At 71.5% G+C, this 57,671-nt stretch carries 46 protein-coding genes (1 of these 46 only partly in view); 17 read left to right on the top strand and 29 right to left on the bottom strand.

The annotated features are described in order from the left end of the window. A protein-coding gene (gene lysX / locus CPH93_RS04360) for a bifunctional lysylphosphatidylglycerol synthetase/lysine--tRNA ligase LysX (protein ID WP_093486940.1) crosses the window boundary here: on the bottom strand, window positions 1–812 show its beginning. The gene continues 2,503 nt to the left of window position 1, outside the view; 812 of the gene's 3,315 nt are visible here — the first part of the coding sequence; the start codon lies at window positions 810–812; the stop codon falls past the left edge of the window. Between the two features lie 68 nt (window positions 813–880). Next, window positions 881–1,741 carry an Ig-like domain-containing protein gene (locus CPH93_RS04355; RefSeq protein ID WP_096212003.1) on the bottom strand — a complete coding sequence of 287 codons (861 nt, stop codon included), beginning with the start codon at window positions 1,739–1,741 and terminating at the stop codon, window positions 881–883. A 441-nt stretch (window positions 1,742–2,182) separates the two neighbouring features. Here CPH93_RS04355 and CPH93_RS04350 point away from each other — a divergent pair, with 441 nt between their 5' ends. Continuing rightward, on the top strand, window positions 2,183–2,377 hold the full coding sequence (locus CPH93_RS04350) for a hypothetical protein (RefSeq protein ID WP_006601905.1): 195 nt from the start codon (window positions 2,183–2,185) through the stop codon (window positions 2,375–2,377). A gap of 39 nt (window positions 2,378–2,416) precedes the next feature. On the opposite strand, the gene CPH93_RS04345 is transcribed toward CPH93_RS04350, so the two are convergent. The 6 genes from CPH93_RS04345 to xylB form a co-directional block, all read right to left on the bottom strand. Then, entirely contained in the window at window positions 2,417–3,655 is a 1,239-nt protein-coding gene (locus tag CPH93_RS04345) for a phosphodiester glycosidase family protein (protein ID WP_096212002.1), read from the bottom strand. Window positions 3,656–3,862: 207 nt separating this feature from the next. Then, the gene (locus CPH93_RS04340) at window positions 3,863–4,507 is read right to left on the bottom strand and encodes an N-acetylmuramoyl-L-alanine amidase (protein ID WP_096212001.1); all 645 of its coding nucleotides are present in this window, start codon (window positions 4,505–4,507) and stop codon (window positions 3,863–3,865) included. Window positions 4,508–4,748: 241 nt separating this feature from the next. Next, window positions 4,749–6,158, bottom strand: a complete 1,410-nt coding sequence (locus CPH93_RS04335) for a family 2B encapsulin nanocompartment shell protein (protein ID WP_093486947.1) — start codon at window positions 6,156–6,158, stop codon at window positions 4,749–4,751. A 104-nt stretch (window positions 6,159–6,262) separates the two neighbouring features. Further along, window positions 6,263–7,675, bottom strand: a complete 1,413-nt coding sequence (locus tag CPH93_RS04330) for a family 2B encapsulin nanocompartment shell protein (protein WP_096212000.1) — start codon at window positions 7,673–7,675, stop codon at window positions 6,263–6,265. 163 nt (window positions 7,676–7,838) lie between these two features. Further along, on the bottom strand, window positions 7,839–9,113 hold the full coding sequence (locus CPH93_RS04325) for an ROK family transcriptional regulator (RefSeq protein ID WP_096211999.1): 1,275 nt from the start codon (window positions 9,111–9,113) through the stop codon (window positions 7,839–7,841). 64 nt (window positions 9,114–9,177) lie between these two features. Then, entirely contained in the window at window positions 9,178–10,608 is a 1,431-nt protein-coding gene (gene xylB / locus CPH93_RS04320; protein WP_096211998.1) for a xylulokinase, read from the bottom strand. 206 nt (window positions 10,609–10,814) lie between these two features. On the opposite strand from xylB, the gene xylA reads away from it, so the two are divergent. After that, window positions 10,815–11,978, top strand: coding sequence for a xylose isomerase (xylA, locus tag CPH93_RS04315; RefSeq protein ID WP_096211997.1), 1,164 nt, complete (start codon window positions 10,815–10,817; stop codon window positions 11,976–11,978). A gap of 322 nt (window positions 11,979–12,300) precedes the next feature. Here the strand turns inward: xylA and CPH93_RS04310 are convergent, their stop codons facing one another. The 8 genes from CPH93_RS04310 to CPH93_RS04275 all read right to left on the bottom strand — a co-directional run bounded on the left by CPH93_RS04310 (window position 12,301) and on the right by CPH93_RS04275 (window position 24,492). Then, window positions 12,301–13,266 (bottom strand): acetylxylan esterase, encoded by a 966-nt coding sequence (locus CPH93_RS04310; protein WP_096211996.1) that lies wholly within the window; start codon window positions 13,264–13,266, stop codon window positions 12,301–12,303. Between the two features lie 128 nt (window positions 13,267–13,394). Continuing rightward, complete coding sequence (locus CPH93_RS04305) at window positions 13,395–14,225, bottom strand: amino acid ABC transporter ATP-binding protein (RefSeq protein WP_093486958.1); 831 nt, start codon at window positions 14,223–14,225, stop codon at window positions 13,395–13,397. A 5-nt stretch (window positions 14,226–14,230) separates the two neighbouring features. Continuing rightward, complete coding sequence (locus tag CPH93_RS04300; protein WP_096211995.1) at window positions 14,231–15,016, bottom strand: amino acid ABC transporter permease; 786 nt, start codon at window positions 15,014–15,016, stop codon at window positions 14,231–14,233. A gap of 11 nt (window positions 15,017–15,027) precedes the next feature. Then, a complete protein-coding gene (locus CPH93_RS04295) occupies window positions 15,028–15,825 on the bottom strand; it encodes an ABC transporter substrate-binding protein (RefSeq protein WP_040897894.1) in 798 nt (265 codons plus the stop codon). Between the two features lie 185 nt (window positions 15,826–16,010). Beyond that, a complete protein-coding gene (mmuM, locus tag CPH93_RS04290) occupies window positions 16,011–16,931 on the bottom strand; it encodes a homocysteine S-methyltransferase (RefSeq protein ID WP_096211994.1) in 921 nt (306 codons plus the stop codon). Between the two features lie 128 nt (window positions 16,932–17,059). Further along, window positions 17,060–20,116: a glycoside hydrolase family 2 TIM barrel-domain containing protein gene (locus tag CPH93_RS04285; RefSeq protein ID WP_173909713.1), complete on the bottom strand. Its 3,057-nt coding sequence runs from the start codon at window positions 20,114–20,116 to the stop codon at window positions 17,060–17,062. A gap of 150 nt (window positions 20,117–20,266) precedes the next feature. Further along, a complete protein-coding gene (locus CPH93_RS04280) occupies window positions 20,267–21,574 on the bottom strand; it encodes an SWIM zinc finger family protein (protein WP_096211993.1) in 1,308 nt (435 codons plus the stop codon). Beyond that, window positions 21,571–24,492: a DEAD/DEAH box helicase gene (locus tag CPH93_RS04275; RefSeq protein WP_096211992.1), complete on the bottom strand. Its 2,922-nt coding sequence runs from the start codon at window positions 24,490–24,492 to the stop codon at window positions 21,571–21,573. The genes CPH93_RS04280 and CPH93_RS04275 overlap by 4 nt, the downstream gene beginning before the upstream one ends. 147 nt (window positions 24,493–24,639) lie before the next feature. Here CPH93_RS04275 and CPH93_RS04270 point away from each other — a divergent pair, with 147 nt between their 5' ends. After that, on the top strand, window positions 24,640–24,822 hold the full coding sequence (locus CPH93_RS04270) for a hypothetical protein (RefSeq protein WP_006601889.1): 183 nt from the start codon (window positions 24,640–24,642) through the stop codon (window positions 24,820–24,822). A gap of 175 nt (window positions 24,823–24,997) precedes the next feature. Here CPH93_RS04270 and CPH93_RS04265 read toward each other — a convergent pair whose 3' ends face one another. Beyond that, window positions 24,998–25,780 carry a hypothetical protein gene (locus tag CPH93_RS04265; RefSeq protein ID WP_006601888.1) on the bottom strand — a complete coding sequence of 261 codons (783 nt, stop codon included), beginning with the start codon at window positions 25,778–25,780 and terminating at the stop codon, window positions 24,998–25,000. A gap of 383 nt (window positions 25,781–26,163) precedes the next feature. Between CPH93_RS04265 and CPH93_RS04260 the strand changes: the two genes are divergently transcribed. Then, on the top strand, window positions 26,164–27,060 hold the full coding sequence (locus CPH93_RS04260; protein WP_096211991.1) for an oxygenase MpaB family protein: 897 nt from the start codon (window positions 26,164–26,166) through the stop codon (window positions 27,058–27,060). A gap of 34 nt (window positions 27,061–27,094) precedes the next feature. Here the strand turns inward: CPH93_RS04260 and CPH93_RS04255 are convergent, their stop codons facing one another. Next, window positions 27,095–27,706 (bottom strand): class I SAM-dependent methyltransferase, encoded by a 612-nt coding sequence (locus tag CPH93_RS04255; protein WP_096211990.1) that lies wholly within the window; start codon window positions 27,704–27,706, stop codon window positions 27,095–27,097. Between the two features lie 475 nt (window positions 27,707–28,181). On the opposite strand from CPH93_RS04255, the gene CPH93_RS04250 reads away from it, so the two are divergent. Beyond that, complete coding sequence (locus CPH93_RS04250) at window positions 28,182–28,796, top strand: GTP-binding protein (protein WP_096211989.1); 615 nt, start codon at window positions 28,182–28,184, stop codon at window positions 28,794–28,796. A 57-nt stretch (window positions 28,797–28,853) separates the two neighbouring features. On the opposite strand, the gene CPH93_RS04245 is transcribed toward CPH93_RS04250, so the two are convergent. Beyond that, the gene (locus CPH93_RS04245; RefSeq protein WP_096211988.1) at window positions 28,854–29,282 is read right to left on the bottom strand and encodes a PPOX class F420-dependent oxidoreductase; all 429 of its coding nucleotides are present in this window, start codon (window positions 29,280–29,282) and stop codon (window positions 28,854–28,856) included. A 166-nt stretch (window positions 29,283–29,448) separates the two neighbouring features. Here CPH93_RS04245 and CPH93_RS04240 point away from each other — a divergent pair, with 166 nt between their 5' ends. Next, the gene (locus tag CPH93_RS04240; protein ID WP_006601883.1) at window positions 29,449–29,856 is read left to right on the top strand and encodes a roadblock/LC7 domain-containing protein; all 408 of its coding nucleotides are present in this window, start codon (window positions 29,449–29,451) and stop codon (window positions 29,854–29,856) included. A 78-nt stretch (window positions 29,857–29,934) separates the two neighbouring features. Next, window positions 29,935–30,831 carry a DUF6397 family protein gene (locus tag CPH93_RS04235; protein ID WP_231977177.1) on the top strand — a complete coding sequence of 299 codons (897 nt, stop codon included), beginning with the start codon at window positions 29,935–29,937 and terminating at the stop codon, window positions 30,829–30,831. Here the strand turns inward: CPH93_RS04235 and CPH93_RS04230 are convergent. Next, the gene (locus tag CPH93_RS04230) at window positions 30,762–31,631 is read right to left on the bottom strand and encodes an acyl-CoA thioesterase (protein ID WP_093486980.1); all 870 of its coding nucleotides are present in this window, start codon (window positions 31,629–31,631) and stop codon (window positions 30,762–30,764) included. The two genes, CPH93_RS04235 and CPH93_RS04230, sit on opposite strands and share 70 nt — an antisense overlap. Window positions 31,632–31,683: 52 nt before the next feature. Next, complete coding sequence (locus CPH93_RS04225) at window positions 31,684–34,197, bottom strand: DEAD/DEAH box helicase (protein WP_093489424.1); 2,514 nt, start codon at window positions 34,195–34,197, stop codon at window positions 31,684–31,686. Between the two features lie 681 nt (window positions 34,198–34,878). Here CPH93_RS04225 and CPH93_RS04220 point away from each other — a divergent pair. Then, a complete protein-coding gene (locus tag CPH93_RS04220; RefSeq protein WP_006601878.1) occupies window positions 34,879–35,670 on the top strand; it encodes a metal-dependent hydrolase in 792 nt (263 codons plus the stop codon). Between the two features lie 161 nt (window positions 35,671–35,831). On the opposite strand, the gene CPH93_RS04215 is transcribed toward CPH93_RS04220, so the two are convergent. Both CPH93_RS04215 and CPH93_RS04210 read right to left on the bottom strand, forming a co-directional pair. Continuing rightward, the gene (locus CPH93_RS04215) at window positions 35,832–37,613 is read right to left on the bottom strand and encodes an ABC transporter ATP-binding protein (protein WP_096211986.1); all 1,782 of its coding nucleotides are present in this window, start codon (window positions 37,611–37,613) and stop codon (window positions 35,832–35,834) included. Further along, on the bottom strand, window positions 37,610–39,418 hold the full coding sequence (locus CPH93_RS04210; RefSeq protein WP_096211985.1) for an ABC transporter transmembrane domain-containing protein: 1,809 nt from the start codon (window positions 39,416–39,418) through the stop codon (window positions 37,610–37,612). The genes CPH93_RS04215 and CPH93_RS04210 overlap by 4 nt, the downstream gene beginning before the upstream one ends. A gap of 224 nt (window positions 39,419–39,642) precedes the next feature. Here CPH93_RS04210 and CPH93_RS04205 point away from each other — a divergent pair, with 224 nt between their 5' ends. Further along, window positions 39,643–40,407 carry a hypothetical protein gene (locus CPH93_RS04205; RefSeq protein WP_173909712.1) on the top strand — a complete coding sequence of 255 codons (765 nt, stop codon included), beginning with the start codon at window positions 39,643–39,645 and terminating at the stop codon, window positions 40,405–40,407. Window positions 40,408–40,561: 154 nt separating this feature from the next. On the opposite strand, the gene CPH93_RS04200 is transcribed toward CPH93_RS04205, so the two are convergent. Next, the gene (locus CPH93_RS04200) at window positions 40,562–41,986 is read right to left on the bottom strand and encodes a Gfo/Idh/MocA family protein (RefSeq protein WP_096211984.1); all 1,425 of its coding nucleotides are present in this window, start codon (window positions 41,984–41,986) and stop codon (window positions 40,562–40,564) included. Between the two features lie 331 nt (window positions 41,987–42,317). Between CPH93_RS04200 and CPH93_RS04195 the strand changes: the two genes are divergently transcribed. Continuing rightward, a complete protein-coding gene (locus CPH93_RS04195) occupies window positions 42,318–43,688 on the top strand; it encodes an alpha-amylase (RefSeq protein WP_096211983.1) in 1,371 nt (456 codons plus the stop codon). A 163-nt stretch (window positions 43,689–43,851) separates the two neighbouring features. On the opposite strand, the gene CPH93_RS04190 is transcribed toward CPH93_RS04195, so the two are convergent. Further along, window positions 43,852–44,310: a MarR family winged helix-turn-helix transcriptional regulator gene (locus CPH93_RS04190; protein WP_093486992.1), complete on the bottom strand. Its 459-nt coding sequence runs from the start codon at window positions 44,308–44,310 to the stop codon at window positions 43,852–43,854. A gap of 125 nt (window positions 44,311–44,435) precedes the next feature. On the opposite strand from CPH93_RS04190, the gene CPH93_RS04185 reads away from it, so the two are divergent. Continuing rightward, window positions 44,436–46,253, top strand: coding sequence for an ABC transporter ATP-binding protein (locus CPH93_RS04185; protein ID WP_096211982.1), 1,818 nt, complete (start codon window positions 44,436–44,438; stop codon window positions 46,251–46,253). A 111-nt stretch (window positions 46,254–46,364) separates the two neighbouring features. Here the strand turns inward: CPH93_RS04185 and CPH93_RS04180 are convergent, their stop codons facing one another. The 3 genes from CPH93_RS04180 to CPH93_RS04170 are packed head-to-tail and all read right to left on the bottom strand — an operon-like array spanning window position 46,365 to window position 49,248. Then, entirely contained in the window at window positions 46,365–47,012 is a 648-nt protein-coding gene (locus CPH93_RS04180) for a LutC/YkgG family protein (protein WP_096211981.1), read from the bottom strand. Next, window positions 47,009–48,499: a lactate utilization protein B gene (locus CPH93_RS04175; RefSeq protein ID WP_096215305.1), complete on the bottom strand. Its 1,491-nt coding sequence runs from the start codon at window positions 48,497–48,499 to the stop codon at window positions 47,009–47,011. Before CPH93_RS04175 ends, CPH93_RS04180 begins: the two co-directional genes overlap by 4 nt. Then, window positions 48,496–49,248 (bottom strand): (Fe-S)-binding protein, encoded by a 753-nt coding sequence (locus CPH93_RS04170; RefSeq protein ID WP_096211980.1) that lies wholly within the window; start codon window positions 49,246–49,248, stop codon window positions 48,496–48,498. Before CPH93_RS04170 ends, CPH93_RS04175 begins: the two co-directional genes overlap by 4 nt. Before the next feature lie 122 nt (window positions 49,249–49,370). Between CPH93_RS04170 and CPH93_RS04165 the strand changes: the two genes are divergently transcribed. Beyond that, on the top strand, window positions 49,371–50,672 hold the full coding sequence (locus tag CPH93_RS04165) for an MFS transporter (protein WP_096215304.1): 1,302 nt from the start codon (window positions 49,371–49,373) through the stop codon (window positions 50,670–50,672). Between the two features lie 490 nt (window positions 50,673–51,162). On the opposite strand, the gene CPH93_RS04160 is transcribed toward CPH93_RS04165, so the two are convergent. After that, window positions 51,163–52,281: an NAD(P)-binding domain-containing protein gene (locus CPH93_RS04160; RefSeq protein WP_173909711.1), complete on the bottom strand. Its 1,119-nt coding sequence runs from the start codon at window positions 52,279–52,281 to the stop codon at window positions 51,163–51,165. A 148-nt stretch (window positions 52,282–52,429) separates the two neighbouring features. Here CPH93_RS04160 and CPH93_RS04155 point away from each other — a divergent pair, with 148 nt between their 5' ends. From CPH93_RS04155 to CPH93_RS35665, 5 genes are all read left to right on the top strand, one after another. After that, complete coding sequence (locus tag CPH93_RS04155) at window positions 52,430–52,852, top strand: secondary thiamine-phosphate synthase enzyme YjbQ (RefSeq protein WP_006601863.1); 423 nt, start codon at window positions 52,430–52,432, stop codon at window positions 52,850–52,852. Between the two features lie 525 nt (window positions 52,853–53,377). Further along, window positions 53,378–53,884: a SigE family RNA polymerase sigma factor gene (locus CPH93_RS04150; RefSeq protein ID WP_096215303.1), complete on the top strand. Its 507-nt coding sequence runs from the start codon at window positions 53,378–53,380 to the stop codon at window positions 53,882–53,884. Window positions 53,885–53,895: 11 nt separating this feature from the next. Then, window positions 53,896–54,291 (top strand): hypothetical protein, encoded by a 396-nt coding sequence (locus CPH93_RS04145; RefSeq protein ID WP_093487000.1) that lies wholly within the window; start codon window positions 53,896–53,898, stop codon window positions 54,289–54,291. A 767-nt stretch (window positions 54,292–55,058) separates the two neighbouring features. Continuing rightward, the gene (secY, locus tag CPH93_RS04135) at window positions 55,059–56,369 is read left to right on the top strand and encodes a preprotein translocase subunit SecY (protein ID WP_096211977.1); all 1,311 of its coding nucleotides are present in this window, start codon (window positions 55,059–55,061) and stop codon (window positions 56,367–56,369) included. Window positions 56,370–56,801: 432 nt separating this feature from the next. Next, on the top strand, window positions 56,802–57,533 hold the full coding sequence (locus CPH93_RS35665; protein ID WP_159394961.1) for a hypothetical protein: 732 nt from the start codon (window positions 56,802–56,804) through the stop codon (window positions 57,531–57,533). Window positions 57,534–57,671: the final 138 nt, after the last annotated feature.

Raw genomic sequence — 57,671 nt, 5'->3', positions numbered from 1 at the left:
CCGCTGGGGGAGAAGACCACGGCCTTGTCGCGGCGGCTGGCGAAGTAGCCGAGCGAGTCCTGGCTGCCGTAGCGCTCCAGCAGCGCCCGGATCCGGTCCTCCTCGTCCCCGTGCAGTGCGGCCTCCATCCGCTGCGAACGGAACAGCGTGGCAGCGGCGTTCAGCAGCGCCAGGGCGCCGAAGAGACCGAGGAGGAAGTTGGTCCAGTGCGGCGGATGCCCCTCGACCAGCCGGCCGCCGACCAGCCCGCCGCAGACGCGGTTGGCGGCCCACAGCAGCCGGTTGCCGCCGCCGGCCTCCAGGGTGCCCGGCGTCAGCGACACCAGACCCCAGCCGATCAGCACCGCGACGGCCAGCCCGCCGATCAGCACACCGATGGCCCGCAGGAACGCCCCGCGCCGGGTGATCGCATAGAACTCACGGTGCGAGACGAGCAGCAGCACCAGCACGCCGCCACACAGCACCAGGGAGAAGGCGAACTCCCAGTAGTCCATGGCCAGGAACGCCGCGTCCGCCAGGATGACCAGCACCATGTAGGTCACCAGGCACCACAGCGCCACCCGTTTGCGTGCGGTCAGCGCCGCGGCCAACAGGAAGAGCAGCACCGCATACGCGAGGTTCGGCGGCACCGGGAAGGTGAGCGTGTCCAGCCAGTAGATCACCGGATGGAGTCCGCGCCGCAGGGGCCCGATCAGCGCGGTCAGGGCGCAGAAGAGCCCCAGCATGCTGAAGATGATGGCGAAGCCATTGGGGACACGGCGCCGGAAGCGCCGCCACCCCGTAAGTTGATCCTGGTCCTGCACGGTGCTCATTCCGTCACATTAGGCTCTGAAAAGGGTCAGCTGCTCGGCGCGAGGGCGCTGTTCGTCCGTCGTGGGGATCAGCCGGCATGCCAGTCTCCGATCCCCATTGTCCTGTCGTCTTTCCCTCGTACGGAGGAGGTGGCGACCTCAGGGGCGTCACTCACCTGGACCTTGCCACAAACACGCCCCGCCGCCGAGTCGGTGCAACTCCGGCCGATGGTGAAGTTCAGGTCATAGTCCTTGGCGACGTGGGGGACGCCGCCGGAGTCCGCCGGGTTGAGCTCCGCCCGCAGGGCGACCCCGGTGCCCGGCTCCCGGTGCCGCGCGGGCAGCCAGTCCGCCCGGTCCTTGCCGCTGCGGTCCTTGCTCCAGGCCCATGATCCGTTCGTGCCGCGGTCGGTGAGGATACTCAGCCGGTGCTCCACGGCGGCCCGGTGGGTCACCGGGAACCCGAAGGTGACCGTCACGGGCCGGTCGGCGTCGACCGCGTCAGCCGGTGTGCCGGTAGCGAGCGCCAGCTCGCGGAGCCGGTTCGGCTTCGCGATGGTCAGCGATTCCTTGGTCGCACCGACGTCGCCCTGCGGATTCCTGGTCCGGGCGAGGACGGAGTACTTCGTGCCCGGCGCGGTCTTCGTCAGGGCCGTCCACTCGGTCCCGCCGCTTCCGAGCCCGCCGGGCAGCCTCTGGCCTCGGGGGTCGGTGACCGTCACCTCGGTCAGCACCCCGCCCTGAGCGGTCACCCTGATCTTGTCGCCGGCCTGCACGGTCCTCGTACCGCTCGCCGCCCCCAGCGCGACCTTCACCGGCTCGCCCTGGGGAGCCGACGACGCGAGGCCCCCGCACGCGGTGAGCGTGCCCACGGCAATCACCGGGAGCACGCACGGAAAGACGCGCAGTGACCGGAAGGGCCGGTGACGGGGAGAGAGGGTCTGGCTCATACGGGCTTTCCGTCTGCAAGGAGGGGGAGGGGCAGGATCGGCCGCTAAGACGATCGAGCGACACGATTCGTTGCAGGGAGTTATGTGATACGCGCCACATTGGCTGGCCGGGTGCGTTGGGTGGCGTGAACGTGGCGCCGCCACTGGGTATTTGGGCTGATGTGGGGCATATATCCGCCTTGGGGTGCGTGGCGGTGTGTGATGCGGGTGCCGGGAGGGCGGGTGGTCGGCGGAGGGTCCGAGGGGGTCGTCCTCCCTGCTCCCGGCGCTGCGTCGCCCGGCCGTCCGCCGTGGTCGGAGGTCCGCCGCTCGCCGACAGTCGGTGACCCGTAGTGATCACCCGATCGGAGCACCCGTACAAGAACCGGACATACCCTGAAATACGCCAAACTGGCCACCCATTGCTGCCCGTTCGGGCGGCGGTCGAGGAGGGTGCGTCCCGTGGCAATTTCCATCTCGGTCGTGCTGCTGCTGGTGGTCCTGACGGTGATCTTTCTGCGCAGCGGCAAGCTCAAGTTCTCGCACGCCCTGGTGTGTGCACTGCTCGGCTTCTATCTGGCGAACAGCAGCCTCGCTCCCGACATCCACCAGGGCCTGACCGGCGCCGCCGATGTGGTGAGCAGTGTGCGTCCGTGAGGCGGCGGCTGAGCGCGAGGGGCGGCCACGCGCCGGCGCTCAGCCCCGTACCCGCCCACCGAGCCGCTTGGGGGAGAAGACCCCGATCGCATTGGGGACCGGCCGCTCCGCCCCGCCCGACGGATGGTTGCGCACGGTCTCCCCGTAGGCGTCGCCGGTGACCAGCGTGGAGGACCCGCCGCCGTCCAGATCCACCGCGTTCCGCGCGCCCAACTCCTGCATCAAATCGGCAAGTTCACACACCGTCAGGCCGGTCTGCCCCGGCGCTCCGTCCAGGGCCAGCAGATACAGCACCCGGCCGCCGGCGCCGGTCCCCGCGGACGTACGCACCGCCACCGCGCCGGAGTCCAGGCCGTCCACCGGCGCGCCGTTCCGCACGATCGGGAAGCCGCCCACCGCGAACCGCAGCCGCCCCGGCCCCCGGCCCGCCAGGTGGTGGCTGACGCTCACCCGCTCACCGAGGTGCAGCTTGCGCAGCTGTCTGGCCCCTTCCTCCCTGCCCACCAGCACCACGCTGCCCACGGCCACCCCGCCGGCGCCCGGCGCGTCCCGGAGTGCCGCCACCCGGCCGTGGCGGACCGTCACCTCCGCGGTGTCCGTGCTGCACGGCGCCGCCCGGTCGGTGTCCGTCCCGCAGGTGGCGCGCAGCCGGGACGCCGGGCCCCACCGCGCGGTGTAGGCGCCGATCCCGTCGACCGGCAGGGCGTACTGGTTCAGGCCGCGCAGCGGCAGCGCCCCTTCGGGGGTCAGCACCGCACCGTGCAGCGTGAGCCGGTCCAGCCGGGCCCGGTGGTCGTAGCCGACGCCGATGACGTCCTCGGTGGTGGCGCCGGGCGGCATGACCGGCCCGAAGCGCTGCCCGTCGGGCACCGCGCCCTTCAGCTGCCGGCCCGAGGCCACCGCCGGGCCGACCGAGGCGCCGGTGGCCTCCACGCCGGGATGCTGGCCCTCGCTGATGTTGAAGAAGTCGCCGTTGACCGCCGCCACCGCGCCACGGTCCGCGGCCAGTTCGGACACCGGTGACCGGGCGCCGACCGCACCGGGGTACAGCAGATCCACCGCGACCCGCGGATCGGCCAGATCGACCGTCACCAGATGCCCGTGCACGACGCCGCGGGGCACCGTCATCCGGAATTCGGCGTAGGACACACCCGGCGCGACCGATGTGGCACCGAAACGGTGGAGACCGCTGTCCGCGGCGGTGGCCGGGGCGCCGCCCGCCATCCCGCCGCCGACCAGCGCACCCCATGCCACCAGCACGGTCAGCATCGCGCGCACTCGAACGAATCGCTGCTTCACGAGCCCCCCTGATGTCACGTCAACTGTCCCAGGTGCCGAAGATGTTCACTATGGCCCGGAGATGTCATGAATCGGTACACCCGCGGAACGGCCGCCGTGTCGCCGGGCGCCGTCCTCGCGGGCCCGCGATCGCGCGTCCGGCGTCCTGGGCCCGTCGGCGTGGCGGAGGGTGCGGCGCGCGTCGGGTCACATGGCGGTCCGCCAGGAGAGTCCGTTCACCAGCTGCAAATAGCGCGCCCAGTCCCAGAACTCACCGGGGTCCGTGTGGTCGCTGCCCGGGACCTCCACATGGCCGATGATGTGCTCGCGGTCCTTGGGGATCGCATAGCGGTCACAGATGGCGGCGGTGAGCTGGGCGGACCGGGTGTAGAGGATGTCGGTGAACCACGCCGGGTCGTCGATCCAGCCCTCGTGCTCGATGCCGATGCTGCGGGTGTTGTAGTCCCAGTTCCCGGCGTGCCAGGCGACGTCCCGCTCGCGGACGCACTGGGCGAGATGGCCGTCGGTGGACCGTACGACGTAGTGCGCGGCCGCCTTGTGTGCCGGGTTCTGGAAGAGCTTGAGGGTGTGGGCGTAGGTCTCCTGCGTCACATGGATCACCACCATCTCGACCGGATACTGCGTCGGGCGTTTGGCGGTGGTGAAGTTGGACGGGCTTGCCGGGACCCACTGGCAAGGGGGGTAGGTGCCGCCGCCCGGTGTGAGCCGGCGCGTGGAGGCGGCGGCACCGGCGGTGGCCGTGCCGAAGGGGGCGAGTGCGGCGGACGCGGTGAGCGCGGCCGCTCCGGTGAGCAGGCGTCTGCGGGCCGGGCGACGGGGGTCGGGCTCCATGTGAACTCCTGACAGGGACCGAGGGGTGGTCGCGTACATGTCACGCACAGCCGGTGCGTTCATGATGCGCAACAGGGCTCGCCCTGCCAAGGGAATGGCCGTTCTGTCAATGGCTGGACCAAAGGCAGAACGGCGCAGGTCAGAAGTCCAGGAGATACCTGATCGGACGTCACTCGGGTGCCGCACCCCCGGCCCTGGGGCGGTGGTGGGCGCGACACCCGCGGCCCCGGTTCCCGGCCGGTCAGTGGCCGATCTCTACGTCCTCCAGGATGCCCAGCGCGTCCGGCACCAGGACCGCCGCCGAATAGTAGGCGCTGACCAGATAGTTGAGGACGGCCTGGTCATTGATGCCCATGAAGCGCACCGACAGGCCGGGCCGGTACTCGTCCGGGATGCCCGTCTGGTGCAGCCCGACCACCCCCTGGTTCTCCTCGCCGACCCGCATCGCCAGGACCGAGCTGGTCCCCTCCGGGGTGATGGGGATCTTGTTGCAGGGCAGCAGCGGAATGCCCCGCCAGGCCCGGACCGCGGTGCCCTCGACCTCCGCGGTCGTGGGGTAGATGCCCCGGGCGTTCCACTCCCGCCCGATGGCCGCGATGGTGCGCGGGTGGGCCAGCAGGAACTGGGTCTTGCGGCGCCGGGAGATCAGCTCGTCGAGGTCGTCGGGGGTGGGCGGGCCGCTGCGGGTGTGCAGGCGCTGCTTGAGGTCGGCGTTGTGCAGCAGCCCGAACTCCCGGTTGTTGACCATCTCGTGTTCCTGGCGCTCGCGCAGCGCCTCGACGGTCAGCCGCAGCTGCTGGTCCAGCTGGTTCATCGGGTCGTTGTAGAGATCGGCGACCCGGGAATGCACCTTCAACACGGTCTGGGCCACGCTGAGTTCGTACTCCCGCGGCGTCAGTTCGTAATCGGCGAAGGTGCCCGGCAGGGCCGGCTCGCCGACATGGCCCGCGGCCAGCTCGATGGCCGACTCGCCGTGCTTGTTCTGCGCGGGCACCAGCGCCGCGCGGAACTCCTCCAGATGGGAACGGAGCGACTCCGACCGGCCCAGCACCTCTTCGAGGTCGCTGCGGTACAGGGTCAGTGCGGTCACCCGGGTCACCGCGCGGACGGAGTGCTCCCACTCCGCGTCCGGCGACAGCAGCGCCGCCGCACCGAGGGCGTCACCGTCGGCCAGCACCCCCAGCACCGTCTCGTCGCCGTACTTGCCGGTGCCCGTGCGGTCGAGCTTGCCGTGCGCGATCAGGATGACCCGGTCGGCCTGCCCGCCCTGCCGGGCCAGCACATCACCCGGTGCGAACTCCCGCTGGACGAACCGGTCCGCCAGCGCCTCCAGCGTCGCCGCGTCGGTGTAGCCGCGCAGCGGGGCCAGCTCGCGCAACTCCGCCGGAATGACCCGGACATCGGAACCGGTCGAGACGAACTCCACCCGGCCGTCACCGAGGGTGTGGGTCAGCCGCCGGTTGACGCGGTACGTACCGCCGGAGACCTGCGTCCAGGGCAGGATCCGCAGCAGCCAGCGGGAGGAGATCCCCTGCATCTGCGGCACGGTCTTGGTCGTGGTCGCCAGCTTGCGGGCGGCCGCGGTGTCCAGGCTGGTCCGCTCGGGCGCGGACGGCTGCGGGCCGGACGTCGGATCCACCGATGTGGTCATGGAGAAGGCTCACCTGTTCTTGTTCGGTGCGGTGCGTACGGTGCGCGCGCCGGTGCGGGCATACGGGACCGCTCCCCGACGCGCCGAGTTCTTCCGCGGAGCGTTCAGTGGCCGATCTGGACGTCGTCGAGCACGCCCAGCGCATCGGGTACGAGAATGGCCGCCGAATAGTAGGCGCTGACGAGATATTTGAGAACGGCCCGGTCATCGAGGCCCATATAACGCACCGAGAGGCTCGGTTCATATTCATCGGGAATTCCGGTCTGGTGCAGGCCGACTACCCCCTGCTTTGCCTCGCCGGTGCGCAACAGCAGAATGGAACTGGTCCGCTCCTTCGTCACCGGAATCTTGTTGCACGGAAAGATCGGCACACCGCGCCACGACGGCAGCGAATGTCCCATGAAATCAACCGCCGTCGGATACAGACCGCGGGCACTGCACTCCCGGCCGATCGCGGCGATCGTCTGCGGATGGGCGAGCAGAAAACCCGGGTCCTTCCAGACCGTTGCGAGCAGCTCGTCGAGGTCGTCGGGGGTGGGTGGACCGGTGCGGGTGTGGATGCGCTGCTTGAGGTCCACGTTGTGCAACAGCCCGAAGTCCCGGTTGTTGATCATCTCGTGTTCCTGGCGCTCCCGCAGCGCCTGGACCGTCAGCTTCAGCTGCTCCTCGACCTGATTCATCGGGTCGCTGTAGAGGTCGCCGACCCGGCTGTGGGTGCGCAGCACCGTCTGCGCGACGCTGAGTTCGTACTCCCGCGGCGCCAGGTCGTAATCGACGAAGGTGCCGGGCAGGGCCGGCTCGCCGTGGTGCCCGGAGGCGACCGAGACCGCCGACTCCCCACTGGCGTTGGTGGGCTGTGCGCCGTCCCGCCGGGCCGTCGCCAGATGCTCGCGCAGCCCGGGGGAGCGGTCCATGACCTCCTGCGCGCCCAGCCGGGACAGCGCCATGACGGTCACCCGGGTCACCGCGCGATAGCTGAACCGCCAGGTCCCCTCCGGGTCGGTGAGCGGCTCGTCGCCGAGGTGGTCGCCGCCGGCCAGCGCTTCGAGGACGGTGTCCTCGCCGTATTTGCCGGTGCCGATCCGGTCCACCCGGCCGTGCGCGATCAACACCAGCCGGTCGCCCGGCGCGCCGGCCTCGGCGATCAGTTCCCCCGGCGCGTATTCCTGCTGGGTGAACCGCTCGCCGAGCGCCGCCAGTGCCTCGGAATCGGTGAACTCCCGCAGCGCGGGCAGCTCGCGCAGCTCCTCGGGGATGATCGCCACATCGCTGCCGGTGATATCGAAATCGATGCGCCCGTCGCCGAGCGTGTACGTCAGCCGGCGGTTCACGCGGTACGTACCGCCGGACACCTGCACCCAGGGCAGCAGCCGCAGCAGCCAGCGGGACGTGATGCCCTGCATCTGCGGTGCCGTTTTGGTGGTGGTCGCCAAATTCCGTGCTGCGGTGGTACTCAGACTGGAATTCTGGGACTCTTCCGCACTGTCGTGCAGCGATTCGTCGGCAATCGTCATCATGCCACCTGTCTCTTCGGAGGGTGCGCTGCGGACCGCCCCGAAACCCCAGTTCAGGCAGTTCCGTGGCAACCCGCCGGACCGAAGGTAGCGGTGTTGATTTTATCGGCACAATCGCCCGATGGGGTGGCATGGAATTCCCGTGCCCTGGAAAGGTTTAGCGGGCTCAATTCCGGGGAGAGTGTGCCGTGGTCCGGGAATGGAGGGGATCGTCCAGGACGGCCTGCAGTGCGGCGTGCGCCGCCCCGAGCAGCGGTCCGTCCGCGCCCAGGCGGGAGACCGTCACCAGCGGCCCGTCGCCCCGCCCGTCCGCCGCGGCGACGGCCGTGCGCCGCGCCAACTCCCGCTCCAGGGACGGCAGTACCCACGGCGCCAGCTCGGCCAGCGCACCCCCGAGGACCACCGCCTGCGGGTCGAGCAGATTCACCGCCCCGGCGAGCGCGATACCGAGCGCCGTCCCCGCCTCGTGCAGCGCACGGACGGTGGCGGCGTCCCCGTCGGCGGCCCGCCTCGCCAGCAGGCCGATACGGGCACCCGGCCCCGCGGCTGCGGCCGCCGCCCCCTCCGGCGTGACCCCGCCCGCGCGCAGCACCGCCCGTTCCCCCGCGTACTGCTCTAGACAGCCCCGGCCGCCGCAGTCGCACACCGGGCCGTCCGGATACACCGGCACATGCCCCAGCTCGCCCGCGAACCCCCGTGCACCCCGCAGAAGTTGGCCGTCCACCACGATCGCGGCCCCGATACCGGACTCGGCCGACACATGTACGAAGTCCGGCGGCGGGGCCGGCCGGCCGCCGCTGCCGCCCAGCCGCAGCTCGGCCAGCGCACCGAGGTTGGCCTCGTTCTCGACGGTGAGCGGGAGGGCGGTCTCGTGCCCCGGGGCCGTCGCCCCGGCGAGGGCCGGTGCCAGATCGGCCGCCCGCCAGCCGAGATTGGGGGCGTGCAGCACGGTCGTCGATCCCCGGGCCACCAGGCCGGGCACGGCGACCGTCAGCCCGGCCGGCCGCAGCCCCTCGGCCGAGATGCCCGCCGTCACCTCCGCCAGCAGCGCGGACAGCCGCCGCAGCACCGGGCCCGGTGCGCTGTGCCGGTTCGCCGCACCGGCCGCCACCCGCGCGCGCACCCGGCCACGCAGATCGACCGCGCACACCGCCAGATGATCGACGCCTATCTCGGCCCCGATCCCGGCCGGGCCACGGTCGCTGACGGCCAGTTCACCGCCCGGTCTGCCCCGGCCGCCGGTCGCCGCCCGCCCTGTCTCGACCAGCAGCCCGGCCCGCAGCAGCTCGTCGACGAGCGGAGCAACCCCCGCCCGGGTCAGCCCGATGCGGGCCGCGACCGCCGGCCGGGAGAGCGGCCCCTGCGCGGCCACGGTCCGCAGCACCCGGGCCAGATTGCGGCGCCGGATGCCGTGCTGGGTGTCGCCGCCGGACGCGGTCACAGAGGTCTCCTCGGGGTGCCGGCGGGAGCGGACGTCCCTCCGGATGTACGGATGAGCAGGGCGGTCAGCGGCGCAGCAGTGCCGCACCGTCGGCGAGCGTCGCCGCCAGCCGGTCCCACGCGGCGCCGTCCCGCGGCCGTGCCTCGTACTCCGCGCCGCGCGCCGTTCCCCAACGACGGGCCACCGCCGCCGGATCCTCGCCCAGCAGCAGTCCGGCCGCCTGCGCCGCCGCGCCGAGCGCCACCAGCTCCTGCGCCTCGGGCACCACCACCGGGCGGCCGGACAGCCGGCGCACCGTCTCCCGCCAGGCCCGGCCCCGCGCCCCGCCGCCGATCAGCAACAGCGGGACATCGGGCGCCGCGTCCGCGTCCAGCACCCGGTCCAACGCCTGCAACAGCGCGAACACCGCACCGTCGTAAGCGGCCTGGAGCAGCCGGCCGGGCGTGGTGTCATGGCGCAGCCCGTGCACCAGCCCCGACGCGCCGGGCAGATTCGGGGTCCGTTCGCCGTCCAGGAACGGCAGCATCACCACCTCGCCCCCCTCCTCCACGGCCTCCCGGTCGCGCCCCAGCAGCGCCGCCACCCGGTCCACGGCGAGCGTGCAGTTCAGGGTGCAGGCCAGCGGAAGCCAGTCACCGCGGGCGTCGGCGAAGCCGGCGACGGTGCCGGTCGGATCGGCGGGCCGGTGCCTGGAGACCGTATAGACCGTCCCCGAGGTGCCCAGGCTCAGCACCGGCTGCCCGGGGCGCAGGCCCAGGCCGAGCGCGGCCGCCATGTTGTCCCCGGTGCCGGCGGCCACCAACGCGCCCTTGGGGAGGGGCAGATCATCGGCGTGCACGGTCCCGGCCGCCTCGCCCGGGAGCGCCACCCGCGGCAGCGCCTCGGGGGCCAGCCCGACCCGCTCCAGGATCTCCGTGTCGTAGGACTCGGTGGACGACGCCCACCAGCCGGTACCGGAGGCGTCGCCGCGGTCGGTGACGGCCTCACCGGTCAGCCGCTGGACGAGATAGTCGTGCGGCAGCCGCACCGCCGCGGTGGCGGCGGCCGCGGCCGGCTCGTTCTCCCGCAGCCAGGCCCACTTGGCCACCGTGAACGCCGGACCCGGAACGCTCCCCACCCGCTCCGCCCACGCCTGCGCCCCGCCCAGCTCCGCGATCAGCCGCTCACTCTGGGGCGCCGGCCGGACGTCGTTCCACAGCAGCGCGGGGCGCACCGGCGCACCGGCCGCATCCAGCGTCACCAGCCCGTGCTGCTGGCCGCCGACGGACAGCGCCGAGGCCTGCCGCGCCGCGTCACCGCACTGCGCCAGCGCCTCGCCCAGCGCCCGCCACCACTGCCCGGGGTCGCTCTCCTTGCCCTCGCCGCCGCTGACCGCGTGCGGCGCCTGCCCCCGGGCGAGGACCACACCGGTGTCGGCGTCCACGACCAGCGTCTTGGTGGACTGTGTCGAGCTGTCCACCCCGACGACGAGCGGTCCCGCTGACTGTGCGCCCATCGTGCACTCTCCTTGGCGGCCCGTGTTCCTTGGTCTCGGTCCAGGGGGTTCCCCGGTGTGCTGCCGCATATTAGTTTGGCCGCGGCGGAATTTGTAAAGCCCGTTGACGAAATAGCGAGGGAGTCGCGCATGAGCAATCGCAGTCAGCGAATGGCGGGCAGCTGCGCGCCGCGCACAAGCGGGGCCGAGCGGAGCGGGGAGCCGGCATGAGCCATCAGCCCGTGCCCGAAGACAGGTTCAGCTTCGGCCTGTGGACCGTCGGCTGGCAGGGCCGCGACCCCTTCGGGGAGGCAACCCGCCGCGCCCTGGACCCCGTCGAAACGGTCCACCGCCTCGCCGACCTCGGCGCGTACGGCGTCACCTTCCACGACGACGACCTGATCCCGCCCGGCGCCGCGGACCGCGCGCGCGAGGCGGCCGTCACCCGCTTCCGGCAGGCCCTGGACGCCACCGGCCTGGTCGTCCCGATGGCCACCACCAACCTCTTCACCCACCCCGTCTTCAAGGACGGCGCCTTCACCGCCAACGACCGCGACGTCCGCCGCTATGCGCTGCGCAAGACACTCCGCAACATCGACCTCGCCGCCGAACTGGGCGCACACACCTATGTGGCATGGGGCGGACGGGAGGGCGCGGAGTCCGGCGCGGCCAAGGACGTCCGGGCGGCGCTGGACCGGATGAAGGAGGCCTTCGACCTGCTCGGCCAGTACGTCGTCGAGCAGGGCTACGACCTGCGGTTCGCCATCGAGCCCAAGCCCAACGAGCCGCGCGGCGACATCCTGCTGCCCACCGTCGGCCATGCCCTCGCCTTCATCGAACGGCTGGAGCGCCCGGAGCTCTACGGCGTCAACCCCGAGGTCGGGCACGAGCAGATGGCCGGGCTCAACTTCCCGCACGGCATCGCCCAGGCGCTCTGGGCGGACAAGCTGTTCCACATCGACCTCAACGGCCAGAGCGGCATCAAGTACGACCAGGACCTGCGCTTCGGCGCCGGCGATCTGCGGTCCGCGTTCTGGCTCGTCGACCTGCTGGAGACGGCCGGCTACGACGGGCCGCGGCACTTCGACTTCAAACCGCCGCGCACCGAGGACCTCGACGGCGTGTGGGCCTCGGCGGCAGGCTGTATGCGCAACTACCTGATCCTCCGGGAGCGCGCTGCGGCCTTCCGGACCGACCCGGCCGTCCAGGACGCCCTGCACGCCGCCCGGCTGGACCAACTGGGCCGCCCCACCGCCGAGGAGGGCCTCGCCGGGCTGCTGGCCGACCCGACTGCGTACGAGTCCTTCGACGCCGAGGCTGCTGCCAGCCGGGGGATGGCGTTCGAGCATTTGGATCAGTTGGCGTTGGAGCATTTGTTGGGGGCGGTTTGAGGGGTGGGCTGAGGGGTGGGCTGATCTGAGGGGGCGGGCTGGGGGCGGGGCGAGAGTCCGAGGGGGCGGTCCGAGGGGTGCGGCGCCAGTTTGCGGGGGCTGGGGCCCCGGCGGCCCGAAGCCCCCAGCGAGGCCCGGCAGGCTCTCCCCCGCCCCCTCCCCCTCCTCCCCCTTCGGGGGAGGGGGCGGGGGGTGGGTTCGGGGGTGGGGGGGAGCAGCACCCGGTTTTTCGGGGGGCGGAGCGGCACCCAGCTCTCGGGGCGAAGCCCCTCGCCGTCGAGGCCAACCAGCCCCCAGCCCTTCGACGGTCAACCAACCCCCCTCACCCCACCACCCCCCGCACGAACGACAGCTCCGCCACCCGCTGTTCCCCGCCGCCGCTCTCGTGGGCGTTGAACCGCCACACCTCCAGCTGCTTCTCGCCCGCGTAGTGGTGGTACGCGGCGAAGCCGGTGGACGGTGGCACCACCGCGTCGCGCAGGGCCGTGCCGAACAGCGCCGGGGCGGTGGCGCGTACGGCGAAGTTCAGGCCGTCGAAGTGGTCCAGGGTGCGCAGGGCGGTATCGATGTGGCCGCGGGCGCCGGCGAAGTAGCGGGTGAGTTCGCCGTACGGGCCCGCGTCCGTGACCTCGAGCGCCCGCCGGATGTGCGTCAGGAACGGCACATCGATCAGCGCGCCCGCCAGCCCGGGGACCAGCCCGGTCATCGCCAGGGCGAGTGCGCCGCCCTGGCTGTGGCCGGCGACCACGATCCGGTCGGCGTCCACCGCGTCATGGCCCCGCGCCGCCTCCACGGCCCGTACGGCGTCGGTGTACAGCCGCCGGTAGTAGTAGCCGTCGGGATCGAGCAGGCCCTGGGTGAGCTTGCCGGGGACGCCCGGGTTGCCGTAGCCCGCCGGATCGGGGGTGTCGCCGGGGCGGTTGGGGCCGCTCTGGCCGCGGGCGTCCATGACCAGCGTGGCGTACCCGGCGGACGGCCACAGCAGCCAGTCGTGCGGCAGCAGCCGGCCGCCGCCGTAGCCGAGGTACTGCACGATGCACGGCAGCGGCCCGGCGGCCGCGCGCGGCAGCAGGAACCAGCCGCGGATCCGGTGCCCGCCGAAGCCGGCGAACTCGACGTCGTAGCAGCTGAGGAGGGCGAGCCCGGTATCGATTTCGGCAAAGCGGGCGTCGAGGTCGTGGGTGCGGGCCTCGTCGAGGGTGCGCTGCCAGAACGCGTCGAAGCCGGGCGGTTCGGGAACCGGCGGGTGGTAGGCGTGCAGCTCGTCGAGGGGCAGGTCGAGGAACACGGGAAAACCTCCGCGCCGTAGGGTGGCTGGCTTCCTGTCGCCAACCGTGCCCACGAGGCGGACATTTCAGACGCGGAACCGCGGACGGTCCTGCCGCAACCGGCCACCCGGGCCGGCGCCGGCCCCGCTCACCGGTCGACGCGCTTGCCCGCCGCCCCGCTGTCCGAGACCTCTCCGACCTCCGCGGCCGCCGGATCGAGCACCCGCGCCAGAAAGGTCCGGGTCCGCTCGTGCTGCGGGGCGCCCACCACCTGCTCCGGGGTGCCCTCCTCGACGATCACCCCGCCGTCCATGAACACCACCCGGTCGGCGACCTCCCGGGCGAAGCTCATCTCATGCGTGACGACGAGCATCGTCATACCGTCCTGCGCCAGCGCACGCATCACCGCCAGCACATCGCCCACCAGCTCCGGATCGAGTGCCGAGGTCGGCTCGTCGAAGAGCATCAGCTCCGGGTCCATGGACAGCGCACGGGCGATGGCCACTCGCTGCTGCTGGCCACCCGACAACTGCGCCGGATAGGCCGCCGCCTTGTCGCTGAGCCCCACCCGTTCGAGGTTGGCGCGGGCGATCCGCTCCGCCTCGGCGCGGTCGCGGCCGAGCACCCGCCGCTGCGCGATCGTCAGATTCTCCAGCGCGTTCAGATGCGGAAAGAGATTGAAGGCCTGGAAGACCATCCCGATCCGTCGCCGGACCCGGTCGATGTCCACATCCGGGTCGGTGACCTCGGTCCCGGCCACCGTCACCCGGCCCGCGCTCGGCTCCTCCAGCAGATTCACACAGCGCAGCAGGGTCGACTTCCCCGACCCCGACGGCCCGATGACACACACCACCTCCCCGCGCGCCACCGAGAAGTCGATCCCGCGCAGCACCTCCAGCTCACCGAACGCCTTGCGCAGCCCCGCCACCTCGATGGCCTTCGGGTCCGCCGCGCCCGGTGCCGTCGTCTCCGCCGTCACGTCACTCACCTGGCCTTCGCCGTACGGGCCTCCAGGCGCCGGACCAGCTGGCCGAGCGGGAGGGTGATCACGAGGTAGAGCAGCCCGGCGATCAGGATCGGGGTCAGGCTCTTGTGCTCATTGAGCGCGTCCCGGCCGAAGTTGGCCAGTTCGAACTGGGTGAGGGAGAGCCCCAGCAGATACACCAGCGAGGAATCCTTGGTCAGCAGGATCAGTTCATTGGTCAGCGGTGGCAGCACGATACGGAACGCCTGCGGAATGACGATGGAGGCCATCGCCCGCCCGTGCGACATGCCCAGCGAACGCGCCGCCTCCGTCTGCCCCTTGGGGACCGCCTGAATTCCGGCCCGGATGGTCTCGGCCATGTACGCCGCGCCCACCAGCCCGAGCGACAGCATCACCGTGACGTTCATATCGAGCGCGACCTCGAAGGCCAGCGGCACACCGAAACCGAGCGCGATGAACACCAGCAGACAGGGGATCCCGCGGAAGAATTCGATATAGGTGACGGCGATCCAGCGGTAGGGCGGCACGGACGACAGCCGCATCAGCGCGAGCACCAGACCGAGGGCGAGGCCGAAGCCGAAGCCGAGCAGGGTGTAGAGGACGGTATTGACCAGTGCGGTGGTGATGATCTCGGGAAACAGCGCCTTTGCGACCTCGACGTCGAAGAACGCCATCCGCAGCTGGTGCCAGTCGGCGACCAGCGCGAAGACCACCACGGCGACGACCAGGACGCCGTACTGCACGCCGCGGATGATCCGCGCGCGCTGTCGTTTGGAAACGGACATGGTGGCCGGCCTCAGCTCTGCGGGGTGGTGCCGAACCACTTCTTGTAGATCCGGTTGTACGTCCCGTCGGATTTCGCCTTCTTGATGACCTCGTTGATCTTCTTGCGCAGGACGTCGTTCCCGGTGCGTACGCCGATTCCGTAGTGCTCGCCGGTATTGAACTCCGCGGCGACCGCGGTGTCGGGATTCTGCTTCACATAGTCGAAGAGCACACCGTTGTCATTGATCCCGGCGTCGACCTGACCGGACTTCACGGCGGTCAGCAGCAGCCCCAGATCCTCGAACTCGACGAGTTCGACGCCCTTGCCGTGGTCCTTGGCGTAGATCCCGCCGGTGGTGGCCTTCTGATAGCCGAGCTTCTTGCCCTTGAGGTCTTCGACCTTCTTGAAGGGCTTGCCCTTCTTCGTCAACAGCGCCTGGGTGGCATTGAAATAGGGGTCGGAGAAGTCCATCACCTTGTCGCGCGCGGGCGTGATGGTCATGCCGGCGGCGGCCAGATCGCATTTGCGGATGGTGAAGTCCTGGCCGGTCTCGATGCCTTCGAAGGGGGTGTTGACGATCTCCTGCTTGATGCCGAGATCCTTGGCGACGAGGTCGACCAGATCCACATCGAACCCGACGATCTTGCCGTTCTTCTTCACCTGGAAGGGCGCGTACGGAAGGTGGGTGCAGGTCTTCAGCGTCCCGGAGGAGACCAGCTCCAGTCCGCCGGCCCCCTTCTTCCCGTCGGACTTGGTGCTGCTGCACCCCGCCACTACGGCGATGGCAGCAACAACGGCTATGACAGACGACGCGGAGCGAGCGGACACGGGTCCTCCAAGGCGTGATGCAGATCAACCAAGCCGTGCATGCTGCGATGTGGCTGCATCCTGCCACCGGCTCGGGGCGCTGTCGCCGCCCCGTCGGTTGCGTCTGTGTAACGCCTTCGGCCCGCAACCGGACCGCCTCCCCGGGTGGCCCGCCAGCGCGCCGGCCTCGCGCCCCCGGGCGCCCGTCAGCGTCCCAGCGCGGCCGCCACGCCGGCGATGGCGTCCGGGCCCACCCGGCAGCAGCCGCCGATGAGCCGGGCGCCGTCCGCGGCCCAGCCGGCGACCCGGTCCGCGTCGAACGCCGGGCTGCCGCACCAGACCCGGGCCGCGGCGTCCCAGCTCTCCCCGCTGTTGGGGTAGACCACCACCGGCTTTCCGGTGATCTGCGCCGCCAGCCGTACCGCCCGGTCCGCATCGTCCGGCGCGCAGCAGTTCACCCCCACCGCGATCACCTCGTCGGCGTCCGCCGCCACCGCGAACGCCTCCGCCAGCGGCTGCCCGGCACGGGTGCACCCGCCCGCGACGCTGTACGACAGATAGGCCGGCACCCCCAGTCCGCGCACCGCGCGCAGCAGCGCCCGGGCCTCCTCGGCGTCCGGCACGGTCTCCAGCGCCAGCACATCGGGCCGCGCCGCCGCCAGCACCTCCAGGCGCGGCCGGTGGAAACGCTCCAGCGCCCCGACCGACAGGCCGTAGCGGCCGCGGTATTCGGAGCCGTCCGCCAGCATCGCCCCGTACGGGCCCGCCGAAGCGGCCACATACAGCGGCCCGGCAATCCCGCCGGCCTGCGCCCGCCCGGCCGCCTCGCGGGCCAGCTCCACGCTCCGGCGCAGCAGCTCCGCGGCCTGCTCGGCGCCGATGCCGCGGCGCGCGAAGCCCTCGAACGTCGCCTGGTAGCTGGCGGTGATCGCGACCTGGGCCCCGGCCTCGTAGTACGCCTGATGTGCCTGCACCACGGCCGCCGGCTCCTCGGCCAGCAGCCGGGCCGACCACAGCGCATCGCTCAGGTCGTGCCCGGCGGCCTCCAGCTGGTTCGACAGCCCCCCGTCGAGGACGACCGGGCCCGCGGCGAGGGCCTCGGTGAGCGGCGGGGACGTGCTGACCATGGTGCGAAGCCTCCCGGTGTGGTCCGGACGCGCGGGGTGCGCGCGCCTTCCTCCTGAGCGTAGTGCCGGGCGGGGAGACGGCCCGGCCGGCACCTGCGTGCCTGGCGACGGCGAGGCCGGCGCCGGGCTCAGCGCAGCGACGAGAACACGAACGAGAACCGCGCCGGGGCCGCCTCCAGCCGGTGCTGCGGCAGCACCCCCGGCCCGCACGACTGGCTGCCGATCCCGTGCTGCGCATGGTCGAGATGGAGCCACAGGTCCTCGCCGGGCCGCAGATCCGTGGTGTGGCGGGCCGCGGTCAGCTCCTCGGCCGACCACCGGCGGGCGGTGAAGAAGAAGTCCGGGTCGCCGTCGATCCGCAGGCCCGAGCCGTCCGCACGGGTCAGCTCCGCCCAGCGCACCCCGGGCCGCGCGCCGTTCTCCTGCGGCCGCACGTACGGCGTCTGCAGCTCCTCCACCGGCATCGACCAGCGGCCGACACGGGCGGCGGCCAGGGTGTCGGGATAGCCTTCGCCGGGCCCGCCGCCGAACCACTCGGCGCGGCCCAGACTGCCGCACACCAGCATCCGCACCCCGAGCCGCGGCAGCGGAACCGGCCAGTCACCCTCCGGTTCGACGCTCAACTCCAGCCGCAGCCGGTCGGGTTGGGCCGTCCAGTGGTAGACCGCCCACAGCGCGAGCGGCGAGCCGGCCGGGGCGATCCGGGTCCGTACCCGCACGGCGTCCGCACCGGTCTCCACGGCATCGACGCGATGCCGCATCCGGTGCAGACCGATCCGCCGCCACTCGGTGGCCGGCCGCGGCCCCGGCTGCCAGGGCGCGGCCTCGTCGTTGTCGGTCGGCGCCCGCCAGACGTCCAGCCGGGGGCCGCCGATCCGGAAGCCGTCCAGATAGCCGAGCGTCCCCGTGGCGGCGTCGAAGGTTCCCGGGCCCAGGACGATCACATTGCCCTCGCCGCGGCGCGGGGTGGCGGTGGCCGTCCAGGAGGCGGCGGGGCGCGGGCCGGCCGGCAGCTGGCCCCAGGCGACCTCGTGCCCGGCCGGCGCCCAGGCGGTGTCCTCGTCCAGCACCGCCGTCACCGTCCACAGCGCCTCCCCGTCGTCGCCCGGTTCGACCGGCGACGTCGGCAGCGGGACCGTCGTCGAGGCACCGGGCGCCAGCGGCGGTACGTCGAGCCGGCCGTGCCCGCGCAGCTCGCCCGCCACCTCGTAGATCCAGCGGAAGGTGAGATGACCGAGGCCGGCGAAATCGTAGCGGTTGGTGAGCCGGACCGCGTCCGGGTGGCCCTCCTCGTCGGTCTCGGCCTCGATCCGCACCGGTTCGATGACCTTGGCGAACTCCAGCAGGCCCGGTGAGGGCACCCGGTCGGGGAAGACCAGCCCGTCGCAGACGAAGTTCCCGTCGTGCAGCTCCTCGCCGAAGTCGCCGCCGTAGGCATGGAAGAGCTCACCGGCGGGTGTCCGCTGCCGCAGCCCGTGATCGATCCACTCCCAGACGAAACCGCCCTGGCAGCGCGAGTACCGCTCGAACAGCCGCTGGTACTCGCTCAGCCCGCCCGGCCCGTTGCCCATGGCATGCGCGTACTCGCAGAGGAGGAAGGGCAGGTGCCGCCGGCGGGCGTCCAGCTCCGGGTCGGGCAGCGGCTCCTCGGCGCGCTGCCCGATGCGTTCCACCTCGGCGTGGTCGGCGTACATCCGGGAGTAGACATCGGTGTCGGCGCAGCTGGGGTCGCCCTCGTAGTGCAGGGGGCGGGACGGGTCGCGCTCCCGCATCCAGGCGGCCATGGCGGACAGTCCGCGCCCCGTGCCGCACTCGTTGCCCAGCGACCACAGCACGATGCTGGGGTGGTTCTTGTCCCGCTCGACCATCCGCTGGGCCCGGTCGAGCAGCGCCGGCTCCCAGCGCGGGTCGTCGACCGGATTGTCCCGCCAGCCCTGCTGGGCGAACCCGTGCGTCTCCAGATCGCATTCCTCGACGACCCACAGCCCCAGCTCGTCGCACAGGTCGAGGAAGGCGGGGTCCGGCGGATAGTGGCTGGTGCGCACGGCGTTGATGTGGTGCCGCTTCATCAGCAGCAGATCGTTGCGCATCGTCTCGGGGCCGAGGGCGCGCCCGTGGCGCGGATGGAACTCATGGCGGTTGACGCCGCGCAGCAGGATCCGGCGGCCGTTGACCGTCAGCAGCCCGTCCTCGACGCGGACCGTGCGGAACCCGATCCGCAGCGGGATCCGCTCGCCGGGGGTGACCAACTCCCCGTCGTAGAGATGCGGGTCCTCCGCCGTCCAGGGGCGCACCGGCACCGTCGCGTGCTCCCCGGTCGGCAGATCGAGGCCGAGCGCCGGGACCCTCACCCGGCCGGCCGGAGTGCACTCCACCCGCAGGGTGCCGTGGCCGGTGCGGTGGTCGAACCCGGCGTGGACGAAGTGGTCGGCGACCGAGCCCTCCGGACGGCGGTGGAGCGAGACGTTCCGGAAGATGCCGGGCAGCCACCACTGGTCCTGGTCCTCCAGATAGCTGCCCGACGACCACTGGTGGACCCGCACCGCCAGCACATTGCGGCGCGGCCGCAGCAGATGCCCCACCTCGAACTCGTGCGGCAGCCGGCTGCCCTTGAAGTGGCCCAGCTCCTGCCCGTTGAGCCAGACCCGGGCACAGGACTCCACCCCGCCGAAGTGCAGCACGGCGGGCCCCTCGCCCCACTCCTCGGGCAGATCGAAGACCCGCCGGTGATCGCCGGTCGGGTTCTCGTCCGGCACCCGCGGCGGATCGACCGGGAAGGGGTAGGCGGTGTTGGTGTAGACGGGCGCGCCGTTCGGCCGCGCCGCACCACTGCCCTCGAAGGGGCCCTCGGCGGCGGAGCGCCCCTGGAGCACCCAGTGGCCGGGCACCCGCAGGTCCTGCCACTGCGCATCGTCGAAGTCCGGCCGGGCGAACGAGTCGTCCTCGGCGGTGGCGCCCGCCGAGAGCCGGAACCGCCAGGTGCCGTCCAGCGATTGCCGGGCGGCGTCCGATCGCGCGTACCAGGCGTGGGGCGGCAGGAGGCCGCTGCCCGGCGAGCGGTCCTCGTAGTACGGGGACGGGGGGTGCTCGGGGTCGCCGGGGCGGGGCGGTGCGCCGTCCGCCTCGGCGGCGGTCCGGGGTGCGGGCGACGGGTGGTGCGGCGCGTGCGGCGAGGTGCCGGTCACTGGTCCTCCTGCTGCGGGCGACGTGCCGGGCGGTGGGGGATCACCTCAGAGAATCATGAGCGGCCGCACGGCGCAGCAGGATGGGGCGGATTCGACCGGGCCGCGCGGCGCACGGCAGGGAGCCGAGCCGCCCCCTGCCCCGGGGTCCGCTCAGCCCTCTGCCGCCAACACCGCCCACGCGGCCGCCGGATCGTCCGCGGCCGGTCCCGCGGGCACCCACTGCCCGCCTTCCCTCCGATACGGCCACCAGCGGCCGTCCCGCCCGTAGCGGAGCTGGGCCGTACCGCCGTCCTCCGTCCAGCGGTTGCCGGACGCCCGTAGTGGTGGCCGGACCTCGCCGTCCTCCCAGGCGGACGCGAGCCGGCCGGCCGCCCGGGCCAGCACCTCCGGCTCCGGCGTCCACTCCTCCTCCAAGGCCGCGAGCCCAGCCGAACCCCCCAGCTCCCAGGCCCGTACGGCCGTGGCCAGACCCGCCGCGTCCCGCCCCGAACCGGCCGCCAGCCGCGCCGAGCGGGCCGCTCCGGGGGCGGCCGCCGCCAGCCGCACGGCATCCTGGGCGGGCGTCAGCACGGGCGGGATCGGACTGTCCGGATGCCCGGGGGAGAGGGCATCCGCCAGCAGCTCCTGGGCACGCGCCGCCGCGTCCCCGATCAGGAACTCCAGCGCGGCCACGTCCACTCCGGGCGCGGGCGGGGTGCCGCCGCCTAGCACCGGCGGACTACCCGGGGCGGCGACCGGCGGCGGCGCCACGGGCGGCGGCAGGATGTCACCTGCCGCATACGCCTCGGCCGCCGGCACCCCCGCGTCCGGCCGTTCCGCCGCCGCGCCGGCGGGTATCGCGGCCCGCGCGGCACTGCGCGCCTGCACCTCGTCGAGCAGCTCCCGCTCGCCGCGGCCGCGCAACAGCAGCAGGACGAACGGGTCCTGGTCCAGCAGCCGCGCCACCTGGTAGCACAGCGCGGTCGAATGCCCGCAGTGGTCCCAGGCGCCGCAGCTGCACTCGGGCTCCAGATCGCCGATGCCCGGCAGGAGTTCGATCCCGGCGGCACTCGCGTCCTCGACCAGGACCGGCGGCAGGTCGCGGTCCAGCAGTGCCGCCAGATGCCCGGCCCGGTCCGCGACCAGGTCCGCCAGGCGCTCCCAGTGCGCCCCGCTCAGCTGCTGCACCAGTACGTCGGAGCGGTGCCGTGTGTGGTCGGGGTCCTGGACGACCGCGGTGATCCGGCCGGGCCGTACCGACACCGCGCCGACCGCACCCGCCCGTGCATACCGCCGGCCCAGCGCGAGCTGCGCCCCGTCCAGCGCGGTGTCCTCCAGCGCCTTGAGCCACGCCTGCCCCCACCAGCTCCTGGCGAAGGCCCGCCCCCGTGCCACCGGCAGTGCGCCGAACGTCCGCTCGGCGGCGCCGGTTTCCCCTTCGTACCGCGGCATCGATCCCTCGTCTCCGTGCATGGTCATCGTTCGTTCCCCCGCAGTGCGACCAGGTCCGCCAGCTCGGCGTCGGTGAGTTCGGTCAGCGCGGCCTCGCCGGAGCCCAGCACCGCATCGGCCAACTGCTGCTTACGGCAGAGCATGTCGGCGATCCGGTCCTCGATCGTGCCCTCCGTGACGATCCGGTGGACCTGCACCGGCCGGGTCTGGCCGATGCGGTACGCGCGATCGGTGGCCTGCGCCTCGACGGCCGGGTTCCACCAGCGGTCGAAGTGCACGACGTGCGAGGCCCTGGTGAGGTTCAGACCGGTGCCCGCCGCCTTCAGCGAGAGCAGGAACACCGGGGCCGCACCGTCCTGGAAGCTCCGCACCATCTCCTCCCGGCGGGCCACCGGCGTCCCGCCGTGCAGGAACTGCGTGGCCACCCCGCGCCCCGCCAGATGGGCCGCCAGCAGCCGCGCCATCTGCACATACTGCGTGAACACCAGGACGCTCGCGCCCTCGGCCAGGATGGTGTCCAGCAGTTCGTCCAGCAGCTCGACCTTCCCCGACCGTCCCCGGATCCGCACCGCCCCCTGGCTGTCTTCTCCGAAACCGGCTTCCTTCAGGTACTGCGCGGGGTGGTTGCAGATCTGCTTGAGCGAGGTGAGCAGCTTGACCACCAGCCCGCGCCGGGCGAACCCGCCCGTCCCGGCGATCTCGTCGAGCCCCTCGCGCACCACGGCCTCGTACAGCCCCGCCTGTTCCGTGGTCAGCGCCACCGCATGGTCGGTCTCCGTCTTGGACGGCAGCTCCGGTGCGATCCCCGGATCGGACTTGCGCCGGCGCAACAGGAACGGCCGTACCAGTCGCGCGAGCCGCTCGGCCGCCTCCGGGGACGCCGCGGCGCCGCCCTCGACCACCCGCGCATAGCGGGTACGGAACCGGCCCAGCGGGCCCAGCAGTCCGGGCGTCGTCCAGTCCAGGATCGCCCACAGCTCGGACAGGTTGTTCTCCACCGGCGTACCGGTCAGCGCCACCCGCGCCCGGGACGGAATGGTCCGCAGCGCCTTGGCGGTCGCGGAGAACGGGTTCTTGATGTGCTGAGCCTCGTCCGCGACGACCAGCCCCCAGTCCACCGCCGCCAGCTTCCCGGCGTCGAGCCGCATCGTCCCGTACGTGGTCAGCACGATCTCGCCGTCCGCCGGCCCGGCCAGGCTGCGCCGCCCGGCGTGGAATCGGCGCACGGGGGTCCCCGGGGCGAACTTCTCGATCTCCCGCTGCCAGTTGCCCATCAGGGAGGTGGGGCAGACGACGAGCGTGGGACCGGCGGTGCCGGGGTCGGTCCGGCGGTGCACATGAAGGGCGATGAGCGTGATCGTCTTCCCCAGCCCCATGTCGTCGGCGAGACAGGCGCCCAGCCCCAGCGAGGTCATCCGGTGCAGCCAGCCCAGCCCGCGCACCTGGTAGTCGCGCAGCGTTGCGCGCAGCGCCGCCGGCTGCCGGACGGGCTCGGCGTCGCCGCCCTCCTGGGCGCCGATCAGGTCGCGCAGCCGGGCGAGCGGGCCGGCTGCCGTCACCTCCACCCGGTCGCCGTTGCTGTCCTCGGCGCTGCCGGTGAGCGCGGCGCCGAGCGCGTCGAGCGGGGTGACCTCGCGGTCCCGGCGGTCCCGGGCGGCCCGTACCGCCTCCGGGTCGACCAGCACCCATCGGTCGTGGAGCCGCACCAACGGCCGCCCCGCCTCGGCGAGCCGTTCCAGTTCGGCCCGCTCCACCTCCCGGCCGCCCACCGCGAACCGCCAGCTGAAGGACAGCAGGGCACGCGCGGACAGCAGCGACGGCATCCCCGCCGCCCCGTCACCGTCCTGCGCGTCGGGCGCGCCGACCACGGCTCGGCTGGTCAGCGTGCCCACCAGGTCCTCGGGCCAGTGCACCGGCACGCCGGCGGCGGCCAGCGCACGGGCGGCCGGCCCGAGCAGTTCGGCGACCTCCTCGTCGGCGAGCTCCAGCGCATCGGGCACCGCCGCGGACAACAACGGGGTGAGCGGGGCCCAGGCCTGGGCTGCGCGCCGCAGCGTCAGCAGGGTGTCCCGCCGGGCGCGCGGCCCGAAGGCCTGCCCGGCCGGTGTGGCGCCCGCCCACACCTCGGCGGCATCCGCGCTCAGCGCCGGGTCGGTGAGGCTGTGCAGCTGAAGGACGGCGGTGAAGGAGAACGGGGACCCCGTCCCACTCCGCGCGTCATGTGCCTCCACCCGCAGGGAGATCCGTACCCCGGCGTCATGCCCCGCGGCGACGTCCGCGGCCCAGGCGCGCTGTTCGGGCAGGTGCTGCGGGGCGGACACCGCGAAGGCCGGCGCTCCGGTGACCAGCGCGGCGGCGGGGGAGCGGGGCAGCCCGTCCGCCACCGCGTCGAGGAAGGCCCGTACCTGACGCTCGGGATCCGGCAGCGTCACCGGGTCGGTGCCGGGGAGCGGGACGGCGTGGGCGGACGGCGGCATCGCGGCCGCGAGGTCGCGCAGCCGGGCGAGGTCCACCGGGTCGAGCGGCCCCAGCCGCCAGGCGTCGTACCCGGCGGGACTCAGCCCGGGCAGGATCCGCCCGCGCGCCGCGAGCTGTAGTGCCAGCAGGGACGCGGTGCCCCAGAAGGCGGCGGCCGGATGGGTGGCCCGGGCCGCTCGCGCGCGGGTGAGCACCGGCACGGCGTCGGCGACCGGCAGGACCTGGGCCGGGACTTCGTACAGCGCCACCCCACCGCCCTCGTCCGGCAGGGCCACCGTCAGCAGTTCCTCCGCCGGCCCGTCCCCGCCGCCTTTCCGGTCCGCGGGGGTCTCCTCTTCCAGGGGGCCACCGTCGGGACGCCAGAAGGCGACCCGCCCTTCCCGGGGCGGATCCGACGGGAGGAAGACCGCTGCGCAACGGGCGAGCGCACAGAGCTGAGCGGGCGTGACCGCCGGGGGAGATGCCACTGGATGCCGACTCCTCAAATTTGACTACTGGCGCCTGAAGCGCCCGAGAGTACCCGACCGCACGCCGTTGCATGGAACCTGCGGCGCGCAATCGGCGTTCAATGGAGTACACAGAGCGCGGCAGGCGCCGCGGAAGGGGCGTGAAGGATGTCCACACAGGCGAAGGTCGCGGTCGGCGGGGTCGCAGTGGGAGTGATCCTGCTGTGGCTGCTGCCCTTCTGGGCGGCCCTCTTGGTCATGGTCGGGATCCCGGCCGTCGCGTATCTGACGCTCGACTCCTCCCAGCGGCGCCGGCTGCGCCGCGTCGGCCGCAAGCAGATCGGCCACTGAGCGAGCGGCCCCGCGCCCCTCGCGGCAGTTGGGCCGCCCCGGCGCCCGGTGGCGGCCCCGTACGGCGGGCGGCAGGGCCGGGCGCGACAGCCGGTGGGCGGGGGCCCGGAGGCGGCCTGCCCGGGCGGCCGCTCACCGACCCGGCGCGGCCCGGCCCCGGCAGTGCCGGACCGGCTCAGACCGGCCGTACCGCCAGCTCGTCCAGCGACGAGAGCAGACCGGGCAGTTCGGGCCCCCGGCCCACCGGGTGCACCTCTCCCGGCTCCTCGTCCAGCAGCACGAACGCAATGTCATCGGTGCGGGCGACCATGCTCCAGCCCGGCCCGTCGACGCGCAGGGTGCGCGCCTCACCGGCCGCGAACGACGACCGCACCCGTCCGGGCGGCGGCGGATCGGTCACATAGGCGCGCGCCTCCTCCAGGACCCGCCGCACCCCTTGGTGCGCCTCGTCGCCCGGCTCGGCAAAGGCGTCGTCGCCGTCCACCTGCTCGCGCCACACCGCCCACTGCATGGCGATCTCGTCCGCGCCGAGCCGCCGTTGCGCAGGTCCCCATGCCTCGGCGTCCGGTGGGGTCAGCGGCGCCGGGTCGCCCTCCTGGGGTTCCGGATCGTGCGGGCTCGGTACTTCCGGCGCCGCGACGGCCAGCGCGAGCGGCCATCCGGGAAGCGCCCCGACGATGCTGCTCTCCCCGGGCGAGAGGTCGTACTCCATCCCGCAGTCCCAGGCCGCGATCGCACAGGCCACCAGCGACACATCCTCCGTCGCCACCGTCCAGCGGGCGCCGTCACCGTCCTGGCCCAGGACCAGCCCGTAGCCCTCGGCATACGGTTCGAGGCCGAGACCCGCACACACCTCGGGGTAGTCGTCGCCGAGCACGCTCGGGAACTGCGCGGGCGTCAGCAGCACCGCCGTCAGCACGAACAACTGGTCGTTGCCGGCGCTCTCGGTCGTGGGCACGCGGGGCCTCCCCCATCCAATCCGTCGCGGAGTACGTCGGCGCACCCTAATTGGCCCGGCAGGGCCTTGTCACCAGCCGTACGCTGCGCAGATGTGTTTTTGCCGGCGCGGTGGGCAGCTCGCGCGGGCGGACCGCCGGGCCGCGGGGAAGGCGGCGCCGGCCTCGCGGCTGCCCTGGTGGCCGCTCCGTGGCGGCGCGGTGCGCCGTTCGTAGGGGCGCCGCCCCCGGTGGTGCGACCCGCCCGGACGACGCACCGCCCGGCCCGTCTGGTACGACGCGATCCGGCCACCACGCGGGCCCGATCCGGCACCCCCCGCTTCCCCTCAACTCCTGTCCACCGCACTAAAATCGGCCCGTCGGCAACCGAAAGGACGGCTATCAGGTGCGGCGCTACGACTGGTTACGGGAGATCCGGCGGCTCGACCCGGAGCGCGATTGCCTGCGGATCTACCGCATCATCGCGACCCACGAATTCCCCTGGGACATGACCCGTGCCCTGGAGCTGGCGCTCTATCGCACCTACGCCGTGCCGAGCATCGGGCGGCTGCTGGCCGAGACGGCGGAGCTGACGGACCGTACGCAAAAGCGCTATGACGACACCGCCCTCCTCCTGGACGCCGTCGTCGAGCACGGCTTCGACAGTACGGACGGCCGGACGGCGATCCGCCGCATCAACCAGATGCACCACGGCTACGACATCAGCAACGAGGACATGCGCTATGTCCTGTGCACCTTCGTGGTGGTGCCCAGGCGCTGGCTCGACGAGTACGGCTGGCGGCGGCTGACCGCACACGAACAGCAGGCTATCGCCGCCTACTACCGCACCCTCGGCCGGCACATGGGCATCACCGACATCCCGCAGACCTACGAGGACTTCGAGCGCTGCCTCGACGCCTACGAGGCGGCGCACTTCGGCTGGGACGAGGGCGCCCGGCGGGTGTCGGATGCCACGCTGGATCTGATGGCGGGCTGGTACGGCCCGCTCGCCCCGGTGGTGCGCGGCGCCAGCATGGCCCTCCTGGACGACACGCTCCTGGAGGCCTTCCGGTACGAGCGGCCGGCCCCGGCGGTGCGCAAGACGGTCCGCACGGTGCTGAAGCTGCGCGCCCGGACCGTGCGGCTGCTGCCGCCCCGCCGCACCCCGCACTACGTCCGCCAGAACCCCGAGATCAAGGGCTATCCGAACGGCTTCCGGGTGGCCGAGCTCGGCACCTTTCCCGCCGCCCGCCGCACCGGCAGCTGCCCGGTCCCGCACGGGGAGGACCCGGCGGCAACCTGAGGCGCCCGCGGCCCGCTTCACCCCCGGCCCCGGTTCACCCCCGTCGGACGGCCAACGCCAGATAGCGGGCGTCCTCGTCCTCGTACCGGATGAGATCCCAGCCGGCGGCGGCGAGGAGGGGCCGCAGATTCGGCTCCGCCCGCAGATCGTCGGGGGTGAGCGGGCGGCCCTTGCGCGCGGCGAGGGCCGCCCGCCCGATGGGGTGGAACAGCGCCAGCCGGCCACCGGGGCGGACCACCCTGGCGAGTTCGGCGAGGCCGCCCGCCGAGTCCGGCAGATGGGACAGCAGACCGGAGGCGAAGACCGCGTCCAGCGCGGCGTCCGGCAGCGGCAGCCGGGTCACGTCCGCGACCAGCAGCGCCGCGTCACGGTCGCGCCCGGCCCGGAAGGCGGCCTGCAGCATCTCGGGCGTGAGATCCGCGCCCAGCACCGTCCCGTGCGGGCCCACGGCCGCCCGCAGCGCGGACAGCGCGCGCCCCGTACCGCAGCCGGCGTCCAGGACCCGCTCGCCCTCCTTGAGGCCCAGTTCGGCGACCCCGGCGGCGAAGGCGGGGCCGTCGCCGGGGAACTTGGTGTCCCAGCCGGCCGCGCGGGCGGCGAAGAACTCCCGGACCTCGTGCGGCCGGTCGGCGTGGTGGTCGGTCATCGGGGTCCTTCGGGGGCGGGACGGTCGGCGAGGGAGGCGGTGCAGGGGTACCGGGTGCCCGCGACGGTCCGGACCTCCAGGAAGGCCGCCGCCCACGGATCAACGCCCCGGCGTTCAGCGGCACCTGTCGGAGCCGCCGCGATGGGTGTACCGTGCCGCTCCTGCGATTGCTGCTGAGCCATGCACGCATGATCCCGCACCCGCCCGCTCCGCGGCGGGCGAACGCCGGGCGCGGCCGGTGACCTGTGGCCCCCGGGGCCCACGGCGGCCGGCTATCACGAAAACCGGGGCCGTTGCGTGTCTTGATCGGAAGACGTGGTGGCTTTGGTGAATCCGCGGACATCACGGTCATCGGGCGGTACGGTCCTCGCCATGGATTTCGGACGGCGCTCTGCCGCCGATGGCTCCTCTCGCCGAGCCATGGATCCGTATACCCCGTGACGCGCAGGACCCTTGCACCTGGAGGAGACGGCCGATGAACGGCGCACAAGGGGCCCCGGAGGCCGCAGCCCCGGGCCCCGACCCCGAGTTGACCCTGAAAGTCTTAGTCGCGGGCGGCTTCGGCGCCGGCAAGACGACCCTGGTGGGCTCGGTCAGCGAAATCCACCCGCTGCGCACGGAGGAACGCCTCACCGAGGCGGGCGAGACCGTGGACGACACCGGGGGAGTGGACCTCAAGGACAGCACCACCGTGGCGATGGACTTCGGCCGCATCACCATCCGGCAGGGCCTGTCCCTCTACCTCTTCGGCACCCCGGGACAGGACCGCTTCTGCTTCCTGTGGGACGACCTGTCGGAGGGCGCGCTGGGCGCCGTGGTGCTGGCCGACACCCGGCGGCTGCAGGACTGCTTTCCGGCGATCGACTACTTCGAGCGCCGCTCGATCCCGTTCCTGGTCGCCGTCAACTGCTTTGCACAGTCGCATTCCTACGGTGCCGACGAGGTCTCCCGCGCCCTGGACCTGGACCGTGGCACCCCGGTCGTGCTCTGCGACGCACGGGATCGCGACTCCGGCAAAGAAGTGCTGGTCCGGCTCGTCGAGCACGCGGGGCGGTGGCGCTCCGACCGGGTGCTGGACCCGGTGGGGTGACCGGCGCCGGGAGCCGGGTACGGCGCGGACGCCGGACGGCCCGCGCCACCCGCACCCTCAGTCGGCCAGTGCCGCCATCGCGATGACCTTGTCGATCCTGACCCGTACCACCATCTCGCCCGGTACGCCGTTGCGTGCGCCGTACTCCTCCGCACGGTCCTCGCCCATGTAACGGGCCGCGATCCGTGTTGCCCAGTGGCGCAGGTCCGTCGGCTCACTGCTGGTCGCAGCCGTCCCGTGGACGACCGCGAAGGAAAACGGCGGCCTGTCGTCGTCGACGCAGAGCGCCACCCGGCCGTCACGGGCGAGATTGCGGCCCTTGACCGTGTCCTCACCGGTGTTGAACACCAACTCGTCACCGTCCATGAGGAAACACACCGGCGCGATGTGCGGGCTGCCGTCGGCCCGTACGGTCGCCAGCTTGCCGGTACGGGTCCCCTCGGAAAGGAACCTCTGCCACTCGTCCTTCGTCATCTTGTGTGCCATGCGGACATCCTCATCCATGGGGCGCGGACACGCGCCGCGTGGCACGCCGGCTGTGGGCCGCTTGCCGAGATGGCGGAGGTGGGACAGGCTGGCACAGCAGTCCGCGGACGGACCGGGGGCTGCCGTCCGGCCGGAAGTGCGGTGAGGACACGGGGAGGAAGCGGCAATGGCATTGAGCAGCGGACTCGACTGGCTGCTGGACGACCTGACCAAGCGGGTGGAGAAGGTACGGCACGCGTTGGTGCTCTCCAACGACGGGCTGGTGACCGGGGCGAGCGAGCAACTGGCGCGGGAGGACGCCGAGCATCTCGCGGCGGTCGCCTCGGGACTGCACAGCCTGGCGAAGGGATCGGGGCTGCACTTCGGCATCGGCCGGGTGCGCCAGACGATGGTGGAGTTCGACGACGGGGTGCTGTTCGTGACGGCGGCGGGCGACGGCAGCGCGCTGTGCGTGCTGGCGGGCGCCGAGGCCGACATGGGCCAGATCGCCTACGAAATGACGCTGTTGGTCAATCGCGTCGGGGAGCACCTGGGCGTCGCGGTCCGCCAGCCGGAGAGTTATCCACAGATCTGAGGCGGGGATTGCCCCACTGTCATCGCCTGCGGCATGGTCGTCACTGTCAGTGATCGAACGAGGTGCGGGGGAAGCGCCATGACAGTGATGTGCGACGGGCAGCAGACGCTCACGACGGGGCGGGCGGCCCGCGAACTGGAGTTGAGGACCGGCGAGTTCGAGCTCGCCCTCCAGCTCGGAGAAGTACGGACGGTCCCGGCCGGGCGCGATGACCGGCCGGGAGGGGCCGGCTCGCTCGGCCGGCGCCGGGTCCCGACGGAGGAGATCGCCCGGCTCCAGGCCGAGCCGGGCTTTCCGGAAGCCCTCCGCGACCGGATCCGCGCGGTCAGCACGACCGAGGCCGCCGCGCTGATGGGCGTCGGGCCCGGCCGGGTGCTGCGCCTGACCCGGGCCGGCTGCTTCGGCCCCGTCCGGTTCTATGTGAATCGCTACGGCGCGGTGGTCTGGCTCTATCTCGCGTCCGAGGTCACCGGCTTCGCCGAGCGGGAACCCGCACTCATGCGGGGCAACACACCTGCGGCGATGCGGGTGATGCTCGACAGCGGACAGGACTGGCGGGCCCGCCAGTGGCGCAGCCGGCGGGTCGCCCAGCTCATGGGGCAGACCGATGACCCCTGGGAATCGGCTGCGGTGATCGCGGCGGTGTTGCCGCCGGAGGAGCTGGCCTCGGTGGCCGAGGATCCGCTGGAGCGGTCCCTGCTGCGCCGGCTCCGGCCCACCCTGGCGTCCGTGATCACGGTGACCCCGGCCGCCCGGGAATCCTTTGAACGGGTGGTGACGGCGGAGGAGTTCGACGAGGTGCTGTGGTACCGCGTCAACCTCTCCCGGGGCCTGGAGCGAGCACGCCGGGAAGACCCGGGACGACTGCGGACCCCGGCCGCCACGGCCTCCACCACCCGCCCGGGTCAGCCGCCGAGCTTCCTGAACAGCCCCTCCTGGACGACCGAGACCAGCATCCTGCCCTCCCGGTCGTAGATCCGTCCGCGGGCCAGACCACGGCCGCCGGTGGCGATCGGCGACTCCTGGTCGTAGAGGAACCACTCGTCCGCGCGGAACGGCCGGTGGAACCACATCGCATGGTCGAGCGAGGCCATGTCGAACCCGCGCGGCCCCCAGAGCGGCTCGATCGGGATGCGGACCGCGTCCAGCAGCGTCATATCGCTGGCGTAGGTCAGCGCGCAGGTGTGCACGAGCGGATCGTCGCCCAGCGGCCCGACCGCACGCATCCACACCGCGCTGCGCGGTTCGGCGCCCTGGATCTCGTCCGGGGTCCACCGCAGCCGGTCGACATACCGGATCTCGAACGGCATCCGGCGCGCCATCCGCTCCAGGGACTCGGGCAGTTCACGCAGATGCTCGCGGACCTCTTCCGCAACCGTGGGCAGATCTTCCGGGTCGGGCACCGCCCGGCGCAGCGGCAACTGGTGATCGAAGCCGGGCTCCGGCTTGTGAAAGGAGGCGGTCAGATTGAAGATCGTGCGTCCCTGCTGGACGGCGACGACCCGGCGGGTGGTGAAGGACCGACCGTCGCGCACCCGCTCGACCTGGTACACGATCGGCACCCCGGGCCGGCCCGGCCGCAGGAAGTACGCATGGAGCGAGTGGACCGGGCGGTCACCTTCCGTGGTCCGCCCGGCAGCCACCAGCGCCTGTCCCGCGACCTGCCCGCCGAAGACCCGCTGCAGCGATTCCTGCGGGCTGCGGCCGCGGAAGATGTTCACCTCGATCTGTTCGAGATCCAGCAGATCGACCAGCCTGTCAGCGGGATTGCTCATGACCGGAGGCCCTCCGTCGCATCCTTCGGCGGCCTCGGTCGAAGCCGTCGCCTCACAACTGACCCACATCCGTGACCCGCACCACCGCGCGTCCTTCCTCGTCGGAGGCGGCCAGATCGACCTCCGCCGAGATACCCCAGTCGTGATCACCGTTCGGGTCGGCGAAAGTCTGCCGTACCTTCCACAGCCCGTGCTCGGCATCCTCCTGGATCTGCAGGAGCTTAGGGCCACGCGCATCCGGACCGGTGCCCAGCTCGTCGTACTCATCCCAGTAGGCGTCCATCGCCTCGCCCCAGGCGTCCGCGTCCCAGCCGGAATCGGCATCCATCTCGCCGAGCTCCTCGACCTTGTCCAGCGCCGCCAACTCCACCCGCCGGAACAGCGCATTGCGCACCAGCACCCGGAACGCCCGCGCGTTGGCAGTGACCGGCCGGACCTGATCCGCCCGCTCCGCGGCCTGTTCCGCCGTCTCCACCTCGGGGTTGGCGAGCTGCTCCCACTCGTCCAGCAGACTGGAGTCGACCTGCCGCACCATCTCGCCCAGCCAGGCGATGATGTCCTCGAAATCCTCGGACTTCAGATCGTCCGGCACCGTGTGGTCCAGCGCCTTGAAGGCACTCGCCAGGTAGCGCAGGACGATCCCCTCGGTGCGCGCCAGCTCGTAGAAGGACGTGAACTCCGTGAAGGTCATGGCGCGTTCGTACATATCGCGGATGACCGACTTCGGCGACAGCGGATGGTCGCCGACCCACGGGTGGCTCTTGCGGTAGAGCCCGTAGGCGTGGAAGAGCAGCTCCTCCAGCGGCTTGGGGTACTCCACGTCCATGAGCCGTTCCATGCGCTCTTCGTACTCGACGCCGTCGGCCTTCATCTGGGCGACCGCCTCGCCGCGGGCCTTGTTCTGCTGCGCGGCCAGGATCTGCCGCGGATCGTCCAGCGTGGACTCCACGACCGAGACCATGTCCAGCGCGTAGGACGGCGACTCGGGGTCGAGCAGGTCGAATGCGGCGAGCGCGAAGGTCGACAGCGGCTGGTTGAGCGCGAAGTCCTGCTGAAGATCCACGGTCAGCCGGACGATCCGGCCCTCCGCGTCCGGCGTCGTCAGTCGCTCCACGATCCCGCCGTCGAGCAGCGAGCGGTAGATCGCGATGGCCCGTCGGATGTGCCGGAGCTGGTTCTTGCGCGGCTCATGGTTGTCCTCAAGGAGCTTGCGCATCGCGTCGAACGCATTGCCCGGACGCGCGATCACGGACAGCAGCATCGCGTGCGTCACCCGGAAGCGCGAGGTCAGCGGCTCCGGATCGGACGCGATCAGCTTCTCGAAGGTGTTCTCACCCCAGTTGACGAAGCCCTCCGGCGCCTTCTTGCGCACCACCTTCCGGCGCTTCTTGGGATCGTCGCCAGCCTTGGCCAGCGCCTTCTCGTTCTCCACGACATGCTCGGGAGCCTGCGCGACCACGAACCCCGCGGTGTCGAAACCGGCCCGCCCGGCGCGGCCCGCGATCTGATGGAACTCCCGCGCCCGCAGCGTCCGCACCCGCGACCCGTCGTACTTCGTCAGCGCGGTGAACAGCACCGTACGGATGGGGACATTGACGCCCACGCCGAGGGTGTCCGTACCGCAGATGACCTTCAACAGGCCCGCCTGTGCGAGCTTTTCGACGAGCCGGCGGTACTTGGGCAGCATCCCCGCGTGGTGCACGCCGATGCCGTGGCGGACGTACCGCGAGAGGTTCCGGCCGAACTTCGTGGTGAACCGGAAGTTCCCGATGAGCTGCGCGATTTCGTCCTTCTCGGCACGCGTACACATATTGATGCTCATCAGGGCCTGGGCCCGCTCCACGGCGGCGGCCTGAGTGAAGTGCACGATGTAGACGGGGGACTGGCGGGTCTCCAGCAGCTCGGTGAGCGTCTCGGTCATCGCCGTCGTGCGGTACTCGTACGACAGCGGCACCGGTCGCGTCGCCGAGCGCACCAGCGACGTCGGCTTCCCCGTGCGCCGGGTCAGATCCGCTTCGAAGCGCGACATGTCGCCGAGCGTCGCCGACATCAGAATGAACTGCGCCTGCGGCAGTTCGAGCAGCGGAATCTGCCAGGCCCAGCCGCGGTCCGGCTCGGCATAGAAGTGGAACTCGTCCATCACGACCTGGCCGATGTCCGCGTCCTTGCCGTCCCGCAGCGCTATCGAGGCGAGCACCTCGGCGGTGCAGCAGATGACCGGTGCATCGGCGTTGACCGAGGCATCGCCGGTGAGCATGCCGACGTTCTCGGTACCGAACAGCTTGCACAGATCGAAGAACTTCTCCGAGACCAGCGCCTTGATGGGTGCGGTGTAGAAGGTGACCTGATCGTTGGCGAGGGCGGTGAAGTGCGCACCGGCCGCCACCAGGCTCTTGCCGGAGCCGGTGGGGGTGGACAGGATGACGTTCGCCCCCGAGACCACCTCGATCAGCGCCTCCTCCTGGGCAGGGTAGAGCGAGATGCCCTGCTGCTCGGCCCAGCCCGAAAAGGCTTCGAAGAGGGCATCGGGGTCGGCGTCGTTCGGCAGATGATCGATGAGGGTCACGCCCCCATACTGCCTGCCTTCGGTCCAGATCAGGGAACCGGCGGCTCACAGCGAGATCAACCGAAGGCCCTCGGCCCCGGAACCCGGCAGGTCCGCCGGCCCCGGAACCGCGTGACTCGGGCCCCGCCACCGCCCCGATACGCCCCTCCGACCCCCCTGAGCAGCACAAAAGTCCGCATTCACGACTCAGGCCACAGGGCGGAGCGGCTCGGCGCCCTCACTTTCCGTGCCGGCGCGTGGACGTATCGTCGCTACCGACGGTCACCCGCCGCGCCGCAGCCGGTCGGCACGTGGCAGACATCACCCACCGCATGCGGCCGCGGTCGGCGGGGGCTCGCGCCGGGAGGGGCATACCGCCGGCGGGGAAGGCACCCACCTTGATCAACGCCCACCCTCCCTGAGGGCCATTCGTGCTGACCGAGCCGCGCCCTCCACCAGGGCCGTCCTCCCCCTGTCCGGAGCGCCGATGTTGCTGTAGCCCGCCCTCGTCTCCGTAGCCCCCCGTCCCCCACTCTCGCCCCGCCCCCCCCGCACCATGCCGCCCGCACCCCCACCCCCCACGGAGATCATCTGACGCTACGCTGAGTCGCCGAACGGGCGTCAGGGGCGCAGCTCGGGGGCGCGCGAGGCATATGGGGCGCGCTGGAGAAGACGCGCAAGAGAAAAGGGTGGGAGCACATCATGATGGGACCGGCGCACTCGCTGTCCGGGGCCGCGGCCTGGCTGGGGGTGGGTGCGGGGGCTGCTGCCGCCGGGTATCCGATGCCCTGGCCGGTGCTCGTCTGCGGAGCGCTGATCTGTGCCGGAGCGGCGCTGGCCCCGGACCTCGACCACAAGTCCGCGACCATCTCGCGGGCCTTCGGTCCGCTCTCGCGGATTCTGTGCGAAGTGGTCGACGCCCTCTCGCATGCCGTGTACAAGGCGACCAAGATGCGCGGTGATTCGAACCGTAATGGCGGGCACCGGACACTCACCCACACCTGGCTGTGGGCCGTGCTGGTCGGCGGCGGGATGTCGCTGCTGGCGATGAAGGGCGGCCGCTGGGCGGTGCTCGGCATCCTCTTCGTCCATATGGTGCTCGCCATCGAGGGGCTGCTGTGGCGGGCGGCGCGGGTCTCCAGCGATGTGCTGGTGTGGCTGCTGGGCGCCGCCGCGGCCTGGATTCTGGGCGGCATCCTCGACCAGCCGGGCAACGGCGCGAGTTGGCTGTTCACCGAGCCGGGACAGCAGTACCTCTGGCTGGGCCTGCCGGTCGTCCTGGGGGCGCTGGTCCATGACATCGGCGACGCCCTGACGGTCTCGGGCTGTCCCGTCCTGTGGCCGATCCCGATAGGCCGGAAGCGCTGGTACCCCGTCGGCCCGCCCCAGGCCATTCGCTTCAAGGCGGGCAGCTGGGTGGAGTTGAAGGTGCTGATGCCCGTGTTCATGCTGCTGGGCGGCATCGGGGGGCTGGGCGCACTCGGCTATATCTGACGTGCCCGGCGCGGCGGCCGAGGGCCGAAGTGGAGACGGGGGCGGTGCAGGAGTCCCCGCCGCCCGCACCCACATCAGCCCGCGGCGGCCGAGAACCGAGGGCCGAGGGCCGATGCAGAGACGGCGGCGAGGTCGGGAGCCCCTCGCCGCCCGCACCCCCCTCACCCATGCCAAGACCGCCAAAGCGCCGCGTAAGCGCCCTCGGCCGCGACCAGTTCGTCATGGCTGCCCAGTTCGCTGATCCGGCCCTCCTCGACGACCGCGATCACATCGGCGTCGTGTGCGGTGTGCAGCCGGTGCGCAATCGCCACCACCGTACGGCCGTCCAGCACCCTGCCCAGCGAACGCTCCAGATGGCGGGCCGCCCGCGGGTCGAGCAGGGACGTCGCCTCGTCCAGTACGAGGGTGTGCGGATCGGCGAGGACCAGCCGGGCCAGCGCGATCTGCTGTGCCTGGGCAGGGGTCAGTGCATGGCCGCCGGAGCCGACCTCGGTGTCCAGACCGTTGTCCAGGGCCCGTGCCCAGTCGTCGGCGTCCACCGCACCGAGTGCGGCCCACAGTTCGGCCTCGCCCGCCGTGGCGCGCGCCAGCCGGAGATTGTCGCGCAGTGAGCCGACGAAGACATGGTGTTCCTGGTTGACCAGCGCCACCTGCTCGCGGATCCGCTCGGCCGGCATCGCGGAGAGCTCGGCCCCGCCGAGGGTGACGGTGCCGGTGCGGGGCCCGTAGATACCGGCGAGCAGCCGGCCCAGCGTCGATTTGCCGGCGCCGGACGGTCCCACCAGCGCCAGCCGGCTCCCCGGACGGATCCGCAACGAGACCTCGCGCAGCACCTCCACGTCCGCGAGGTAGCCGAAGCTGACCCGGTCGGCGTGCACGTCCCGGCCGTCGGGGAACCGCTCCGGATCCGCGGCCTCCGGTTCGATCTCCCGGACGCCGACGAGCCGCGCGATGGACACCTGGGCCACCTGCAGCTCGTCGTACCACCGCAGGATCATGCCGACCGGCTCGATCATCATCTGCGACAGCAGCGCCCCCGTCGTCAGCTGCCCCGGAGTGATCCAGCCGCCGATGACGAACGCCCCGCCCAGCAGCAACACCGCGCCGAGCAGCAGCACATGGGTGAGGTCGACGACCGGGAAGAGCACCGAGCGGAGAAAGAGTGTGTAGCGCTCCCATCGGGTCCATTCCTGGATCCTGCGCTCCGAGAGTGCGATGCGGCGGGCGCCCAGCCGGTGCGCCTCGACCGTTCGCCCGGCGTCCACGGACTCGGTGAGCACGGCCGACACCGCGGCGTAGCCGGCCGCCTCCGAGCGATAGGCGCTCGGTGCCCGCTTGAAGTACCAGCGGCAGCCGACGATCAGCAGCGGCAGGGCGACCACTACGGACAGCGCGAGCGGCGGCGCGGTCGCGGTGATGCCGCCGAGCAGCAGCGCCACCCACACCACGCCGATGGCCAGTTGTGGCACCGCCTCGCGCATCGCGCTGGAGAGCCGGTCGATGTCGGTGGTGATCCGCGACAGCAGATCGCCGGTTCCGGCCCGCTCCAGGACGCCCGGCGGCAGCGCCACGGACCGTACGAGGAAGTCCTCGCGCAGGTCCGCCAGCATCAGCTCGCCGAGCATCGCCCCGCGTAGCCGGACCATCCGGACGAACACCGTCTGGGCGGCCAGCGCGAGGGCGAACAGTGCCAGGGTGCCCTCCAGTTGGAGGTTCCGGTCGCCCGCGGACAGCTTCTCCACTACTCCGCCGAGCAGATACGGGCCGGCCATGGAGGCGGTCACCGCGGCCGCGTTCACGGCGACCAGGACGGTGAACGCCCTGCGGTGACGGCGGATCAGGTCGGCGACGTAGCTGCGTACCGTCGCCGGTGAGCCGACGGGCAGGGTGGTGAGGGTCTGTGGGGCGTCCGGATCGTGTTCCGGGGGCGCCAGGCCGATCATGCGGTGCTCCCTTCTTGCTCGGGACGGCCGGCCGACATCGCCGGCTCGGGGTCCGGTGCGCGGGTGACGACCGCGCGATAGGCGGAGTGCTGGAGCAGCAGTTCGCCATGGGTGGCTCGGGCGGCGACCTTGCCCTCCTGGAGGAACACCACCTGGTCGGCCCGGTCCAGCAGGAGCGGACTGGAGGTGAGGACGACCGTCGTGCGTCCGCTCCGCAGGTCCCGCAGACCTTCGGCGATCCGGGCCTCGGTGTGTGCGTCGACGGCGCTGGTCGGCTCGTCCAGCACCAGTACCTCCGGGTCGGTGACCAGCGATCTGGCCAGCGCCAGTCGCTGTCGCTGGCCGCCGGACAGCGAGCGGCCGCGCTCGGTGATGTGGGTGCGCATCGGGTCGCCCGAGTCGTCGACGGAGGCCTGGGCCAGCGCGGTCAGCACATCGCCGCACTGCGCCGCGGCCAGTGCCTCCGCCGCGCCCACCCGCCCGGAGGCCGGTACGTCGAGCAGCTCGCCGAGCGTGCCGGAGAGCAGCATCGGGTCCTTGTCCTGGACGAGTACCGCCCGGCGGGCGGCCTCGCGCGGCAGCTCGTCCAGCGGGGTGCCGCCGAGGACGACGGACGGCGGAGAGCCGGGCCCGCTGCCGTCGTCCGCCGACGGCGGGTGCCCGCCGAGGTGTTCGGCGAGCCGGCCCGCCGCGTCGGGGTCGCCGCAGACCACCGTGGTCAGCCGGCCGGCCGGGGCGGTCAGACCGCTGACCGGGTCGTGCAGATCGCCGGTGGGCGCCGCCGCCAGGTCCCCGGCCCGTGCGCCGGCCGGGCGCTGCTGGGCCAGTACGCGGGCCGTGCGGGTCGCCGACGGCTTGGCGAAGGCATAGGCCTGCGCGATCTCTTCGAAGTGCCGGAGCGGGAAGAGCAGAAAGGTGACCGCGCTGTAGAGGGCGACGAGATCGCCGACGGCGATCGTGCCGTCGAGCGCGAGCCGGGCGCCGTACCAGACCACCGCGAGCAGCAGTAGCCCCGGCAGCAGCACCTGGACGGCCGCGATCAGCGACCACATCCGGGCGCTGCGGACGGCGGCCCGGCGAACCTCCTGGGAGGCGCTGCGGTAGCGGCCGAGGAAGAGTTCCTCACCGCCGATGCCGCGCAGCACGCGCAGTCCGGCGACGGTGTCGGAGGCCAGCTCGGTGGCCCGGCCGGCCTTGTCGCGCTGGGCGTCGGCGCGCCGGATGGCGGGCGGCAGCAACGGCAGGACTGCCAGCGCCAGTACGGGCACGCCCAGCGCGACCAGTACACCCAGGGCCGGCTGGTAGCAGACGAGGGCGACACAGACGCCGATGGTGGTCAGCGCCGCCGCGCCGAACCGGGAGAGCGCTTCGACGAACCAGCCGATCTTCTCCAGGTCGCCGGTGCTGACGGCGGCGATCTCGCCGGCCGCCACCCGCCGGGTCATGGCCGGGCCCAGTTCCGTGGTTTTGCGGGCGAGCAGTTGCTGCATCCGGGCGACGGCGGTGATCCAGTTGGTGACCGCGGCGCGGTGCAGCATGACCCCGCCGACCGCGATCAGCAGCCCCAGGGCCAGGACCAGACCGCCGGCCAGGAGGAGCCGGTGGGCATCGCGGTCCACCACTGCCTGCACGGCGAGGCCCACCGGCAGCGGGGAGGCGGCGATGGCGCCGACGTTCAGCAGCCCCCAGGCGAGGGCCCACAGCTGTCCGCCGAGTTGCTGTGCGCAGAGCCAGCGGAGGAAGGCGCCGCCCGTACGGACGTCCGGGACGCCCGGATCGGGATGCGGAAGGTCGCGAATATGCATGATGTCCCAGGCGAAGTCGTGGTGGGGCCGATGGCGGCAGGCCTCCCGGCAAGGCGAAGTCCCCCCCGCCGGTCGTGTCGCGGGCGGAGGTTCTGGAAGGTTGGCCGGTCGGGAGGTCTGATTTCAAACGGTTTTTCCGCTGTGGCCCCGGGTTTCGGACAATCGTGTGGCGGTCCGCGCCCAGCGGGCGGGTGCCGGAGGTGCGCCGCCCCGGCGGTGCGAGCATGGGGGCCATGCGAACAGCGGGCAGTGCGAGGCGGATGGCGGCGGTGGCCGCCGCAGGGCTGGTTCTTCTGACGGGCTGCGGCGGCAGCGGGGGCGGCGAACGGGGTGACAGCAAGGGCGACGGCGCGGGCAAGGGCGAGCGCCCCGGCGGCCCGGCCCGCGGGGCGTCGGCCACCACCCACCTCAAGAACATCCCCGAGGTCGGCGCCGCGCTGCGGTCACGGATCCCCGCCGCCTCCCGGCAGGTCGTCGCGGTCTACGGGGAGGGTGTGGACTCCGCCGACGCCACCGTCGTCCTCTACGACAAGGGCGCCAAGGGCTGGGACCAGAAAGGGAAGTGGGCTGCGCACAACGGCCGGCGGGGCTGGACGACCCACCATCACGAGGGGGACAAGCGCAGCCCGGTCGGAGTGTTCGCGCTGACCGACGCGGGCGGTGTGCTCGACGATCCCGGCGCCAAGCTGCCCTATACGCACTCCGCGGCGTTCACCCCGCCGTCGTACTGGGCCAAGAACACCCGCCACGACTTCGACTATGTCGTCGCGATCAACTACAACCGCGTCAAGGGGACCTCTCCGCTGGACCCGACCCGCCCGGAGGGCCAGTCCAAGGGGGGCGGGGTCTGGCTGCACATGGACCACGGCAGCGGAACCTCTGCCTGCATCAGCGTCCCGAAGTCCGCCATGCAGGCGCTGCTGCGCGCCCTCGACCCGGCCCGGAACCCGGTGGTGGTCATGGGGGACAAGGCGCACCTGGCGGCCTGAGCGTACGCGGCGCGATGCGCTGCACGCGCGGCCGGCGGGAGGACGGCGCCGGGCGCGGCCTCCGCCGGCCGACGCAGGCACCCGGCGGAGGCACCGTCCGCCGGGACGCCGGGACCCGGCGGAGCCACCGTCCGCCGGGCCCGCCCCCAAGCCTCTACTCCTCCGGCTTCTGTGAATCCATCCCCGGACGGGCCTTCTTCCACTGTCCGCGGGTGAAGTCGGGGATCTCCTGCGGGGCGCCCTTCGCCTTGATCGAGAGGTCGCTCAGCGGTACCGGCGCGGTCCAGGTCGCCGCGTCGTAGACGTCGAAGTCCGGTACGAGGCCGAGCCGCATGCACTGCATCAGCCGGAAGACCAGCATGTAGTCCATGCCGCCGTGGCCGCCGGGCGGGTTGGCGTGCTCCTTCCAGAGCCAGTGGTCCCACTCCGTGTACTTGCCGAAGTCGCCCCAGGTGTCGTTGCTCTGGTCCGGCTCGATATAGATCCGCTCGGGATAGTCCTCGAAGAGCCCCTTGGTGCCGCCGAGGCTGTTGATCCGGCTGTAGGGGTGCGGGGTGGAGACGTCGTGCTCCAGCCGGATCACCCGCCCCTTGGCGGTCTGGACGAGGCTGATCGTCCGGTCGCTCTCGATGTACGACTCCTTCCAGCTGGGGTCGTTCGCCGGCATGTGCTCCTTGCGGTAGGCGGCGAGGCCGAGGGCGGGGGTGCCGACGCTGGAGATGCGGACCGCGCGGTCGCCGCGGTTGATGTCCATGTAGTTGGCGACCGGGCCGAAGCCGTGGTTGGGGTAGAGATCGCCGCGCATCCGGGTGTGCCAGAGCCGGCGCCAGGGCCCCTCGTAGTACTTGGGGTCGAACATCAGGCCGCGCAGATCGTGGATGTAGGCACCGGCGCCGTGCAGCAGCTCCCCGAACAGGCCCGCGTGGGCCATCCGCAGCACCCGCAGCTCATTTCTGCCGTAACAGCAGTTCTCCAGCTGCATGCAGTGTCTGCGGGTGCGCTCGGAGAGATCGACCAGCTCCCACAGCTGGTTCAGCCGCAGGGCGAGGGGGCACTCCACGCCCACGTGCTTGCCGTTGCGCAGCGCCGTCCGCGCCATCTCGAAGTGCCAGTCCCAGGGCGTGGCCGCGTAGACGAAGTCGAGGTCACCGCGCGCGCAGAGGTTCTCGAAGTCGTGGTCGCCGTTGGTGTAGACGGCGGGCGCGGGCTGCCCCGCGGCGGTGACCTTCTTGGCGGCCTTGGCGGTCTTGTCCTTCACCGGGTCGCACAGCGCGACGACCTGCACGCCCGGCATCGCGAGAAACAGGTCGATCATGCTGCCGCCGCGGTTTCCGAGGCCGATGATGCCGACGCGTACGGTGCTGCGCCGCTCGAACGGCACCCCGATCATGGTCTTGCCCTTGGCCTCGGGTGCGGCGGCGGCACCGGCCGTCCCGGGCGCGGCCGCCACGGCCTGGCCGGACAACAGGCCGCCGAGCCCCAGCCCGGCGCCCGCCGCACCGGCGGTCCACAGGACCGAACGGCGGCTCGGGCCGGGCTCGTTGGGGTCGTCGTGGTTCTGCGATGGTGCCTGGTTCATCGGTCCTCCAGGGAGCGGTGGTGTACCGGGGCATACCTGAACCTCGGTCAGGACCCTGTCGGCCGGTGGGCCGGGACACAAGAGGGCCGGTTGGACTCTCGTCGCGGCACGCTTGGATTCTCGGCCGCACCACAGGACCCCTCCGCACACGGTCGGATGCCGCACCGTCAGTTCCTTTCGCAAGGGCCTGAAAAGCCTTGCAGAAAGCCTTGACGTGTCCACACGGCAAAAGGCAGGCTCCGGTACACCATCCCCCCAAGGCGGCCCGGCGTGTGGCTGCACTCGTGGGCGCGGTGTGCCTTGCCGCGCCCCATGACCAAGGAGCCGCACAATGCAGCAACGTTCCCGTGTGCTGGGCGGGGCGCTGGCCGGCGTACTGGCCGCGGCCGGCCTCGCCACCTTCGCGCCGTGGTCCTCCCAGGCCACCCCGCCCGGCGAAAAGACCGTCACCGCCACGCTGTTCGAGTGGAAGTACGCGGACGTCGCCAAGGCCTGTACGGACCAGCTCGGCCCGGCCGGCTACGGCTATGTCGAGGTCTCGCCCGCCTCCGAGCACATCAAGGGCGACCAGTGGTGGACCTCGTACCAGCCCGTCAGCTACAAGATCGCCGGACGGCTGGGCGACCGCAACGCCTTCGCCGCGATGGTCCGCACCTGCCACGGTGCGGGCGTCAAGGTCCTCGCCGACGCCGTCATCAACCACATGGCCGCGGGCTCCGGCACGGGCACCGGCGGCACCCGGTACACCAAGTACAACTACCCCGGCTTCTATCAGGACCAGGACTTCCACGGCTGCCGCAAGAGCATCTCCGACTACGGCAACCGCACCGACGTCCAGACCTGCGAACTGGTGGGCCTGGCCGACCTCGACACCGGCAGCGAGTACGTCCGCACCACCATCGCCAAGTACCTCGACGGCCTGCGGTCGATGGGGGTGGACGGCTTCCGGGTGGACGCCGCCAAACACATCTCCGCCACCGACCTCGCGGCGATCAAAGGCAAGATGCGCGACCCCGGTTACTGGGCGCAGGAGGTCATCTACGGCGCCGGCGAGGCAGTGCAGCCCGAGGAGTACACCGGCACCGGCGACGTGGACGAATTCCGTTACGGCAGCCACCTCAAGAGCGCCTTCCAGGGCGGCAATCTCGCGCAGCTCAAGTCCGTCGCGGACGGCAAGCTCGGCGGCGACAAGGCCCGTACCTTCGTCGACAACTGGGACACCGAGCGCAACGGCTCGACGCTCAGCTACAAAGACGGCGCGGCCTACACCCTCGCCAATGTCTTCATGCTCGCCTCGCCCTACGGCTCACCGAACGTCTACTCCGGCTACGAGTGGTCCGACAAGGACGCCGGACCGCCCAGCGGCAGCGGCGGCTGGACCCGCGAGCACGCCAAGCAGGAGATCACCGGGATGGTCGGGTTCCGCAACGCGGTGGGCGCCGCCCCGCTGGCCGACTGGTGGGACAACGGAGGCAGCGCGATCGCCTTCGGCCGCGGCGGCAAGGGATTCGTCGCACTCAACAACGGCGCGGGCGAGCTGAATCAGACCTTCGCGACCTCGCTTCCCGGAGGTACGTACTGCGATGTCGTCGCCGCCACCCCGTCCTCGTGCTACGGCCACACGGTCACCGTCGGGGACGACGGGAAGGTCCGGCTGACCGTCCCGGCGAAGCGGGCGGTGGCGCTGCTGCCGGTGCGCTGAGGGCGCGTTCTTCATCGGCCGGACGGACAGGCCGGGGACTCGGGCCCGTCCGTCCGGCCGTACGTGTGCCGGACCGGGGCAGCCGCGGGCCGCAGGGACGCGGGGCCCGGCCCCAGCAGCGGCATGGCGACGACGGCACTCCTCCGACTGACTCCCCGTCAGCTCAATGCGGCACACCCGGCCCGTCCACCAGCGTGGACAGCAGACCGCCGAGGACCTCGCGCTGATCGGCGGTCAGCGGGGCAAGGATCTCCTCCGCCGCGGCCCGCCGGGCGCTGCGCAACGCGCGCAGGGTGGACCGGCCGGTGTCGGTCAGCTCGATGCGTACCACCCGCCGGTTGGCCGGATCGGGCACCCGGCGCACCGCACCGTTCGCCTCCAGCGCGTCCACCAGCGTCGTCACCGCGCGCGGGACGACCTCCAGCCGCTCGGCGAGGTCGGCCATCCGCGGCGGGGTGTCGCGGTAGTGGCCGACGATCCGCAGTAGCCGGGACTGCGCGGGGGTGAAGGCGATGTCCAGGTGCTCCAGATGGTGTTTCTGGGCGCGGTGCATCCGGCGGGTCAGCCGTACCAGCTGTTCGGCGAGGTTCGAGGTGCTGACCGTCGGCTCGGGGGAGGGCATACCGCGAGGATAGCGGATATCAGGACCAGGCTCATTGTGAGTATAGGTAACAATGAGCTAAGCTCCACGACGCTTGCCTCCCGGCCGTCCCGGACGGCCTGCCCTCACCCCTCCCGAAGGAGCCCATGCGCAGCGACGATCCCCAGTGGACCCCACCGCCCAAGGACCCGGACATACCGGTCCCGTTGCGGCGGATCCTCGCCCTCTTCCGCCCCTACCGCGGCCGGCTGACCCTCGTCGGCCTGCTCGTCGGTGCCTCCTCGCTGGTGTCGGTGGCCTCCCCATTCCTCCTCAGGGAGATCCTGGACGTGGCCATCCCCGGCCGGCGCACCGGACTGCTGAGCCTGCTGGCGCTCGGCATGATCGCCACGGCCGTCACCACCAGCGTCTTCGGTGTGCTGCAGACCCTGTTGTCGACCACCGTCGGCCAGCGCGTCATGCACGATCTGCGCACCGCTGTCTACGCCAAGCTCCAGCGGATGCCGCTGGCCTTCTTCACCCGCACCCGCACCGGCGAGGTCCAGTCCCGGATCGCCAACGACATCGGCGGGATGCAGGCGACGGTCACCTCCACCGCCACCTCCCTGGTCTCCAACCTGACCTCCGTCCTCGCCACCGTCTGCGCCATGATCGCCCTCGACTGGCGGCTGACCGTCGTCTCCCTGCTGCTGCTTCCGCTCTTCGTGTGGATCAGCCGCCGGGTCGGCCGGGAACGCAAGAAGATCACCACCACGCGCCAGAAGCAGATGGCCGCGATGTCCGCGATGGTCACCGAGTCCCTCTCGGTCAGCGGCATCCTCCTCGGCCGCACCATGGGCCGTGCCGACTCCCTCACCCAGGGCTTCGCCGACGAGTCCGAGCGCCTGGTCGATCTGGAGGTCCGCGCCAACATGGCGGGCCGCTGGCGGATGGCCACCATCGGCATCGTCATGGCCGCCATGCCCGCGCTGATCTACTGGTCGGCCGGACTCGTCCTCCAGCTCGGCGGCCCCGCCTTCTCCCTGGGCACCCTGGTCGCCTTCGTCTCGCTCCAGCAGGGCCTGCTGCGACCCACCGTCTCCCTGCTCTCCACCGGCGTGCAGATGCAGACCTCGCTCGCGCTCTTCCAGCGCATCTTCGAATACCTCGATCTGCCGGTGGCCATCACCGAGCCCGCCGAGCCGGTCCGGATCGCGGCCCCGCGGGGGGAAATCCGCTTCGAGAACGTCACGTTCCGCTATGACCCCGACGCCGCCCCCACCCTCGACGGCATCGACCTGACCGTCCCCGCCGGCGGCAGCCTCGCCGTCGTCGGACCGACCGGCAGCGGCAAGAGCACCCTGAGCTATCTCGTGCCGCGGCTCTACGACGTGACCGGTGGCCGGGTCACCCTCGACGGCACCGACGTCCGCGACCTCGACTTCGACACCCTCTCCCGCGCGGTCGGGGTGGTCTCCCAGGAGACCTACCTCTTCCATGCCTCGGTCGCCGACAACCTCCGCTTCGCCAAGCCGGACGCCACCGACGGCGAGATCGAACGCGCCGCCCGGGCCGCCCAGATCCACGACCACATCGCCGCCCTGCCCGACGGCTACGACACCCTCGTCGGCGAGCGGGGCTACCGCTTCTCCGGCGGCGAGAAGCAGCGCCTCGCCATCGCCCGGACCATCCTGCGCGACCCGCCCGTCCTCGTCCTGGACGAGGCGACCAGCGCCCTGGACACCCGCACCGAACACGCCGTACAGCAGGCCATCGACGAGCTGTCCGCGGGCCGCACCACCCTCACCATCGCCCACCGCCTCTCCACGGTCCGCGACGCCGACCAGATCGTGGTGCTGGACGCCGGCCGGATCGCCGAGCGCGGCACCCACGACGAACTGCTCGCCGCCGAGGGGCGCTATGCGGCGCTGGTACGGCGTGACGCACACCTCACCCCGGCCGGGGAGCAGATGATGGCCCCGTAAGTGACCCGCGGGTAAGGTCAGGGGCGCGGCGGCCAGTTCAGTGGTCGGGGCGGCCGCCGCATCTTCTTCCCGGTCCCGTCGAGAGGGCGCGCTGCCCGTGGTGTCCGTCGGCTACGCCCCCGCCAGCAGGATCACCTCCAGCGTCCGCGGCCCGTGCACCCCCTCCACCCGGTCGAGCTCGATGTCGCTGGTGGCGGACGGACCGGAGATCCAGGTCAGCGGGCGGTCCGGCGCCAGCAGGGGCAGCGCCTCCGGGACCGACCCGACCACCTGCTCAGGGACGCGGACCACACAGAGGTGATGATCGGGCACCAGCGTGATCCGGCGCCTGCCCTGACCGGGTCCGCCGTCGAGTACCAGGGTGCCGGTCTCCGCGATCGCCACCGCGCAGCCCGTCAGCACACTGTCCACGGCGTCGAGTTCCCGCGGGGTGGCGGACGCCCGGTCCTCGACGCGGGTGACGCCGGAACCGGCCAGCCATGAGGCATCCAGGCCCGGCGGCACCAGCACCGTGCGGGCCCCGCGCTCCGCCAGCAGCCGGCCGATCAGCTCCGGCAGCGCTCCGGCGGTGCTGCGGTGCACCAGCGCCCGGTAGTCCGCGAGATTCTCCGCGAGCAGCTCGACGGTCTCTTCCGCCGTGCGGGACCCGTGCACCCGCCGGTAGTCACGCGCCACCGGCGCCTCGTCCGGCCGCTCCCCACGCGGCACATCCGTCAGCGCCCGGCGCACTCGCGCCAGCACCACGTCCCGGCTGCTCACCCGTTGCCTCCTTGCTGCTCGTCCGATGTCCGGCGGGTGCGCTGCCACCAGTCACGGAAGGACTCGGCCGGCACCTCGGGCAGATCGCGGGTGGCGGACCAGGCACGGCCCGGGCCCGGCAGTCGCCGCGGATGCAGCCGCCGGGTGCGGGCCGCCAGCCGCCCTCCGGTGCGCAGCGCGCCCGGGTGGTCGAATGCCCAGGCCGCCGCGCGCATCGCGGCCCGCTCCGCGGCATGCCCCTTGGCCGGTTTGAGGACGACCCGCGCCCCGCCCCGGGTGACCGGCCCGCCCTGCACCACCCGTTCCCGCAGATGCACCAGCACCTCGGGGATGTCGATGGCGACCGGACACACCTCGTAACACGCCCCGCACAGCGACGAGGCATACGGCAACGAAGCCTCCAACGACCCGCCGATACCCCGTAGTTGAGGAGTGAGAATGGCGCCGATCGGGCCGGGATAGGGCGAACCGTAGGCGTGGCCGCCGGCCCGCTCGTACACCGGGCAGACGTTCAGACAGGCCGAGCAGCGGATGCAGCGCAGCGCCTGCCGGCCGACGGTGTCGGCGAGGGTGTCGGTCCGCCCGTTGTCGAGCAGCACGAGGTGGAAGGTCTGCGGACCGTCGCCGTCCGTCGTGCCCGTCCAGGTGGAGGTGTACGGATTCATCCGCTCGGCGGTGGAGGAGCGGGGCAGCAGCTGCAGGAAGACCTCCAGATCCTGCCAGCTCGGCACCACCTTCTCGATGCCGACGACGGAGATCAGCGTCTCGGGCAGGGTCAGACACATCCGGCCGTTCCCCTCGGACTCCACTACGACCAGGGTGCCGGTCTCGGCCACCATGAAATTGGCGCCGGAGATGCCGACCTTCGCCGACAGGAACTTCTCCCGCAGATGCAGCCGCGCCGCATCGGCCAGCTCGGCGGGGGAGTCGGAGAGCCCCTCGGGCGCCGGACGGCCCCAACTGCCCATCTCCTTGCGGAAGATGTCGCGGATCTCGGAGCGGTTGCGATGGATCGCCGGGACCAGGATGTGCGACGGGAGATCCCCGCCGAGCTGCACGATCAGCTCGGCCAGATCCGTCTCGTAGGCCCGGATACCGGCCTTTGCCAGCGCCTCGTTCAGCCCGATCTCCTGCGTCGCTATCGACTTGACCTTGACGACCTCCCGCTCACCGGTCTCCTGCACCAGCCGGGTGACCAGCGCATTGGCCTCGTCGGCGTCCACCGCCCAGTGGACCTGCCCGCCCGCCGCCGTGACCGCGGCCTCCAACTGCTCCAGATAGTGGTCCAGATGGCGCAGCGTACGGTCCTTCACCGCCGCGCCCGCCGCCCGCAGCTCGGCCCAGTCGTCCAGCTCGGCCACGGCCGCCGCCCGCTTGTCGCGGATGGTGTGGGTGGCGTGGGTGAGGTTGGCACGCAGCCGGCTGTCGCGGGTGGCGGCGGCCGCGGCCCGGGGGAACGCCGGCATGCCCAGGTACGTACCGCTCACCACACGTTCCCTTCCGTACTGGCCAGGATCTCGGCGATGTGCACCGGGCGGACCGCCGCACCCTGCCGGGTGAGGGTGCCGCCGAGGTGCAGCAGACAGGAGTTGTCGACCGTACAGAGGGCCTCAGCGCCGGTCGCGACGACGTTGCGGACCTTGTCGGCGCCCATCGCCGCCGAGACCGCCGCGTTCTTCACCGCGAAGGTGCCGCCGAAGCCGCAGCACTCCTCGGCGCCCGGCAACTCCCGCAGCTCCAGCCCCCGGACCCGGTCCAGCAGCCGCCGCGGCCGGTTACCCAGCCCCAGCACCCGCAGCCCGTGACAGGTGGGGTGATAGGTGACGGTATGCGGGTAGTAGGCGCCGACGTCCTCCACCTTCAGCACATCCACCAGGAACTCCGTCAGCTCGTACGTCTTGGGCACCGCGACCGCCGCCGCGTCCGCAAGCTCCCGGCCGCGCCCCTCGGCGGCCGCCTTCGCGCCGATCCGCGGGTAGTTGTCCCGCACCATCGCCGCACAGGACCCGGACGGGGTGACCACATGGTCGAAGTCGCGGAACACCCGGTCGAAACGGCGCACCAGCGGTTCGGTCGCGTGCCGGTATCCGGTGTTGAACTGGGGCTGGCCACAGCAGCTCTGCCCCTCCGGGAAGCCGACCTCCACCCCCAGTCGTTCCAGCAGCGCCACCACCGCCTGCCCCGTCCGTGGCTGGAGCAGGTCGTTGATGCAGGTGACGAACAGTGCTACGCGCACAATGCCCTCTCCTTTCGGCCGCCACGGCCCCTGGCGGCCCTCCGCTTCCGCGGTACATGATCACCTGTCGGCTCATCCTGCCCCAGCAGCAGGCCCAGGAGAAGAACCCGGAGCGGAGGACCATGTCGAACGCCGAATACATAGCCGAGGAGCGGGTGCCCGACGGCGCCCGCCCGCCGTCACGGCTGCGCCAGCTGGCCGCCGCCTCCATCGGCAACGCCGTCGAGTGGTACGACTGGTACGCGTACTCCTTCCTTGCGGTCTACTTCGCCGAGCAGGTCTTCCCGCATGGCGCCGGCAACTCCCTGGTGCCCCTGCTGTCGACCTTCGCCGTCTTCGCGGTCGGCTTCTTCATGCGGCCGGTCGGCGGACTGCTGATGGGCGCGCTCGCCGACCGCCGCGGCCGGCGGACCGCACTGACCCTCACCATCCTGCTGATGGGCGGCGGCAGTCTGCTGGTCGCGCTCACCCCCACCTACGCGGCCACCGGAGTGCTGGCCCCCGTCATCCTGGTCCTCGCCCGCCTGGTGCAGGGCCTGTCGGTGGGCGGCGAGTTCGCGGCCTCCACCACCTTCCTCGTCGAATCGGCGGGACCCGGCCGGCGCGGGCTGTTCGCCAGCTTCCAGTACGTGTCCACGACCGCCGGCCAGCTGCTGGCGTCCGGGACCGCCGCGCTGCTGGCGACGCTGCTCACCGAACGGCAGATGGGGCAGTGGGGCTGGCGGGTGGCGTTCCTCTTCGGCGCGCTGCTGAGCCTGCTGGGACTGTGGATCCGGCGCGGCGCCCAGGAGACCATCGCCGAGCAGCCGGCGGCCGAGCGCCCCGGCCTCTTCGAGGCGCTGCGCCGCCACCCCCGCCAGTCGCTGCTCATCTGCGGCATCACCGCGGGCGGCACCCTCGCCTACTACACCTGGACGACCTATCTGCCCACCTACGCACAGGTCAACGCGGGCTTCGACAAGGGCGATTCGCTCACCGTCGGCACCCTCTCGCTCGCCTTCTTCGCCCTGCTCCAGCCGCTCGGCGGGCTGCTCTCGGACCGCATCGGCCGCAAACCGCTGCTGCTCGGATTCTCCCTGGGCTTCGCCGTACTGGCCGTACCGCTGCTGCACCTGGTCACCGACGCGTTCCTCTCGCTCCTGCTGGTGCAGTGCGCCGGCATGGTGCTGCTCACCGGCTACACCGCGATCGCCGCGGCCGTGAACGCCGAGGTGTTCCCCGCGCGGGTGCGCGCCGCCGGCATCGGCTTCCCCTACTCCCTCACCGTCGCCCTCTTCGGCGGCACCGCGCCCTACGTCGGCACCTGGTTCCGGCAGGCCGGCCACCCCGACTTCTTCCCCTGGTACGTCGCTGCGCTCTGCCTCGTCTCGTTCCTCGTCTACCTGACCCTCCCGGAAACCGCCCGACAGACGCTGGATACCTAGGCAGTTGGGGGTGGATCGGCCGGTCGTGGGCGTTGTGACCGAGAAGGCCGTCAGGCAGGCACCCCCGGCTCCAACCCAGCGCGGTTGCGGCCGCACGGGACTGTGCGAACCCGCCCCCGCCCCGGCAGCACACGAAGGCGCCGCCCCTCCAGGGACAGGAAGGGGCGGCGCTTTCGTGGTGGGTTCGGTCAGACTAGCCACCCCACGAAGTGGAGGATGTTCGCGATGAAGTTGGTGATGAGGTCCATCGGGTCTACTCCTTTGATGTGGGACCCAACTCCCCGGTCCAGCAAGGGGTTTCGACCGGAGGCGCTGTAACGGTCTGCAGCCCGCCGCCTGCGCCTCGTCATCATTGCCCGTGGCGGTGAGTCAATTGAATCCCTCAGCTCTTCGAGCATGCTTCCCGCCGAACGCGTGCGCCCGCGCCCGCGCGTTCGCATGGACGGGATTTATCGCCGGTACCCCCGTGACGGCAGCGAACGGACGCGCTTCATGAGGCCAGACGTCCGGCCAACTCCGCGTCCCCACGGGAAGGTTGCGCATCCCCGTCGAGCAGCCGGCGGATGTCGCGGACTGCGGCACGCCCCGCCCGGTTGGCACCGATGGTGCTCGCCGACGGTCCGTAACCGACGAGGTGCACCCGCGCATCGCGCAGGGCACGGGTGCCGTCCATCCGGATCCCGCCGCCCGGCTCGCGCAGCCGCAGCGGGGCGAGATGGTCGAGCGCCGCACGAAAGCCCGTCGCGTACAGCAGCACATCGGCCTCGACCGTACGGCCGTCGGCCCAGACCACCCCGCCGGGCGTGACGCGCGCGAAGAGCGGCAGCCGTTCCAGCACGCCGCTCGCCCGGGCCCGCCGGATCGCCTCGGTCATCGGCAGCCCCGTCACGCTCACCACGCTCCGCGGCGGCAGCCCCTGCCGCACCCGCTGCTCCACGAGCGCGACCGCGGCCCGGCCCTGCTCCTCGCCGAACGGCCCCTCCCGGAACACCGGCGGCCGACGGGTCACCCACGTCGTGGCGGCCGCGACCGGCGCGATCTCCAGCAACTGCTGGACGGCCGATGTCCCGCCGCCCACCACCACGACCCGCGCACCGCGGAAGTCCTCCGGCCCCTCGTACTGCGCACTGTGCAGCTGACGCCCGGCGAAGAGCTCCTGTCCCGGGAACCGTGGCCAGAACGGCCGGTCCCAGGTCCCGGTCGCATTGACCAGCGCCCGCGGCGCGTAAGCGCCCTCGGACGTCTCGACCAGCAGCCGCCCGCCGGCGCCCGTACGCACCGCCGCCACACTCACCGGCCGGTGCACCCGGAGCCCGAAGGTCTCCTCGTAGCGGCCGAAGTACCCGCCGATCACCTCGGACGACGGGCGCTGCGGATCGGCGCCGGTCAGCTCCATGCCCGGCAGCGCATGCATCCCGTGGACCTTGTCGTACGTCAGCGTGGGCCACCGGAACTGCCAGGCCCCGCCGGGCCGCGGAGAGTGATCGAGCACGACGAAGTCCCGGTCCGGTGCCCAGCCGGCCCGCCGCAGATGAAAGGCCGCGGCCAGCCCGGCCTGCCCGGCACCGATCACCACGACCTCGACGTCACGCACCCCGGAGTGGTTCATGCTTCACCCAACCCGGGATGCGTCGGATGTCTTCCCGGCATGGCTGCCGACCCACCACACGGGCAGGCTACGAGCCCCCCGGCACGGGAAGCAGACCCCACCACCGGGGCTTTCGCCGAGAACGGCCCGCCCGTACGAAAATGGCCGCATGAGCACCGCATTCACCACCCGCACCCTGGAAATCACCACCGGTACGAGCGAGACCGTCGCCGACCTCACCGCCGACTGCGCCGCATTCCTGCGAGAGGCTGCAGACGGCCGCGACGGCCTGCTGAACATCTTCGTGCCGCACGCCACAGCCGGCATCGCCGTACTGGAAACCGGCGCAGGCAGCGACGAAGACCTCCTGGCCGCGCTCCACGACCTGCTGCCCGCCGACAACCGCTGGCGCCACCGCCACGGCAGCCCCGGCCACGGCCGCGACCACGTCCTGCCCGCCCTCGTCCCACCCCACGCCACCCTCCCGGTCGTGTCGGGCCGGATGGCACTGGGCACCTGGCAGTCGGTCTGCCTGGTCGACACGAACGTCGACAATGCCAACCGTCAGGTCCGTTTGAGCTTCCTGGGCTAGTACTCGAGTCCGACTTCGCGATCTTGTCGGGGGGTGTAGCGCCCTAGTCGGCGGGAGGTCTGGTGCTGCACGTATATCGCGTTGTGGGGCCAGGGGCGCCGTCATATAGGTCGCCGGAGGCGTCAAGCACTGCCGGAAGCGATGCGCGCCCGTGACGGTGTGGAGGCGGTGAAGCTGTAGCGGCCCGGCCACGACGGTGCGTTCCCCGGACTCACTGCAACGTTTCTCGACGGCTTCATCGTTGAGACCGGCTTCGTAGTCGAATCGCCGTGACTCCAGTCCTTCAAGGTCAGTAGCGCCTCTGAATTGGAGGCCCCCCGGAGCCGGGTCGTCTGTCGGTGGGGTCGGGAGCCGGCGGGACATGAGAGTGATGAACGCCCACGGCATGTGCGCTTCGGTGTGGGAGCTTACGCACGGGGCTGAGGTGGCATGTGAGGCAGCTCACGCTCGGGAACTGCATAGCGGGACGTGGGTCAATGCCTTTGTAGGGGTGTAGGCGAGTGATCGAGACGAGGGATGGCGTTGATGGGGCAGGTGCGGGCCGATGCGTTCGACCGGTTCGTCGCGGCTCGTTGGTCGGCACTGCTTCACCTGGCGCATCTGCTCACTGGTGGAGATCGGCATCGGGCCGAGGATCTGCTGCAGGAGGCGCTGGTCAAGCTGTGGTTTGCGTGGCCGAGGGTGGCCGAGCAGGCGCCGGAGGCGTATGTGCGCCGGGTGCTGGCACGTGCGGCGGCTCGCTCGGCGCGACGTCGCTGGTGGGGCGAGCGTCCGGTGGAACGGTTGCCGGAGTTTCCCGAGGCCGGCGATGTGGCCGCTGCCGTGGAGGAACGAACTCGGTTGGAGGCCGCGCTGGCATTGCTGCCGGTGCGGCAGCGCGCCGCGGTGGTGCTGCGCTATTACCAGGACCTGTCCGAGGCGCAGGTTGCCGAGGCGCTGGGGTGTCCGGTGGGCACCGCCCGGTCCCTTACGTCACGGGGCGTGACGCGGTTGCGGCAGCTCCTGGGTGACGCCATGGAGCCGGTGAAGTGAAAGGAGACATCATGGAAGACTTCGAACACGAACTCGCGCGGATGATGCGCGATACCCAGGCAGACACCCCGTTTGAGGACCAGCACCGGCAGCGGCTGCATGCTGGGGTCCGTGCCCGTCGGCGTGCTCGCACGGTCTGGATGGCCACCGGCTCGGCGCTGACGATCGCCGGGCTCGGCGTCGGGCTGGAAGTCCTGCCCAGCGCTTCCGCTCAAAGCGGGCCCACGGTTCCTCATCACCAACCCACCTCCACGACCGCGCCGGTCCCCATCCCGACCCGCACCTGCACGACCGTGCCGGTCCCCTTTCCCACCCGCACCTCAACGACCGTGCCGGTCCCGATCCCCACCCGCACCTGCACGACCGCGCCGGCCCCGCTCCCGACCCACACCTCAACGACCAAGTAACGCCGGCCAAGGTTCGAGCTGTGGGGCGGAGCAGCCTGACGCCAGACTGACAGCGCGCGCCCGGGATGGAGGAGAGGGAGCGGGAGTTCCGTAAGTACGCTTCGAAACTCGCCGCCTACCTGCGCGACTCCGTTCGGCAGCGGCATTGGCCCCGGGGCGAGGAGCACCTCGCCCCCCATGCGAACGCTGCGTCACACGGCTGCTGGAGCTTCGAGTCGGCCACCACCGACGGCCCGCCGACCGGCAGATCCGTGAGCCACCGGTGATATCCGCGTTCCCGCTGCGTCGGCAACGACGCTGCCACGGTGCCTGTTGGCCCCACCGCAATCCCGCAGTCGTTCAATTCACAGGCAACCAGCCACTGAGATGGTCCCGCTGGCGAAGGCACCAACCAGAGATCGCCATGCGGTTCCGTTATCAAAGACGTGCCCAGCGCCACGAGTTCCATGACTTGGCGTCAGTCTTGACTGCGCTCAGAAACCTACTCTTGGCCAGCGACGACAGCTGCCTGCAACTGGAATATTGAGGCGCATTCAGATGGCGGAAGCCATTGGCGATCAGTCCGCGAAGACAACCGTGCTCGACTCAACTCTTACCCGTGCGCCTTGTGGGACAGATTACTTCAGGAACCGAATGACCGTAACCCAGAGAGCTGCCATTAACGGGTGCTCCGACCACCGAGACGGAAGCAACTCGTCGGGCAAGGACAGTCGGGAATCAGCAGCAACTGCTCTATCAACTTGTGAGCGTAAGGACAATTCGAAAAGGTGTCTACCGTATTCGTCAGGGTCTTCAAAACGCCCGGTCTTCGCAAAAAGATACTCTTCACGCTGGGAATCTTGCTTCTCTATCGCTTGGGGCAGAACGTCCCGATCCCTGGGGTGGATTACCGGAGCGTTACGCAGTGCATCAAGGAGGGTGTCGGCAACGGCGGCTTCTTCGGCCTGATCAACACGTTCAGCGGTGGTGCGCTACTGCAGCTCACCATCTTCGCCCTGGGGATCACGCCGTACATCACGGCGAGCATCATCCTTCAACTGCTGACGGTGGTCATTCCGCGCCTGGAGGCGCTGAAGAAGGAGGGTCAGGCGGGCACTGCGAAGATCACCCAGTACACCCGGTACCTGACGCTGGGCCTGGCGGTGCTCCAGGGTGCCGCCTTGGTGACCAAAGCCCAAAGCGGTGGGCTCTTCCCCACCTGCCAGGTCCGCACCCAGATCTTCCCGGACACTTCGATCTTCCGGACCTCCGTCATGGTCATCACCATGACCGCCGGCACTGCCCTAGTGATGTGGCTCGGAGAACTCATCACCGACCGCGGCATCGGCAACGGCATGTCAATCCTGATGTTCACCTCCCTCTGCGCCAGCTTCCCGGCCAACCTGTGGGGGATCAAGAAGTCGGGTAAAATCCTGAGCGGCTGGGGCGAGTTCGCCATCGTGATCGTGGTCGGCCTCTGCATGGTTTGCCTCGTGGTCTTCGTCGAGCAGGCGCAGCGTCGGATCCCGGTCCAGTACGCAAAACGAATGATCGGCCGCCGTTCATACGGCGGCACTTCGACCTACATCCCACTGAAGGTGAACCAGGCGGGTGTAACTCCCGTCATCTTCGCCTCATCACTGCTCTCCATACCCAGTTTGATCGATCTCGGCGGCAACTCGGAGTCCGGATGGGCCCGGTGGATCGCCACCAACCTCGCCAGGGGTGACCAACCGATCTATCTGACACTTTACTTCCTGCTGATCGTCTTCTTCGCCTTCTTCTACGTCGCCATCTCCTTCACCCCCAAAGAAATTGCCGACAACATGAAGAAGCATGGCGGGTTCATCCCCGGCATCCGGGCCGGCCGACCCACGGCTGACTACCTGGGCTACGTACTCAACCGGATCACCTGGCCGGGAGCGCTCTACCTGGGGCTGATCGCCCTTGTGCCCACAGCGGCACTGGTGCTGTTCAACGGCAGCAATTTCCCGTTCGGCGGCACCAGCATCCTCATCATCGTGAGCGTCGGTTTGGAGACCGTGAAGCAGATCGAGAGTCAGCTCCAGCAGCGCAATTACGAAGGGTTCCTGCGCTGACGCGCATTGTCCTGGCTGCGTTGGCCACCGTAGCCAGGACGAACAATCGCGGAATGCCGACTCAATCGCGCACTTTGAGAGGGGGAGCTGTCCGAGGCTCGGTCGGAAGAGCAGCGGGCGCATGCTCCTCGGATCGGTCACCTCAGGGCATCGGCAGGCGTAGTGCCGCACCAGGGGCGCATCGGTATACCTCGGGCCTGGCGAGGGGGCGGGGTGGGACGGACACCGCCGCGCCAGTAGGGTGCCGCCCATCTTGGGGGGCGGGGGCGGCGACCGGAGGAAACGGACAACCGCATGAACACTTGCGTTGGATGCGGGAGCTACCTCGGTGGGGCGGAGGTGTGCCCGACGTGTGGCCATGCCCACGATGGCGTAGCCACCGGGTACCCCCCATCACGGCCGCACCCCCTCTACCAGAGCGGCGTCCCGCTGATGCCCGAGCCGCCGGTCTACGAGCACACGGGAACGCACGGGTACGACGGGGGCCTCGAGGGCCCGCACACCTATGAGCAGACGCAGGCGTACGAGCCCCTGGAGTCTTACGAGACAGGGCCCTTTCCCGAACAGGGCGGCGAGCCCAACGGACCAGACCTGGCCGATGGCGACTTCGACCCCGGCACGGCCACCGGCTTTGACGCGGCTGCGGCTGCCGGTCCCGGTGACGGCGACGAGGCGTACGCCTCCCACCGGACGTCGGCCACGCGCCGCCGCGGCAAGGGCCCGCGCCGGGCGCGACGCCGCAAGGGCGGCAAGACCAAGCTGGCCCTCGGCGTCGCGGGTGGGGTCGTACTGGTCGGCGTCGTCGCGACGGGCCTGTCGGGGGAACTGCTGCCCACTGGTTCGACACAGGGAAGGCACAGGGAGTCGCAGGCGTCGCGTACGCCCGTCGCCGCGTCCGTCACCGCGCAGCCCGCACCGAGCCGGACCGCGGGAGAGCCGGCTCGTCCGTCACACGCCGCGAAGCCGTCGGCATCGGCATCGGACGTCGCCGTTTCCCACTCTGTGGTTCCCGCATCCGCGACCACGGCACCGCCCGTCGCCACCCGACCCACTGCCAAGAAGCCGCCCCGGCCAAAGCCGTCACCCACGAATGCGGGGTCGAACCCGACGCCCGCACCACGCCCCACACGGTCGCGGACCTGCTTCCTCTTCTGGTGCTCCTAGCTCATCGATGCCGAGGGGACTGGAGCCGGAACCAGGAGCCGCACCAAGTTCGGGCGACCTGTTGAGGCGACTCCGTGCAGACCGGCTGCACCGGATGCCGGCGAGATCACTGACTTGCTGAAGTCCATGGGCGAGCAG

It is taken from the genome of Streptomyces sp. 2323.1 (assembly GCF_900221035.1).
Taxonomy (GTDB): Bacteria; Actinomycetota; Actinomycetes; order Streptomycetales; family Streptomycetaceae; genus Streptomyces; species Streptomyces sioyaensis.
Note: the sequence above shows the minus strand (reverse complement) of the source record. Positions and strands in the feature narration are given on the sequence as shown.

Excerpts from the sequence above, each read along its gene's own strand:
- CPH93_RS04355 (WP_096212003.1), bottom strand. The coding sequence starts at position 1,741 with ATGAGCCAGACCCTCTCTCCCCGTCACCGGCCCTTCCGGTCACTGCGC.
- CPH93_RS04340 (WP_096212001.1), bottom strand. The coding sequence starts at position 4,507 with ATGGAGCCCGACCCCCGTCGCCCGGCCCGCAGACGCCTGCTCACCGGA.
- CPH93_RS04335 (WP_093486947.1), bottom strand. The coding sequence starts at position 6,158 with ATGACCACATCGGTGGATCCGACGTCCGGCCCGCAGCCGTCCGCGCCC.
- CPH93_RS04330 (WP_096212000.1), bottom strand. The coding sequence starts at position 7,675 with ATGATGACGATTGCCGACGAATCGCTGCACGACAGTGCGGAAGAGTCC.
- xylB (WP_096211998.1), bottom strand. The coding sequence starts at position 10,608 with ATGGGCGCACAGTCAGCGGGACCGCTCGTCGTCGGGGTGGACAGCTCG.
- xylA (WP_096211997.1), top strand. The coding sequence starts at position 10,815 with ATGAGCCATCAGCCCGTGCCCGAAGACAGGTTCAGCTTCGGCCTGTGG.
- CPH93_RS04300 (WP_096211995.1), bottom strand. The coding sequence starts at position 15,016 with ATGTCCGTTTCCAAACGACAGCGCGCGCGGATCATCCGCGGCGTGCAG.
- mmuM (WP_096211994.1), bottom strand. The coding sequence starts at position 16,931 with ATGGTCAGCACGTCCCCGCCGCTCACCGAGGCCCTCGCCGCGGGCCCG.
- CPH93_RS04280 (WP_096211993.1), bottom strand. The coding sequence starts at position 21,574 with ATGACCATGCACGGAGACGAGGGATCGATGCCGCGGTACGAAGGGGAA.
- CPH93_RS04270 (WP_006601889.1), top strand. The coding sequence starts at position 24,640 with ATGTCCACACAGGCGAAGGTCGCGGTCGGCGGGGTCGCAGTGGGAGTG.
- CPH93_RS04255 (WP_096211990.1), bottom strand. The coding sequence starts at position 27,706 with ATGACCGACCACCACGCCGACCGGCCGCACGAGGTCCGGGAGTTCTTC.
- CPH93_RS04250 (WP_096211989.1), top strand. The coding sequence starts at position 28,182 with ATGAACGGCGCACAAGGGGCCCCGGAGGCCGCAGCCCCGGGCCCCGAC.
- CPH93_RS04245 (WP_096211988.1), bottom strand. The coding sequence starts at position 29,282 with ATGGCACACAAGATGACGAAGGACGAGTGGCAGAGGTTCCTTTCCGAG.
- CPH93_RS04240 (WP_006601883.1), top strand. The coding sequence starts at position 29,449 with ATGGCATTGAGCAGCGGACTCGACTGGCTGCTGGACGACCTGACCAAG.
- CPH93_RS04235 (WP_231977177.1), top strand. The coding sequence starts at position 29,935 with ATGACAGTGATGTGCGACGGGCAGCAGACGCTCACGACGGGGCGGGCG.
- CPH93_RS04230 (WP_093486980.1), bottom strand. The coding sequence starts at position 31,631 with ATGAGCAATCCCGCTGACAGGCTGGTCGATCTGCTGGATCTCGAACAG.
- CPH93_RS04220 (WP_006601878.1), top strand. The coding sequence starts at position 34,879 with ATGATGGGACCGGCGCACTCGCTGTCCGGGGCCGCGGCCTGGCTGGGG.
- CPH93_RS04215 (WP_096211986.1), bottom strand. The coding sequence starts at position 37,613 with ATGATCGGCCTGGCGCCCCCGGAACACGATCCGGACGCCCCACAGACC.
- CPH93_RS04210 (WP_096211985.1), bottom strand. The coding sequence starts at position 39,418 with ATGCATATTCGCGACCTTCCGCATCCCGATCCGGGCGTCCCGGACGTC.
- CPH93_RS04205 (WP_173909712.1), top strand. The coding sequence starts at position 39,643 with ATGGGGGCCATGCGAACAGCGGGCAGTGCGAGGCGGATGGCGGCGGTG.
- CPH93_RS04200 (WP_096211984.1), bottom strand. The coding sequence starts at position 41,986 with ATGAACCAGGCACCATCGCAGAACCACGACGACCCCAACGAGCCCGGC.
- CPH93_RS04195 (WP_096211983.1), top strand. The coding sequence starts at position 42,318 with ATGCAGCAACGTTCCCGTGTGCTGGGCGGGGCGCTGGCCGGCGTACTG.
- CPH93_RS04190 (WP_093486992.1), bottom strand. The coding sequence starts at position 44,310 with ATGCCCTCCCCCGAGCCGACGGTCAGCACCTCGAACCTCGCCGAACAG.
- CPH93_RS04185 (WP_096211982.1), top strand. The coding sequence starts at position 44,436 with ATGCGCAGCGACGATCCCCAGTGGACCCCACCGCCCAAGGACCCGGAC.
- CPH93_RS04165 (WP_096215304.1), top strand. The coding sequence starts at position 49,371 with ATGTCGAACGCCGAATACATAGCCGAGGAGCGGGTGCCCGACGGCGCC.
- CPH93_RS04160 (WP_173909711.1), bottom strand. The coding sequence starts at position 52,281 with ATGAACCACTCCGGGGTGCGTGACGTCGAGGTCGTGGTGATCGGTGCC.
- CPH93_RS04155 (WP_006601863.1), top strand. The coding sequence starts at position 52,430 with ATGAGCACCGCATTCACCACCCGCACCCTGGAAATCACCACCGGTACG.
- CPH93_RS04150 (WP_096215303.1), top strand. The coding sequence starts at position 53,378 with ATGGGGCAGGTGCGGGCCGATGCGTTCGACCGGTTCGTCGCGGCTCGT.
- CPH93_RS04145 (WP_093487000.1), top strand. The coding sequence starts at position 53,896 with ATGGAAGACTTCGAACACGAACTCGCGCGGATGATGCGCGATACCCAG.
- CPH93_RS35665 (WP_159394961.1), top strand. The coding sequence starts at position 56,802 with ATGCCCGAGCCGCCGGTCTACGAGCACACGGGAACGCACGGGTACGAC.